The organism is Brevibacillus sp. Leaf182, assembly GCF_001423865.2.
In the GTDB taxonomy this organism is placed as follows: Bacteria; Bacillota; Bacilli; order Brevibacillales; family Brevibacillaceae; genus Brevibacillus; species Brevibacillus brevis_C.
This window is the reverse complement of record NZ_LMPN02000030.1, coordinates 56,085-112,535: the sequence shown is the minus strand read 5'-3', so window position 1 is coordinate 112,535 and position 56,451 is coordinate 56,085. Positions and strand designations below refer to the sequence as shown.

Here is a 56,451-nt window from a genome sequence, read left to right as displayed (position 1 = left end):
CCGGAGGGAAGAATTTATTTTGCGGGGGAGCACACCTCGAATGAACATCACGGCTGGATTCAAGGGGCGATTGAGTCTGCTTTGCGAGTGGCTGTAGAGGTGGGGAGAAAATGAGCGGGGGGTCTGTACGATGAAAGATTCCGTACAATCCCCCGTCTCTTATCGACTACGCTTCTTTTACGAGTTCAACTCATATTCTTTTCGAAGCAGTGCCAGCTTCACAAGATCAATGTACATCCCATTTTCAAATTCCGTTTCTCGATGGATTCCTTCCACTTGAAAGCCAAATTTTTGGAGCAAATGGATGGAGGCCGTATTTCGGGTATCTGCGTCTGCTTCTATTCTGTTTAGATGCATATGCGTAAAACCGTACGCGATAATGGGCCGCAATGCTTCCGACATGATCCCCTTATTCCACCACGAAAAATTCAGATCATATCCAATCTCCGCTTTGTTATGTACAGCATGATAATTTTTGTAGCCGCAGCTACCAAGAAATTTTCCAGTGGAACGATCCGTGACCGCCCACCTGAGTCCCTGTTTTTGTTCAAATAAGTCTCGATACCATCGAAGTTCATTTTCAGCATCTGCTATCGATTGAAACCTCGCTATCCCTACATATCTCGCCACATCTTCATGTGACAGCACTTCAAAAATATCTTCTATGTCTTGTTGATCAGGTTGTCGAAGAATCAATCTGTCTGTTTCGATGAGTGGGAACTGATTGAACATAGTCGGATTACTCACGATAAGAACCTCCTCGCAAACGTAGGATGGGAGATGTTTGGTGACTTGCTTGTGCGTTGCTCCTCCTCTTTCCGAGGACCAGAACGATCGCAGCAGTCTGTCTACAGTATCTTACGAAAGTGATTTTCCATCTCTCCAGCCAGGGCTGCCGGAGTATCACCTGTTTCGCGGAAATCATGAGTATAAATCGTTTCAAACGGCCCAAAATCCGCTTGCTTATAAAATTCAAAGCAAGGGAAGCCATCATGCGCTCCTTCGATCTGTACAAAACCATCCCTTTTCGCCGTTACCGATAATAAGTAATCAACCGGAGGCGCGTGCTCATTCAGGGGATTGCTCGCACTTGCGCTCATTTCAAAGCTCACTTCTTCATCCGATTTCCATACCATGTTCCTGCACAGAATGCTCTCAGTACTCGCTTTTCCTTTTCGGAAATGAATCGAGCCATCTGGATTCGTGATCTTCTCTGTTGTGATTCCCGTGTTCTGATAAGTAAACATTTCTTTTTTCATAAAGTCTACGACAACCTCTTGCTCGACTCTGGACCGCATGGTGTTAACAGCATACGGGGTAAATTCACGTGAATCGCCTTCGAATTGAATGATTTTTCCTGTTTGCGGATCCGTCCTCGGTTCCGTCCATGACAGGGGGATAAATACACTCGCTCTGATTTTGATCAGGTTCACCATACCTGGCACCTCCATGTGTGATTGTTCTTCTAAGACAAATATGTAGTGTTTTGGCGCGGAACGAACTCCATGCAGATAGCTTCAAATTCTTTGCAATCAGCCAAATTGGACAGATTCATGGGGGCTTGTATCCTTTCTACGCCCATCTTCGGATTCACCAATAAATAATACGCCATGAGTAACGCTTTTCTACAATGATCCTGATTTGGTTCACGCACGAGTAGCTCACAGATGATAGCTGTTCTCTTATCCTCGTCATATTGTAAGGCGAGATGGTAGTCCCAAAATGGTATGGAGCTTTTACTCCCAGCAGAACAAACAATAGGGAAACGCGCATGTACAAATTGATTGATGATCTCATTTACATCATCCGTGCTTACCTTCTTCATTTCGTTGTCAACGCAGCTTATTCCTTGATGAATGACCTGATGATATGACACATTCAATAGATGCTCCCGAAATTTCTCTATTAATTCCCCGCGCAAAAAAATAGGACCTATCATGATAAAGTATCCCCTCATTTTCTTAATCGCTTTACAATGACCGCCATGTTATGATTCTAAAATACGAGAATTATCCAAGGATTACCACAAAAGAATTCACATAAAATCGCATGAGTAAGGTGGGATGATGATGTTGCAAGAGAATGCCAATCTTTACACTCCAGACAGAAGTATTTTTCTCGTTACGGGGATTATGGCTTCTGGAAAATCAACAGTAGCCCAGTTACTTGCTGAAAAGCTGACTCGAGGCGTTCATCTGCGTGGTGATTCGTTCCGACGAATGATTGTAAATGGCAGAGAGGAATATATGCCTGAACCGTCAGAAGAAGCCATTCGTCAATTACGGTTGCGCTACAAAATAGCAGCCTCTACGGCAGACACTTTTTTTGAAGAAGGATTTAATGTCGTTGTACAAGATGTTGTGATCGGCCCCTTTTTGGGCGAATTTGTTGAAATGATTCGGAATCGTCCGCTGTATGTTGTCGTACTCACGCCAAATGAAAAAACGATTGAAGCGAGAGAAGCTTCCCGTTCCAAAACGGGGTATGGGGCTTGGACGATTCCACACCTCAATAAAATCTTGCAGACCGAAACGCCAAAACTTGGCATGTGGATCGATTCTTCCGAGCAGACGCCTCAGGAAACTGTCGAGGAAATCTTGCGGCTTGCTTATCGAAAGCCCCCTCATGTCACTCAGTTGCCTTGAAGTTGGTTGATCTTTCTCTCATCATAAAAAAACCTGAGTTCGGTGAAATCCCGAACTCAGGCAACCAGATCGTCTAACTTCTTACACTGCGTACATGGTTGGCCAGAAGTACTCTACGCCTTCCGTGTACAAGAACGCTTGGAACTTTTTCAGTTCATCAGGAGTATTTCGGACAGCGCGTGGAGTCAGGCCATGTTGCAAGCAATACGCTGTCAAATAACCAGCTACTTCACCGACGTTCCACTCTACTGGGTGGAGACGGAAGCATCCATTTGTAATATGCGTAACCCCAAGATTTTTGCCCGCTGGCAGCAGGTTATTTACACGCACAGGGATTAAGCTGCCCAACGGAATTTGGAACGGATAGGTAGACACATCGACGTAATTGCGGTTCGCTGTGCTCGGATGTAGATCGATTCGGTAGCTACCAACTCCAACAGAATCTTCGAAGGCTTCTGCTTTGCCTGTTTTGCGGACAAATGCACTCACATGCTGCTCCAATACGGTGAACTCCGCTTTGATCCGGCGGGATTCGCGAATATACGGATACATCGCCAGTCCATCCTCTGTTCCCACTACATCCTTGCGTAGGCGCAGTCCTGGATACCCTTGTCCACCATCTGGGCGAGGAGCCTCTGTTTGCATCCAATACAGAAGGGAGAGACTCAGTTGTTTACCACCGTAGAGGTGACGCTGACGCTCTTCCTCTGGCACATCAATGATCGAGCCCAGCCAGTAATCATTTTGCGGCCAGTTTACAAGCGATACGCCACTCTTGTACAAACCGGTTTGGAAGTTTTTCGGGTCAGCAACCTGACGATACGTGAAGAGCGGGAAATATTTAGTACCTGGGAATAGCTCATATCGTACTGATTCAGCAGTATTTCGCGGATTGGAGCCTGTCCAGCTGAGCAGCTTGTCCGGCCAGAAATCTGCTTTGTAGTTTCGCCAGAAGTCATACGTTTCCGGCTTGGCAATCGTATGATTTTCTCCCTCCAAATAGTCCATGGCAAAGACATACGTAAACGCCTGGATATCATTTGGCTGCGGCGGCCCGACAACAGCATTTGGCTCTCCTGTTTGATCGACTGATTCAGCGCCAAGTACGTATTCTACGCCGGCTTGCGGGAGTACATCTCCACATTCAGTCGCGTCCAAGAAATAAGGTGCTACCAGTTCATGAAAATCATGATGCTTCCGATCTTCTACTGTGATCGACAGCACGTTATCACCAGCCATGCGAACGGCATGCAGCTTGTGATTCGTCAGAATAGTAAGTCTACCGCTGTTAATGTAAGGAGCAAGCATCTGATAAAAAACAGCTAATGCAACTTTTGGTTCGTGGCATAGGCGACTTACCGAACCGTTACCAGGGTCAAGATTCGGGATGACGCGTGCCTCTGCCGTCATTGGATAATGATTACGGTAATAGTCACGAACGCTGTCACGGAATGTACGATAGCTGCGCGTGCAACCAAACTGTTCGATCCATGGATGCTCATCCGGCGGTACCGCTTGACTCGTGAATTGACCGCCAATCCAATCGGTCTCTTCCGTCATAATGACTGATTTTCCTGATTTCGCTGCTGCCAGTGCTGCTGCGCAGCCACCAGTACCTCCCCCAATGATTACCACATCAGCATGAAGTTCTCTCATTCTTCTTCCCTCCACATTTTCCGCTTTTTGTTTGTTTCTGCCAATTAATACGCAAGAAATGACAATACGTTACAATTTTCGCAAAAAAAACTAAATTTTTATCCATTAGCTTCTACTAGTGCAAACCTTGACTCTCTGCATCAGTGCCTCAAATTTGCTTAAGAGTTGCTGCCCCTTTTCATCCCCTTCCTGCTGTCTCTAGCCAAACCAGCATCCCACATCGCGCCCCTGAAATTTAAGTTTTTGGGTAAGATTATCTTTGCAAAGTTCTCCAAAAACAAGAACACATGTTCCTATTTAAATATATACGAACACAACGCGAACAGTCAAGAAATCATTTCCTTTTCTTTCTGTTATTTGTAAAATACTAAGCCGTAGAGAGCATGCAGAAGTGAATATAAACACAAAAAATCCCTCCAGCTCGACTTTCTCCAGCATGAAGGGATTTTTGAATCGTCTTTATTTAAACAAATTAATCGTGGTAATAATGATCGGCATTGCGAACACGTCAATCAGGAAGGCACCTACGATCGGAACGACCAGATATGCTTTTCTTGAAGGACCAAATCTTCCGGTTACTGCCGCCATATTCGCCATTGCGTTTGGTGTAGCGCCCAGACCATGTCCTGTAAAGCCTGCGACCATGACTGCGGCGTCGTAGTTTTTGCCAAGCAAACGGAACAGGACGAAAATCCCAAACAAAACGATGAATACTACTTGAACAAAGACAATCACGAGCATTGGAAGCGCAAGATCGGCAACTTCCCACAGCTTGATGCTCATCAGTGCCATGGACAGGAAAATTCCTAGCGTAACATCACTGATCAGGTTAATGCTCTTCATGTCGATTGCCTTTGGACTGAGCTTATCTACGATGTTACGGACAATCACCGCTACAAACATCGCTCCCACATAACCTGGCAAAACAAATCCGGTTGCAGTCGAGAACAATTCTCCCAAATACGTTCCCAATGCCATACAGAATGTAATCAGCAGGACTTGGATGAAGAAGGTATTCGAGTGAATCGGTTGTCCTTTTTCTTCTACTGTCTCTACTACTTCTTCGGTTTCCGTCGGCTTCAGATCGTATTTGGCAACTAAATATTTCACAGTCGGTCCGCCAACCAAGCCCCCTGCTACAAGGCCAAAAGTAGCTGCTGCGATCCCAATCGCCAACGCAGATTGAATGCCCATATCCTCAAGCGTTTGTCCAAAAGCGCCAGCAGCTCCATGTCCACCTTCCATGGAAACAGCCCCTGCCATCATCCCGATCAATGGATGAATGCCGAACACGGAAGCCAAAGACACACCAATTACGTTTTGTGCCAAAGCCAGAAATCCACAGGCGATCCAGTAAATAACGAGCAGCTTACCACCAAGCTTGATCAGCTTAAAGCTCGCTCCCAATCCAACGGTAGTAAAGAACGTGAGCATGAACAAGCTTTGCAAGGAAGTATCCAATGTAATTTGTAAAATTCCGGTCGCTTTCAAAGCCGTTGCAATGATAGCGAACAACAAGCCCCCAACTACTGGTGCCGGGATACAAAACTTTTGCAAGAAACTAGCCTTTTTTACGAGGAATGTACCTAATACGAGAAGTGCTACTGCGAGAAAAATCGTCGTTACTTGATTAAGCGCTAACGTCATAGTTGTCTCCCCTTAGTTGTTCTCTAGTAATCCCATGATGGCTTCATTCGTCAAGTAAGCACCTAACTTTACTGTTCTGCCGTTTTCATCTAAGATCGGGTTCACTTCACAAATATCAAAAGAAAGCGTTTTCTTATGAGCGGCAACGGTACGGATCAAAGTGCGGACAACCATTGGTGTTAAGCCAAAAGGAGATGGAGCACTTACTCCCGGTGCAAAAGCTGCGTTTAAAACGTCCGTACATAGCGTCAGCATGACATGATCGTGTTTTTCGATGAATTCGCTTACAGATAAAGTAATTTCATCCATTCGTGCGTCTGTCATCTCTTCTTCATACACATAACGGACACCGAGCTCATCTGCTTTATCAAATAGCTCCTGCGTATTTCCGAAACGCTGAATCCCTAACACAAAATAGCTACTATTTTTGTCATGTTCTAGTATTTGCCGAAACATCGTCCCCGATGAAGGCTGAACTTCATAGGAACGCAAATCGAAATGAGCGTCAATATTGATAATGCCCAGAGAAGCTTCTTTTCCAATATGCTTTCGGACACCTACGTAATGTCCATACAATGTCTCATGGCCTCCACCTAAAATAATGGGCGTCATGGCTTTGGAAAAGATGGCAGAGACGGCGTTCCCCAACTCTTCCTGGGCAGCTTCTAGCTCTTCGTTTGGACAAGAAACATTCCCCACATCAACAATCCGTTTTCCTTCCTTCACCTTCCAAGGAAGGCTTGCAAGCGCTTGCCGAATTGTGTTTGGAGCTTTGGCTGCACCTAATCGTCCTTGATTACGTCTCACTCCCTCTTCACATTCAAACCCAATGATAGCGACTGTGCGATCCTTGGCAGCTTGCAATGTATCCAAGTCCTTTATTTCTACAATCTGATGATAGCGAAAACTGCTTCGTCTCTCCGTATGGTCAGTCCGGCCGGTCCACAAATCTGCTGATACACTCTTTGGCAAGCTATTCATCCTTTCTGAACCTTTTGTTTATTGATTATATAATGACAAACTTATTATTTCTAATATATAATTTAAATAAATTGATAGCTTCAAGCTATAAATAGAGGCAGGCGATCCAGTTGGACATCAAACATTTGCACTATTTTGTGACAGTTTGCGATCAGTTGAGCTACTCCAAAGCCGCACAAAAACTGCATATTTCACAGCCTTCCTTAAGTAACGCGATCAAAAATCTGGAGCAAGAAGTCGGCTCTCCACTGCTCGAGAGAAACACAAGAAAAATGGAATTAACGGATGCTGGTAAAATTTTGTATCAGAAATCGCTGCTGCTTCTTTCCCAAATGAACATGTTGAAAAAAGAGATGGAAGAAGTAAAGCTGACTGGCAGCGGAGATCTCATCATCGGCATCATTGAGTCCGTGAAGCATTGGATTCCAAAAGTCATTCGCGGATATCAGGGGCGTTTTCCCTCTATTAACATCAAGCTAATCGAGGTGCTGAGCGGGAAAGCTGTCAAAGAATCACTGCGGAAGTATCATACGCATTTACTCATAACCAACCAATTTATCGATGAAGAAGATATCGAAACATTTCCCCTGTATGATGAGCGGTTAATGCTGGTGCTACACAAAGATCATCCATTGGCGGAAAAGGAATCGGTTCGGTTGAAAGATTTGACTAAGGAGCCATTCATCATTAGTACAGAGGGATTTCAGACGAGGGAGGATATTTTAACCGCCTTTTCGTTTGAACAAGTCCACCCACAAATCAAATTTGAGATTGAGCGATTTGAAACCGCGTTAACGCTAGTGAGGGAGAATCTGGGGGTAACGATTATTCCGGAGAACTATTTGTCTGGATCAACAGATGCTTCGCTTGTTCGGAAAACGATTGATTCGCCTGCGTTGGAGCGGACGGTTTATTTGGCGTATATGAAAAGTCGTTATTTGACCCCGGCAGTGCAGGCTTTTTTAGAGGAGGTTCGGGGGAAGTTTCCTTCCAAAACATAGCCAAAACCCTCTACATCACATAGAGGGTTTTGGGTTCCTACTTCTGAGGAATCGTCACCGCTAACTCTTCTTCCGTATTCTTCTGATAATCTTTCTTCTGGTATAGGAGTTCGGTTTCACTCTTCCATTCGAGTGGGAAGTGCCTCCAAGGATGGTAAGAAGTTGTTGAAACAATACATTCCAATTATACCAATTTTTACTGGCACAGAATAAATCCATTACACAATTCTCTCATCTTTATATATAATTGGGAAAGTCTTGAAAACATTCAAAAGCAGGTGATCCTTTGGTTCAAGTAGGCGATGCTCCCTCTACCTTTTTTGTGTTCCTCCCGCTCTTTCTCATCTTATTTTTAAACGTGATTAATATTGTCATCAGTATTTGGGCATACCGTGATGCGAGAAGACGTGGGAATAGCAAGGAGTTCTCCATCATTGTGCTTATTGCGTTATTGTTTTTTCCGATTATTGGGTTGATTGTTTATTTGGTGATTCGGAAAGATAAGTATTGAAAAGTAAGGAATTCTATTTTCCTTACTTCTTTATTTTCTAGGAAAACCAAACCTGTCGCAACAATAAGCCGCGCCTTTTTTCATCAGACTTCCGAACATATCCGTATCTTCTTGAACCTTGAGCATCAAAACCTGTGCTGGCGGACGAAAGCGCAATACATCCTCGATCGCTTGATCTACCAGTTCCGGCTTCTCTCTTCATTCACGATATACGCCTGGTCGATCCAGTAAAAAGCAGTAAAAAACCCTGAACAAGAGCGTACTTGTCGTTACATTTCCAGCGAGCAGCAAGCTAATGGCAAATAATCCGCCCCAAGCATGAAAGCAACTGTTCTTGCACCATTTTTTCTATCAGGTACTCAGGTGCGGGACTGAAAAAGACTTCCGCTTTCGCAGCCGCAAATTCCCCCAAACTGCTCCCCAGACAATCGTCGGGCTTATTCGCTTTCCATGAGAAAGGGAATGTACCTTTTCATCTAACCTAAGCGAAATAGCGGATTCTAATCAAAAAGGTCTTTCCCCATCTGATCGTACTGAGAACCCTGTCCAGAAAACAGAAACACAACAGGCTTTTCCACGTATGATGCACCCTTTGTATATATGAAAGGTTTATATAAAGAAAACTCCCCACAGCCTGGTCATTTGACCGCTTGTGGGGAATTCATAAGCGATTTGTCATGGATGGTTCTATCTCCTGAAGTTCATCCTTTACTACAGCAACATTCCACTCGGTCTTTTTCGGGTAGGTGATCGAACACACATAGTCGCCAAGGATAAAAGATGCAGTACGATATTGGGGAAAGTTTTCAAAAAGACTATAAACAACCCCATCCTTTTCCTCCACTTGGCTTATTTCAAAGATATGAAAAGAAGTTGTTAGGCCTGTCTTCAAAATTTTGGACAACGCTTCCTTGACTGTCCAGAAAAGAGTGAGAGTCGTTTCATAGGAATAAGGCAAGCATAAAAATAAATTGCCCTCTTTCACAGTCATTTGCGTCTCTAGAACTTTATTTCTATCAACGCTAATTCTCTCAACATCAATTCCCATCGGTAGCTCTTCCGAAAAAGCAATGGCTGCCGCAAGATCGTCACAGTGGGTGATACTCACTTGGACATTGGTTGTATTCGGTAGGTTCACGACAGGGTGATGAAAAATGCCCTGTTCAATACATATTCGCTCTAAGCTGTCTTCTCCGGTCAAAACCGAAACGGCTCTTTTGGCGACATATCTCCCTGTCAGGTAGCTTTTTACTCTCCGCTCAAACTCCAGATGAAAATAGTACTCGAATTCTTTTCGATGCAGGAATTTTACCATTTTAAAAAAATCAGCGGGAGCACAAAAGCAGCCCATACACAAACTTGCACGAAACTCTCTATCCGTGCCTTTTACAACGAATTCTTTCGTAGAGATCTGTGGAAATACATGCAATCCAATCTCCGCCTTCCGTCCTCCTACTATGCCAATGGGCAGAGCTTCCCCAGTTCGTGGGTAAATAACGTGCCGAAACATCGATTAAAATTCCCTAAGGGATTTTCCTTTCGATAAAAAGCTTATATAGCTAGCTCTTTAAATTTATGCCGAATGTTACGACTACTGCATTTATTGCATAACACAAAGAAATTGGATATATTTAGTATAATACCACATTTTTTGGAAATCATAAAGAACTCCAGATTTTCGAATCCACTTCATAATGAAAGGATTACTCACCTTGAAATGGTATGCCATCTTTGTAGATTCTGGTAAAGAAGAAGTCGTTCAGAAGTACCTCAAACTCCATTTTAATGAGCAGTCTTTAAAGTCTCTTGTGCCGAAGAGATTGGTTCCTGAGAAAAAATCAGGCATTGTGTATAATGTCCTGAAGAATATTTTTCCTGGATATGTACTTATTCAGACTGAAATGACTAACGATATGTTCCATAGAATCAAAAAAGCACTTAGAAGCTTTCGTTTGGTCAATAACCGTAGTTACTATTTGCAAGATGAGGGCGTTTATTATTCGAGCATTGACGAAAAAGAAATCATCCCGATACTCCAACTCATTGGAAACGGTGAGGTTGTCGATTATTCAAAAGTTTATCTGGAAAATTCAAAGGTGATCGTAGAATCTGGTCCCCTAAAAGGACTGGAAGGTATTATCAAAAAAGTGGACAAGCACAAAAAGAGGGCTAAAATATCTCTAACCTTCATGGGAGTAGAGAAAACAATTGATGTGGGAATTGAAATCCTCTCAAAACCTTTGTAAATGGGGAGCGTCGTGTACGCGCCCCCTTTTTATTTTCTTCATACAAGCACGCATTTCATCGTAAAAACATAGGCTCATGGTAAGTAACATTCGAATAGGAAAGGAATTTGTCTACATGGTTTTCTCGGACGAAGACAACATGTTTACTAGTCAGGCTGCCATTTTCCTTGCGGCCATGAGCTATCAGACTTATCTATTATTTTTTAATGGGGAGCTTATCTTACCCAAAGGCTTTCAACTCCGATACACGATTCGAGCTTCAGCTAACGTAGAGAATCCAACTGAACATATGTATGGTTTTGTGGCAGAATCAAAAGATGAAATCATCATTGCCTTCAGAGGGTACGCAGCCTATCCGGCAGACCTTTTGGCAGCCTATGACATCCTACAAATTCCCTATCCTTTTGTTACAGATGCAGGGAAAACCTCACGTGGATTTACATGCCTGTATCAGTCAACACGAGATCGATTACTGAGAAAAATAAATCAGTTTTCCGCATCAAAAAAGTTGATTATCACTGGACACAACTACGGTGGCGCTCTGGCTGTGCTGGCAGTTTTAGATATAGCGGTAAACACGCAATTTAGACACCCAATCGTTTATACCTATGGCAGTCCGCGTATTGGTGACCCCCACTTCGCTTCACGGTTCAATAAAGTCGTTCCAAACAGTTTGCGGATTGTCAATGTTCACGACCCTTTTCCTACCTTCCCCGACCAAAAATATCCACCTCCTTTTACCCAGGAAGGCATCTATTATCAACATGTAAAAAACAAGTTTCCGATCTCGTTTCAACTGAATAATACGCCTCGCAACGATAGTATCGCCTGCTATTTTCATAACCTCACTCAGCTTGACCCTGATTATGCCCAAACGCTCTGTGTGGAAAATCCGGGGTTTTGTCCCGATACCGATACGTGTATTCCGTTTCAAGGCAAATGCTAGCTTTTACAGCCTTGAAACCGAGAAAGGGAGACACATGAATGATCGATCGTATTTATAACAGTGAAGATGCGATTTTACTTGCGGCCATGGTCCATCAGGCCTATCAGCTTTTTGAAACAGATTCACTTGTCTTGCCACAAGGGTATCGTCAGCGCTCGACGATTCGAGCATTAGCTGGTGTTGAGACGCCGGAGCCCGAGGTATTTGGTTTTGTAGCCGAGTCACCCGACAGTATCGTTGTTGCTTTTCGGGGAACACGCACGTTTAACGACAATGAGTCTGATCAAGATTTGTATCAAGTCCCTTATCGATTTGTCAGAAAGGCAGGAAAAACCCACCGTGGGTTTACTTGCATTTACCAATCCGCGCGAGATGAATTGATTCGGGAGTTGAGCAACCTCCCTAGATCGAAAAGACTATTTGTTGCGGGGCACAGTTTAGGGGGAGGCTTGGCCGCACTTGCCGGCTTGGATATTGCCGTGAATACGAAGTTTACGCTACCTTTTGTGTATACGTATGGGAGCCCTCGTGTCGGAGATCCTGTCTTTGCTTCGCGGTTTAATGAGACTGTTAAGAACAGTGTTCGGATCGTGAATGTTCATGATATTATTCCGACTTTGCCTTCCAAGGTGTACCCTCCTCCGTTTACGAAAAAAGGGTTGTACTACCAGCATGTCGATCGGAAGCATTTGTTGGATTTTCAGTTGAATAGTTTAGCCGTAAGGAATCACGAAATTGTTTGTTATTTTAAGTTTCTTGCGCAGGAGGAGCCTGGGTTTACGAAGAGGTTGTGCGTGGAGAATGAGGGGTTTTGTCCGGATACAGGGATGTGTGTGCCGTTTTTAGGGGGATGTTGATTCCATTGAATCACTCTCTTTTTTTATGCCCTCTTTATCACGGCGTGAGAGGTAATCTACAAAAAAACTTATTGATAACAGTTATCAACAGGATTATAATGGTTGTAATTTCCAAATATTTACTTTTGATCAAGAATGACTAAAAAAGAAGGCATTACGATAATGAAAAAAGCCATTTTAGCAGCGACGTTAGGAATTGCACTACTTTCGGGTGCAAATGTTCCAGGATTGGAAGTCTCAAAAGCTAGCGCAGCAACTACAGCTTTAGACATGCAAGAGGTCACGAAATACTATTCTTTGAGTTCATACGAAGTGACGCAAAAAGAATCTTTTTCGCTTAAAAAGGGAGAAGAGCTTACGATATTTGTAAACAATTCAGGATTCCCGATTTCTTATACAGTCTTTGATGCAGATAATCAAGTGATTAGTACATACCAAGCTAATTCACCTTACGGACGCGTCTTTAAAGCAGATAAAGATGGCAATATTTCTGTACAATTTCAAGCTGGAGCGAATTCTTCCTATATGAAAAAAATGAATTTTACAGCTAAATTCGCTATTTCCAAGTTTTAATAAGCGTTAAGAGAAAGGGGCTGTTTCAAAAGTCGATTTTCCGACTAAACGACAGTCCCCTTTGATTCGTTAACGATTCAATAAACAGTGTTGTGGACGCCAATGAACCAGGCGCAATAAAAAAAGAAAGCCCCTTGTCTACCAAGGGGAATGAGGTTATTGGTAACGATCTGAAAGAAGCAGTCTATAAGTACAATACAATCATACGTGGATGTTCATAAAATTAAAATTTACAGAATCGCAATGGGGCAACCAGTTTTCCCCGTTCCTTACTCCTTATTTCTTTAATTCTTCTGGAATTTCAGGTTTCCCCACGAAACCAAAGGATGCGGTAGATACCGCCAGTACCGCAACAAATGAAGCAATTGCTGAAACATGCTTCGCTACGAACATCATCGCTTTATTTTTCATCTTTTCCACCTCCTTTCAGTGGAATGAGCGTCAGTGCTTGCACAAAAAAGGTCTTAACCAGTGTCTCGCTTTCTATGAAAAATAATAAACTGACGATGATAATGGAGATGATCTTGAGGAGCAAAGTCTGATTCTGTTTGAATAGTCGTGATTGCATTTCCATTTCTTGCGGTGCAAAAAGTGCTACTAGGACTAATGTGATGATAATAATCGGGGTGACAAAATCAGTAGGAAGGGGAATGAGAGGGATGAATACAGCTCCCGCTATACTTGTCATGGTGCAGTAGACAGACGATGAGTAGTGAAATCCTCCTGAAAATTGGCGTAGTACTAAAAATCCGGCCAATGTGAGTAATGTTCCTTGAAACGTCCCTATCATAAGTGAAATGGTAAGGCTAATTGTAATGATGAGCAGCATGTTGATGATAAGGATCAACCCAAACTTCATGGTAGGGACTGACTTGGTTTCATGTGGATTGATCGACTTTAGTTGTATGGCTATTCTTTCAGCAAGAGTTTCAATCATATTCCCCATCCCTTTTTATAGCCAGCCATGCTAGTATCGTGATTCCGATTGCCATCCCAAAGAAGATCCAGACTAAAGAAGCAATTCCATATGTGCTTGCTAATTTAAATAAGACCGTTATCAATACACCTGTTACGATGATCAGTGACAAAATCACCATGTTGATTCTATGATAAATAAAGAAAGGCGCTCCATCTCTGACAAACGTAAATTGCAGTCTACATTTCCGAAGTCCATAGCATAATGCAAAGGTGAGTACTGCGGAGATTGTCTGGAATATGAACCCTGTGTTGATGGTTCGATCCTCTAGCGATTCAATTGTCTCTAAGGTTCCTATGACGGTCAGAAAGAACACTTCCACCATTTGAATCCCCAAGTATATTCCTGATGTTATAATAGTCATTAAGGCAGCATGTCCCCAATTGACGTTCCATACCAGGACTAATGACCCAAAGATGATGACGACTTGAGCTATGGTTGCATAGTCTCCATATGGCGTAAATTGTCGCAGCCCAAACGAGAAAAGCATTAATACCAGACTCACAAAGAGAATCCGGTTGATATGCACTAAAAAACCAAACCTAAATAGCGTAGTCATAAGAGCAAATATTGCGAGGTATTCCAATGTTGAAAACAGGACGAACAGCATGTAACTTTTTCACCTCAATTACTTATTGAGGGTTATATTCTACTAGAAACGACAGATTCCTGCTTGAATTTACCAGATTTGACATTTTAGAGACCATAGCCGTTCCGAAGATATGTTTCCAAGAACTAAGACATTATTATGCTGCGCTTCTTTTTATTCAAGGTGTCAATCCTTAAGTGGTAAGTGTGAGATTAGGACATGCAAGCCTCCGATTGGCTCAATACTCTTACTCTTTCAAAATTCGTGTACCTAAAAGTTCACGTTTTGCCATTCGTTTCATCCTCCTTTGATTTTGAGCATGCAAAAAAAAGCTCATTCCTACTCATGGTTCAAGTTGAAAGGAGCTTTTGAAAGTTTATAGAATATTTGGATTGTTTTGTGTTTGGTTTGTAGTTGTATTGTACGATCTAGTTGTTGCGCTGTAAACTCGCAAGTTTTAACCTTTAACGCTCATCAAAATTATAACCGCCTTTTCTTGGAAGCAAGTCTTCAAAATCGCACGATGCTATTGCTTTAAAATCAGCATCCCATAACTTTGTCAGCAAATTAGATATTTCTAATACATAGTTACGGTAACCCACATCTTCAGTTGGTTCAATTTCAAGGTAGTACTTGTAATATAGAAAGCCATCATTCCCTTGATTTCTTTTGTCTTCATCGAAATCACCGTTATTAAAAATAAATATTTCTGCTTGCTTCGTCGATATGCTTGAACCGCTAATAGTACCCATAACAATGTTTGAGACTGTATTTAGTAGCATCTCTTTATCAACGTCGCCATCCACAAAAATTTTCGTAAATAAATCAAATTCTTCTTCCAATTAAATCACCTCAGATTATTTGAGTGGTGTAAATGGGGGGTTATCAAAAGGTCCACCTATTTTAATGATTGAAATATCGACATCCATACCTAGCTCTTGTTGAAGTTGTTCTCTGAACCTACTCAGTTTCGCTTCTCCTGATTGAATTTTCCCTGTTTCAATAGCATGAAGCATTGTTTTCTCCTTAGCAGACCCTGGATTAGGCGGCTTAACCTTACTAAAAGAGTTTTGTATTAGCTCATCAAATTTCTCCGCTGGAACCCTAATAGCTATATCAATATCAGAAGTTGGTTTGGCTGTTCCTTTTGCCCGGCTACCTTGAACAACTATATCGTCACTTATATGCCCTACATTTTCTCGTATCATTGATGATACTTTATCAAATTGTGCCTGTGTAAGTCCTTGTGGTACTTTAAGACCTTGTCCCGTCCCCTTCTTACCCTTCTTTAACGCATTCACTAAATCCTTAGCATTTTTACTTCTTCCCAATGTCAGTGCATGTACGGCAAGCCCACTGATTGCAAGTGCATCCTCAAGATCGATATCCTCATCCCGCAACGTATCCAAGTCTTCTTGCATTGGCTCGATATAGCCTTCCCTTACAAACACGCCAACACCCTTAGGCAAATCCTCTGCTGCCTTCTTTAAGCCTTTTGGCAAATCATTAGCAGCTTTCTCCAAAGCCCCTGGCAGCTCACTTGCCGCTTTTTGCATCGCAGCAGGAACGTCTCCCAGCATCGAGATTCCTTTGACGAAATTATCCCACATGCTTGGCTTTTCCTGTGGCTTCTCACAAGCTGGTCCTTGTCCAAAATCAGCAGCAGACGGCCCGCTATTTGGTGACGACTGATTTCCTAATGTCACACCACCCAAATCCTGCCCGTCATCTTCAATCTTGATCTGCCCACAATAGAAACACATATTCGTTGATTTATTTAGCAATGCCGGATGGCCGCCGACCATTTTGTCCGCTTTCCCATCTATCCATGGCATTGTTGTCAGAGGTATGCACGGCATTGGCGTAAGTACACCGTTGTTAGCTGCCGTGGCAGAAGCGACTGTGGGATTTTGTAAACTGTTGCACTTTCCGAATGGCATGATGTTAACATTGGGAACAAAATCCATGATGTTCATTTGCGGCTTTCCTTTTACAAAAACACCATGACTGAACGGCATTTTCAGCCGACTCTGTTTACTTCCGTTGCTGCATGATAAAATGGCTCCCACAACCACGTAGCTCTTGCGTTCAGCACTTGACTGCTGGATATTAATACCTTCAATATTGGGCACACAGTCTCCTCCTCTCTGTAAAGATTTCCATACAGATGGAAGATGCTCATGTTGATCGATACTCCCGATATCCAATCTATATATAAAAAGGAAATGATGCCCACTCTTTTGATGTATCGGATATAGAAAGGTCGAGCAATAGGTATAAAGTTACAAATACACCTCTGTGTTCGAAAAACAGCCTTATTCAGTGCGGGATCTGCCCTGCTCGACATACCTGCAACATGGATTACAATAAACGAATAATGCCATGCGAGGACAAAAATATAAAAAGAAGCTGCTGACAACTTCAAGAGAAAGATGAAACAAAGACGATCTGGATGCTTATTCTTCAATAGACTGGATTAAAGATGGTGAACTCTACCAACATCGGAATTATGATTGGGACGGAGAAGCTGAAATGGATATAGATTACACAAACCGTGGCAATCCTAAAACCCATCCAAATGTTCCACATAGACACGATTGGTTTTGGCCAACAGTTGGACTTCCATCTAGAGGAGATTGGTACTAATCCAAACTAGCAAGTAAACTCAAAAAGTCGATGGGGCATTATGAACGCCCATCGACTTTTTTTGAATAAGATATTAAACTAAGAAAAATCAAGCGGTGATTATAGGGGGAAGTATGGACTATACATATGAATCTTTACTGACCGATTTAAAATTTGGACGTGAAATAGAGTTTGAATATAAAGCATCAAGATACTCCATTACTCGAACGAATGGATATTGGAACTTCACCACATTCAATCAAGAAGATTATCTACAGATAAAGAACCTTAATGATATCGGTTTAGTAAAAGTTGAGGATTGTTTACTAAAAGATCTATTTGATTTAGGAAAATATCAAGACTTAACTATTTTTTAATGTAAATTATTGCATTTGTCTGCTCAACACCCGATTAATGGGTGTTTTTTTATTGAAGTTTATGCATATTCTTCTCATATCTAACAAGTAACCCAGTAGACACAGCTATGCATACACATAAAGAAGTCCGTCCTACGCTTATCACGACATGCTGCCAAAGGTTGAAGCCCAAATCAGCATGGCCGTCGAGGCAATTGTTACGACAATGCCTCTATGAGAAAACTTCTTTTCTTTTCTCATCTCAAGATAGAAGCCCTCTATACTTATGATATACGAACTATGAATGAGGTACAAAGACGAATCGAGGAATTCATCCATTTTTACAATAACAATCGACCACCAAGAAAATTAAACAAACTGACGCCGATTTAGTACCGACGCCAGTTTGCAGCCTAGGTGTTTTTTCATGATCTGCTAAATAGGGTCTAAACCAAATTGGGTGCTTTTTCTATTAATTAATTGTAAGTTTATACGGACTTGCTGTACCAAAATCAGATGGGCTATGTCCATAAACCTTGATATATACCTGATCACCAAGACCTAACTGGAGGCCAAGAACATCTGCACCACCTTGTCCAGAATCGGTTGGTGAATATGTATTTTTCACTCTTCCATTAGCAGAGATATAGATCACATCAAAATCATAGTTTTTATTCATTGGAGATTCTAATAGGATAGAGATACCCTCTCCAGTTCGATTATCATATTTGTACCAATCTACATCATTACTATCGGAAATTGTCTGGGAGGCGCTTCCGTATTTTTTGATAAGAACTGCCTCATTCTGGGTATCGCCATAACCATCACTAGCAAAGGCAGATTGAGCACTCATAGTCAACGCAACCAACACCATACTAGAAGACAATAGTTTTCTAAAAGTATTCTTCATTTTTTTCTCTCCTTTTTATCCAGTTGATTACAATTCTAGTATATTTTACATGCTATAAATTTTCAACATTATTACTCTTTTATTAATTGCAATTGAAAGCAAAAACTTTATCATGCCTCGCTTAATAGGTTATGAACTTTCGGAAGCTTTTCTACAGAATGATTTTCAGCGAATGTAAAAGCCACCCGATAATCCGGATGGCTCCCACTTTTCGCTGTTCATGTTTTTTGGGTTCCGCACCTCACGCTATTGCTTTACTTCACTTGCGACATAGCCTCTCTGAGCTGTTGTACCCCGCTCCTGGTTGTAAAGCTGCCCTTGGTACATATGTGTCAGATTTCAGCTTTGGATATCCTAGCTTAATGCAGAACTTTTTCAGCGCTATGTCTTTCACCTACCATTTCAACGAAAGAGCCGCCCGGTTATTTATCCGAGCGGCTTATTCATCGTACGTACACTTAGTATAGAGCGTAAATCGACTTACTTGCAAAAACCGTCAATAACGTCAGATGTGTCAGATATGTCAACCTATTAGTTAACCTCAACAAAACGCCTTGTACCCCTTTTCTACCTTTTGTAAAATTATTCTATAAGTTTGAAAGGTAGGGATTATATGAGCGACACAAAAGAAACCAAATCGGAACTTACGATGTTGGCAATAAGTTCTATAACCATGGCAGTAACAATCATCTATATTGTTTATGCTGTTACAAAAGCTTTAGCGGGTGATTCGGCTGAAGCAATTCTCACCTTTACCGCACTGGTCTTCTTTGTTATTTATTTCATACAACTGCTCGTAAAACACTCCATTAAAACGCCACTACTAAGACTTTCTAGGTTCTTATTGTTACTCATCTATCACTCCGGCTTTAGCTTGCTTTTGGGTTTGACACTTAGTGGCGCTGTATTTAATGCATTAAAAATAGTCTTAAATAGCGACATAGAGGAAGTTCTCGCTCTAATTGTGCTTATTGTAATTACTACTATTATCTATTCAGTTCCTGCGATAATAAAAAGGAAGAATCAACAATATCTAAAAGACACTAAAGCAGCTATTTTCATTGTTAATGCAATTATGCTAGCAATCTTCGAACTAGTAATAGTCTATCCTAATTGGTTTCCCATGGGAGATAAACTAATTCATCTGTATGCCATGCCGACATTCATTAGTGGGTTAATAGTAATGGCAGTACTCGAATATATGCTTATATCACCTAAAAGGATAAAATGGAACCATCGGAAAGAGAAGAGTATAACTAATGAACATCAATTATAGACAAACCTTGTCTAGCTCCTGATACTAGAAGCTAGACTATTATTATTTTTGATTAGATTTCTAAAACGGATCTTCAAGTTCATCCAGCCACGCATAATCATCAATTTGTTCATCTTTTGATGCAGCATCTTTATTATCAACATGTTCATGTGAGTACGTTTCCCTTTGTCGCTGATCTTCATTGCTCTGACTCTCTTCTCTTGAGGGTAAATAAAATACATCCCGTCACGTTGATTCCATTTGCCATCCTCAAAAGACTTATCACGCTCATACCAATATAATATTTTTTTATTTATCATTCTTTCGATAATCTCATACGCCGTTCTATTGTCACAGTCTAATAAACTCCCCCAACGTTTCTTATTGCGATAATATGGATAGCCAAGTTCACCAGACTTGTCCATTAAATTAAATCGTCTAACAGTAATTAGAACGTATAATTCATATGGATCATTTGTTGTTTCAATTATATCGCTACCTACTGCTTGATATACAGTCCTTATGTCATCTTTAACGTATTTTACTTCTTCAATTTGGACTGTGATTAATGAATGATTATCAGCTGGCTCAACATAGTCAATTGCACCTTTCACTTTAAGCGATTGCATGATTTCTTTAGCAACTTCGGCATTCTTGCTATGCTGCTTATAATTGAATGGCAGTACTTGTCCAAGATTGTGATGACTTGTATAAGTCACCTTCTTTAACATTGATAAATTATCACGTAAGAATATTAATGCTTGAAGTTCTTTAGGCGTGAGCTTTTGAGGATCGTTCTCTGTATAGTATTTATGGTAAAGAGGAATAAAACTTCCATCAAAATAATTATCGTTTCCAGTATTGTATATGGACTTATAGATATCACATCCTCATTTAGTAATGGATTATTGTAAAAGATAAAATAGAGAGTGATTCACGATCCGCAAGCAAATTTATTTGCGAGCATAAATTGATTGCTACGTATGAAATATTCCATTCCTTGATTGATGTATTATACGCTAGATCGTATGAAATCAATTATCTATTTATTATACAGGAGTGCAAATTATGAAAAGAGTAAAGTTTAGACTTAAGCTTGATGAAGTATTAAAAGAAAAAGGGATAACTCAAAGCAAGCTATCAAAAATGATTAGTATCAGGCAACCAACCATATCTGATATGTGCAGGAACAATAGAACCGAAATAAACATACCCATACTTGAAAAGATTGCTGATGCACTCCAAATTAAAGATGTATCAGAATTAATGGAGTTTGAAGAGGTAGATGAATAACAGTATTTTTCACAAAGCACAACTGCTAACATGTGCAAAACAAAGATAGGATACTCCCCTTAATAAAGGATCGTATCCTATCACTAATACCGCAACACTTAAGCTGCAAACTTATTAATAACTTCAATCAGCTTGTCCTTATGTTCACTGATATCCATTACACTTGCTATAGGGATCATGGTTTTCTGCTCGTCATTAAATTGAATGAACTTATTTGACCCGTTTAGATGTAATCTACATATCCATTTCCTTATGTTGTCGTCAAGCAATACATTAAAGTAACTCAGATTATCTCTGTAGTATACTCGACTAGAATCAACGGAATCTTTCAATAGGAATTTGACCGTAACATATCCTTCTATTTCTTCTTCGGTTGTAACCGGCTTCTGTTCCACTTTTTCTTCACTTGCCGCTGCTTCTTGCTGACCCTCAAAGATCGCTGGAGCCTTCGACTCATCTTCTTTAGTGTTTGCCAGTGCAGCCTTCAACTTATCATTGATTGCATCGTTTATAAATTGTTTCATTGATCTTTTTATTAAAGGGTTGAATTTATCAATGACTTGCTTCGTCTTTTTACTAGGGTAAATTTCAGAGAGGATCATTGAAATAAGCTCGTCAGACGGATTTTCCCACTGTGCCTGAAAAAATTGAACAATTTCCTTTGTGTACTTTAGCTCAGATGCAGCGTTAAGTATATTATCGATATCAAAGTTTTCTCTACGGAATTTCGACAGTTCCGATATTTGATGATCTTTGATTTCTAAGATGTTTAGCTCAAAAAATGGGACACTGTCCATTTTATTTTGCTCGTCTAAATCAGAGTAGAACCTGTAAGTAATTCCATTTGTTAAGATAGCAAACTTTGCTTTTGTCACACCGAAATATCGGAATAGTTGAGAATCATGCTTTTCTAATTTTTCGTTTACAGACTTGGCTTCAATAAGGATCACTGGCGCGCCATCTTTCATGATAGCATAATCTACTTTTTCACCTTTTTTGATGCCTACATCTGCTGTAAATTCAGGCACAAATTCTTCTGGATTGAAAATGTCATAACCTAGAGCTTGAATAAAGGGCATGATAATAGAGGTTTTAGTAGCCTCTTCTGTGGCGACATTATCTTTGACTTTTGAGATTCTAACCGACAGTGATTTGATCTTTTCGTCAAAATTATCCATAGATTCTACTCCCATCTTTAGGTCATATGACAAAATTCTTACATACTATAGACCTATTGTCAATTTATTCTAAACTATAGATATAATTACTTCTCAATAATCAATATAACTAGTAGCATAAAGCAAAAAGGATACGCCCCATTGTTTGCGGGTGTATCCTAAAATGCATATTCAAATAGATAAATGTCTCTTTTACTCTATTCTATTTATTAAAAGGGCAGCGTGTCGTCATCGAACTTGTCACTTAATTCCTCAGCCTTCTTTTTCTTTTTTAGTTTTTTAAGCTTAGATAGTTCGTATTGATTGTCTAAGTTGTTTAATATTTCTGCAATCATTATCGTTTTGTTGGCTTCATAATTCAATAGAGCAATGTTCCAACCCTTTTTATTTTTAACACTTTCGTACATGATTCCATTTACATTACACATAGTACAACACTGAGCTAAAAAATTCGGAAAGACATACTCTTTAGATATAGCTCTATTATTAAGAGTAGCTAGTGAGACTAGTGGCTTTAAATCAGTATCTCGAATATCCCAAACCTTAATTGGCTCCAATAAAATAAATGCTGGGACTTCGGCTACCTCTTGATCGCCAATGTTAATCTCTTTCAGGCATGTTTTAATTGAGTCTCCTAAGTAAAGTACTGGAACGCCGACTGGATTAAATCTACCGTGCCCAGACACTCCTACTGGGGACGCCCATAATTCCGATTCAACAAATGGAACATGTCTCGCAACCGTGTCTCTTTTCCTTCCTCTGAATAAAACCGTCCCCTGCTCTAGAGTGTTGAATCCCTTCATTTTCCCATTTCTAATATCATTATATATTTTTTTCCCAGTTCCATGCTCAAGACCAAGCATCGGATATCTCATTAGAAAAGCTATAAACTCATCTGCTTCTCTCTTGTCAATATCAAATGTTGCACAAATAAATAGGGACGTTGATTTAAAGTCTTCGTCTTCAAATCCGAACCAATTATCTACTTCCGATTTTGTAACATATGGATCGTCGTAATTTATCTGATTCCCACAACTACAGTGAATATTATCAGAAATGTCGTCCCACAGATCATCTGGTATATCAAAAATACCTTGCAATTGATATCCAAAGTTCAATGTAAATGGGTCTCCGTATTTTTGGACAGCAGCAATTTTAGCTGAATCGCAGTAAGTACATTCGTGTATATATTCCTTTAAAACTTCTGAAAGCTTAGATAGCATACTAATTCTGAACTTTTCTTCTTGAATTAAAAAATTGTTCAGGTTTAGTACAACTCTACAATTTGGACACTTTATTTTCCCACCAAACTTCTTCCATTCGGAATATGGGGTATCTGTCTCATATAGCAATTCCCACAATCTGGTCAGCCCATCTATGTCACCTTTAATTTCCCGCTCATAAAATCGAAACCATTCGGAATAACAATGGTCACAACCATTATACTCTTTGACATATTGTTTAACGCCCACTAATCCCATCCCCTATCAACTCAATTATGCATCAAAAAATCACTGGAGTGTAGTTTTCTAAAGTCACTGTGGCTTTAGTGCTGGACAAATGTTAATTAGCAATGAAAAGTTTGTAAGATTGAGCTGAATGCGAATATATTAACGCAACTTCCTGACTGGCTTTCGAATAAATACTTTATATGGAGATGTCTCTCGTTTTGCTCTGTCCCAATCATGTTTTGTAACTAATAGTGAATTTAGAACGACAAAACAAGAAAAACCCTTGATTCCTCAAGGGTTCGAGCGTTCATATTATGGTGATCCGGACTGGGTTCGAACCAGCGACCCCCACCCTGTCAAGATGGTGCTCTCCCAACTGAGCTACCGGATCATGGGATATGTGTGTGATCGTTTAATGGTGGGCCCTGTAGGACTCGAACCTACGACCAATCGGTTATGAGCCGACCGCTCTGACCAACTGAGCTAAGGGCCCGAATCGTATCGGACGTCGATCACATTTATTACTATACAGTATCGTAAAATGGATTTCAAGAGGAAATGAATAATTTCTTGTAAAAATTTTCACTCGTACCAAAAGAACACTAAGAAACCCAGTGAAATCAGGCTTGTTTTACCCTTGCAAAAAGCCATTCCCCACCGCTGCTGCCCACATCCCCCTACAAAACATAGGGATTACCTACATAATGGCATGGCATCACATCATGCATGACTGCATCAAGCATATGAGCAACACCGGCGAAGAATTGGCTCCCGCTAAGCTGAAGCGATCCAAAAAAGCTACAACAACAAACAAGATAATTAGGTAACGATCGAAACAAACTCCCTCATCCCAAACCTAATTACCCCGCCTGCTCCGTCCCTTTCCCTTTCTCCTCGACACGCAGCTCGGCATCCTGTAGCTTCAACGCCTCACTTCGTGCCAATTCTGCCTCCTGCTCATCTCTCATCCGATGGGCCATGCGGCTAGATGCATTGGCTGCCACACTCGCCACGAGGTCGTCCAAAAACGTGTGAACACGTCCCTCTGCCGACTTGGTATCCAGCCTTTTAATCACCCCGACCTTGTGCTTATCCAAATGCCCAAAGGTGGTCACCGCGATACTTCCATATCCAAATACGGAGCCTAGCGCCAATGTTTCGTCGCATCCGAAAAGTCCTTCATCTGACGCGATGATGGATTGGAGCGGCTCGGACAAGAGACCCTTCTCTGCTAACGTATCCAACTCAACGCCAACCAGGATGGCGTGCTGCATTTCCCTTTTTTCCAAGACTGCTTTCACGCTCTCGATGCACTGCGCCATTGTGAGATCTGGATGGTAGGGCGACTGCATGAGATAGACGATCTCTGCGATATCATCCACCGTCACTCCGCGTTCTGCCAAACGTGCGAGAGCAGCGTTTCTGACTTCGATGCTGTGTACTTGCTTCTTCATATAAGAGACAACCCCTTCCACAAATCGAGTGAAGTCGTTTCCTACCATAGTATCACACGCTGACCAAATTGCGACAATCTTTCGCCCACAGCCTGACCCTGCACCCAAACCTCTTGGGCATGCCCGCTCGCTCCTGTATAATAATGAACAGGAATATCCCAATAAGGAGGACACCGCAGTGGCCCTAGAGGAAATCATCTTGGAAAGCCGGCATTTGGGGACGCCGGAAAAGCTGATTGTCTACACACCCCAACGCTACTCGCCACTCTACTCGTATCCAGTCCTCTACGTACAAGATGGAGAAGATTACTTGGCAATGGGTAGAATGGCTTCTTTGCTGGATCAACTGAATGGGGACAAAGAATTGCCTGATATCATCGCTGTCTTTCTCCCAATCGAGAAAAGCAAACGGAACGAACGTTATCATCCGGATGGCAAGGAGCATATGGCCTACCGTCGCTTCCTCGCCGAAGAAGTCGTGAGCTATGTCGATACGCATTACTCCACTCATCCTTTGGGAAACGCTCGAACACTTCTTGGCGAATCTTTGGGCGGCGTTGTCTCTCTGTTCACTGCTCTTCACTATCCACATACGTTTGGACAAGTTGCCTGCCAGTCGATTGCCATGGACGCAAAGTTAAATCGTCTGGTTGCTGACACTGACTTTTCCGTACCGCAAACCATTTATTTGGAGATCGGGACGGAGGAAACGGCAGTAAGCACGGGCCGAGGCACATTGAATCTTCTAGCGGCAAACGAAGAACTGCGCGAAATTTTGGGCACGAAAAAAGCCACCCTCGTTTATGAAACGTTTGAGGGTGACCATACGTGGGGCCACTGGCAGCGTAATCTACCGCGTATGCTAAAGACGCTTTACGGGTAAACTTACCGTGGCTGTTCTTCTTGTGGACCTTCATCCTTGATAGTCGATACGAGTGCCTCTTCGAATTCTCCTTTTCGTATCGCAGTCAAGATCGTGAAGGTCAGCACAGACAGTAGAAGCAGGACGAGAAAAATGAATGTGATCATCATTGCCGTATGCATGCAGTGCGGCACCTCCTTGCACTACACAGTCTTTCCTTTCGCACAAGGAATATACGGACCCACGCTTAACATTACACAAATGAAGAATTTTCTGTTAAAATAATATCTTGTAGAGCATGATAGATAGTAAGGAGGAGTGGTTCTGATGATGTACAGTATCGTAATTTTCCCATCTAGCAAGGTGCAAGAAGTAGCCAACTCGTACCGGAAACGTTATGACCCGGGCTATGCTTTGGTTCCTCCGTATATCCGTTTGAAGGAAGCCTTTGAGCTGGACGAAGCCAAGCTGCCTGAGCTGGTGAGCCATCTGGAGCAGGTTGCCTCCTCTACCGACAGCTTTTCCGCTCATTTCCATCGGGTATCTTCTTTCCACCCTACCAACAACGTGATCTATTTGGCTGTGCAAAACAAAGAACCATTTAACGAGCTGCATCAAAAGATCGCCAATCAGTGTGTGAATGAAAAAGAAACCTACGCATACGTACCGCATCTGACCATCGGGCGCGACCTGTCCGACGATGAGCTGCGGGATGTAACCGGCCAACTGAGTATGGCAAAAATTGACCTAAACAGCGAGATTGATCGCTTCCACTTGATTTATCAACTCGAGGATGGCATCTGGAGCGTTTACCAGACTTTCCTTCTCAAAAAATAAACACCTTTTCCTCAATCACCAACCCTCCCTGCGTATCCATCGTAGGGAGGGATATTTTCTAACAAAGGACGAATAGCGATGAACCTGCAAACCTACCAGATCCAAAGAGCCACCACTGAACAAGAATTGGCAGATGCCCTGTCGGTACGCCGAGTCGTTTTCATCGAGGAACAGGAAGTACCGGAAGAGTTGGAAATCGATGAGCATGACACGCTGGATGGCGGGACGATTCATTTTGTGGCCTACCACGATGGAAAGCCAGTGGGCGCAAGCCGCATCCGTACGTACTCACCTGGAGTGGGAAAAATTGAGCGGGTGGCGGTTGCCAAAACAGAACGCGGTACTGGACTGGGCCGCCAAATCATGCTTGCGATGGAAGAGCTGGCCAAGCAGCACGGGTATGACAGCCTGAAGCTGAACGCACAGACGCAAGCCCAACGTTTTTATGAAAAGCTTGGCTATGAACCTTTTGGCGACTTATTCGACGATGCGGGTATCGAGCATATTGCCATGGTCAAATCCATTCGCGAATAACAGAAGCCGCGTGCAATTTCATTCCCTCAGTCGGAAAAACAACCTCGTTTTCGCGTTGATCATTATGCGAAGCGAGGTTGTTTTTCATTGGCACCAGAGAAAAGTATTATTTCACCAGCGGTTTCCGGATGGCCTCAATCACGCGATCCAAAGAGTCAGCACCGTAGCCCTCTGCTACTTTCTGTGTGGCCAATGCTAGCAATGGCGTCAACCAATCAACGGGGATTCCCTGTTCCTGGCTGGCATGGATGATGTGTTCAAGTCCGAGTTTGTTCGTATTCATGTTAGACACATCGGTTGTGAAGTTTCCTTCATCACGGGCACGTGCGGCAACCGGATCGGATAAGAGCGGGGCAATCACGTGATTTACCCAGTTGGTTGCGTATGGAAGAAACTCTGTTCCTGTTATGTTTGCCGTACTTAATAGGGCATGTGCATGCATGGAGCCATACCAAGCCCCATACATCATGGTGAGCAGCGACAAATCATAGATCAACGGAACACCATAGTCTTCACCGAGATAGGCAGCGTTCCCTCCCAACAGTTGTAATGTCGGTTCATAGGCTTCAAATAAAGCCTTCGACCCGCCGTAGAAAATGAGTGTTTCTGGCAGTCCAATCATTTGAGGGACAGCCATGATCGCTCCATCGAGATATTGCCCACCGCGCTCGCTTACCCATTTGGCTGTCTTGCGTGCATCCTCCGGGGTTCCGGTGGTCAGATTGACGATGACACGCCCTTTTAGTTCACTTTCCGAGGGCTCCAGTAGCTCTTGCATGACTTTGTAGGTCGATAAGCAAACAACGACCAAGCTGCTTGCCGCGATTGCCTCTGTTACACTGCCCGCCAGCACTGCCCCCTTCTCGACTAAACCTTTGGCTCTATCTGCTGAACGATTCCAGACAGTCGTTGGATGACCGCCTTTTAGAAAAGCATCCGCGAGTGCTACTCCCATATTGCCAAGGCCAATAACCGTTACAGACGCAAGAATTGTTGTTGATTTCATAGGTCGACACTCCATTCATTTTATTTTTGCAAGCGAGATGATCCGGCGCTACATGCAAGGTCAACCGCTCTTGATTGCGATTCTAAAGCTTTACACTAGTGTGAATGTCAATACAAAAATCAATGCTTCTTGACACTTCTCACCCGGTGGAATAACATGGAACCAGAAACATACGATACCGTATCTTTTGGGGTGAACCATGCAATACGTACGTGAAGATTGGATTCGGGCAGGGCTCGATATGTTGGCTGAAGCGGGCATTGACGCTGTCCGTGTGGAGCCTCTCGCCAGAAAACTGAAGATCAGCAAGGGAAGCTTTTATCATCACTTTCCAGATCGCCAAGCGCTACTGGACTCCATGATCGATTATTGGGAGGAGCATGCGACCGAGCGGATCATTCGAGCGCCACACTCGGACAACATGTCGTTGGAACAGTTGTTGTCGGGCGTTTTTAGCAGCGAGCGAAAAATCGAAGCCGCTATCTACAACTGGGCGAAACAGCATCCTCCCCTTTCCAAGCGTCTTGTGGAAATCGAGCAGCGCAGGATCGGCTTCGTTGCCTCTTTGTATGAGAAAAAAGGGCTGGCTCCCACTGATGCAAAGGCTCGGGCTCAGCTCGCATACCTCCTCTATATTGGTTGGCTCGTGCGAAGAGAGCTGGAAGCGCCTTTTGATATGTCCGCACCGTTGCATCATTTTATGACTTGGATTTGATTACCCTCTACCTGCCTGACAGATTGTCTTGCGCAGGAATTTTTCCACCCAAAACATACGGATGCGTATCTTCTACAAAAACCTTACGAATCAATAGGAGGCATTCTCATGATGCATGTTTTCCCCATCTCATCTGCTATCTTCTTAGTCATCGTGTCCTTGCTGCATTTTTATTGGGCCTTTGGAGGAAAATGGGGGACCGATTCTGTCATTCCCACAACCGCTGATCATTCACGTCGGACTTTTTCCCCTGGGATAGTCGGAACGATCATTGTTGCCTGCTTGCTGGCATGTGCCGCTTACATGTTGCTCGCCCAGAGCGGCTATCTCTCTCCCGTAATAGCCCCTGCTCTAATTCAATGGGGATGCATTGTCTGTGCCGCTGTATTTGTCCTGCGGGCTGTAGGAGATTTCAACTACATTGGCTTTTTTAAAAAAGTAAAAAATACGAAGTTTGCCCGTCAAGATACGGCATTGTATACCCCTCTATGCTTGTGGTTAGGGATATCCTTTCTACTTGCATTGTTTTAAGTTCACAAAAAACCCTCTTCCCATAAAAGAGAAGAGGGTCGTTTCCATTACACATGGATGAATTACGCCTTCCGCTTCGCCGCAATCGCACGTAGCTGTTCAACAGCATCCATCGCTGCGGTATGAGAGCCGAGCATCGCATGAAACGGCTCCTCTCCACGCCAGCCATGGAAATCAGAACCGCCCGTTACAACAAGTCCGTACTGTGCTGCCCACTTGGTGTAACGCATTTTTTGTACCTCATCGTTGTCCGGGTGATTGACTTCAATCCCGTCCAATCCGAATACAATTAACTCATGGACCAGCTCATCATCGTCATACAGACCCGGATGAGCCAGCACCGCCACTCCGCCAGCCTCTTTGATCAGCGTGATTGCTTCCTGCGGGGTAATGCGAGGAGGATTGACATAAGCTGCTCCTCCTTTGCCCAAGTACTTATCGAAGGCCTCTGCGATCGTTGAAACGACGCCCAGCTCTATCAGTTCTTCAGCAATATGCGGTCGCCCGATATTTTTGTCCGTACCCTGTTTGCGGCGGTATACCTTTTCCAATGAAATATCGATGCCGAGCTCCTGCAGCCGTGCTATCAGCAGTTGGTTACGCTCATGCCTTGTCTCTCGCAAACGGAAGAGACGCTCTTCAAAAGCTGGGTCTTCATACGGGACAAAATAGCCGAGAACGTGAATATCCTGCCCCTTCCCTACGGAGCTCACTTCGACTCCCGGAATGATTTCCACGTCGAGTGCACGGGCAGCCTCCATTGCTTCTGGAATCCCTGCTACCGTGTCGTGATCCGTGATCGCCAGTGCAGCAAGTCCCGCCTCCTTCGCCAAACGTACGTTTTCCGCCGGCTCGCAGGTACCGTCTGACGCTTTTGTATGTGTATGCAAATCTGCCATAAGTTGCATCCTCGTCCACTCCTTCTTTTCTTTTTCTACAAGTCTGAATTGGTATTGCCGTACATAGTATTGGAGTAAGCTTGATTTCTCAATGGTTGAACCGAGGAGGATGTCCATGCGGTTAAAAATCAAGACCCTTACCGGTGTCGTTCAGCCACTCTCTTATGTTGACAAAATGCTGCGACAACAAGGCTTTCATCGATCAGGCGGGGACAGTATGCCCACGTACGATGTCGTCATGTACGATTCCGCCAGCAGCAGCGCGTATTTTTTGCGCATCCCTACGAACTACACCAACACAACAACCGGAAAAGGGGAACTGAATGTCAAACTGGGTCATCCGTATTTGGAAGCAAAGTTCTATATGAACACCACGTCCGAAGAAGTTTTTTTCATTCCCAAGGCCGTCCGCGAAGCTGCAGAGCATAAGCTAGCAGAAATCGCCGATTACCTTTCTGTTCCCTCTGCTCCATCCTGAACGGTTCTCCACAACCACCGATTATGTTCAAACCGGTATGCCACCCTCTTTGTTTTCTGAAGCCCGACCAAGTACCCCATAAACGCCGTTCGAAACAGAACGTAGCTCGAAGCATTCTCTATGGAAATGTGTAAACGCTCACATAGGAGAGTGAACGCTTCTTCTGGTGTTCTCTCCTCTACCAAAATGTCACAGATCACCGAGAGAATCCGCTCATGCCAAGCAATATTTTTATTCACGGCATCATGAGAGGTGGTGGTATATGCGCCGTGCCCAGGCAAGTATCCCTTGAAGTTGGTTGCAAGCAGTTTATGTAGACTGAGTAGGGTCTCATGCGCATCCACAAGAAACGGCAGCTTATGCTTTTCCAAAACCTCTTCGCCTAAATAACTGTCGGCAGCGAAGCAAATCTCGTCACAGACGACGCCAACCTGTTGCCAGCTATGCCCCGGCAGAGAAAGGATAAAGAAAGGTACCCCAGCAATTTCGATCCCTTCATCCAGTGGAAGGAGGTGGTCCACCCGAGAAGGTTGCGCCAGCAAAAACTTGTTTTTGAGATCCTCAAGTGGTGCTGCACCCATATTCAAGTAAATGGGCTCAAGTATCGGATTCCGAATGATCGCCTCTTCCAGCGGTGGCGCATAGACCCTTGCTTCGGGCCAGCATCCGAGCAAGTAGGCGTTGCCACCGAAATGGTCGGCATGAGAGTGTGTTTGAATGATTGCACACAAGGGCTGGGCGATAGCGTCCAGTCCTTTTTTGATTTTTTTTGCGTTCTGGGTATCTAGACCAGCATCAATCAAGATCGCTCCATGCTCACCAATGACAAGTCCTATGTTAACATGACCAGGAAAATAGCCAACACGCTCCGTTATCATTTGAAATGCTTGTCCAGACAAAACAGTCCCTCATTTCATCCTTTTCCTATTTATTTTCTCCAAAATATCGCCTTCCCCTTCCCTATTCCTATATCTCGTGTTCGTAATTACATAGAGCCGGGACGGACGGCCATCCATTTGACGCGGAAATAGCGGGCCAATGATCGTATACGGTGGCAGAGGTTGTCCGAGTCCACTGAACATATGCGTAGTCGCCGCCACGGCAACGATTGTCAGCAAAGAGAAAATCATTCTCTCCATCCCGATCGTTTGAATCGAGGAGAGTACGATCAGCCCATCTATTAGAAAAATCAGCAAGGCAACACGTAGCTTGTATCGTCTGGCAAGAAATTGCGCGAGCAGGTCTGTCCCACCCGTATTCGTCTCGTAGGCAAGCATCAAGCCGATACCCATTCCGATTAATACGCCGCCAGTAACTGCGGAAAAGGATGTTGACCATAGGTTCCAACCACGCATATCCGAGAGAATGTCTATGAAGAAAGCAGAAATCAGCATGCCGTGAAAACTGTGAAAAAACAATCGGCGATCATAAAAAAAGACGATGACATACACAGGGATACTTACCAAGATCATCACGAGACCCGGCGGCATCTGCATGTAATACGTCGCCAACAAACCGATCCCGATCATGCCCCCGTCCATCAGGCGGTGCGGCACCAAAAAGAGATTGACTCCTATGCCCAGAAGCACGCTTCCCGTGAGAATCGCTACACCTTTTTGCAGCCAGTACACGTCGCTCCCCTCCTTGAACCGTGCTCGTTTAGTTTATGATCGGAAAGAAGCAGGTATGTCCAAGCATTGCCTAAGAATGCGCTCGTTCAAATCGGAACGTTTTGACTGTTCGGTTGACCTATTGGTATACTTACGAGTAACAAGAAAACCTGTAGCTTGGCTCATGAAAAGCATATCCATTGCAGGTTTTAGATCGAATATTTATCTATTTTTGGTCGTACATGTAAAATACCATTATCGTATCGGAGGTGAATTCTCCACCTTTCGCACTGCGGGAGGCGGAGGTGTGCTTGGAGAGTCCGATAGGGGAGATTACGCTGAATCTGCTGCTCGTGGTATTTTTGGTTCTTCTGAACGGCTTCTTCGTCGCAGCAGAATTCTCGTTGGTAAAAGTTCGCCAAACTCGTCTGACCCAGCTCGTCAGTGAAGGCAATAACAAAAGTGCCCGCTACGCGCAAAAAGTCACCCGAGAGCTCGACGCCTATCTGTCCGCCTGCCAGCTCGGAATAACGCTGGCTTCGCTGGGATTGGGCTGGGTCGGTAAACCCGCCGTCGCCCATTACGTCGCGCCCGTCATGGCATTTTTTCATTTCCCATCTTATTTGGTCGGTCCGACCTCACTTGCGATTGCCTTTGCTATCATCACATTTTTACATATCGTCTTCGGAGAGCTTGCGCCCAAGTCCTTGGCGATCCAAAAAGCGGAGGCCACTTCCCTATGGACTGCTGCACCGCTCATGTTTTTTTACAAGCTGAGCTATCCACTCATCTGGTTTTTAAACGGAGCAGCCAGTTTACTGATCAGACGTCTTGGAGTCGAGCCTGCCACCGAAAACGAATCTGCTCATACAGAAGAAGAAATCCGCCTTCTCATGAACCAGAGTCATAAAAGTGGTCATATTGACCAGACCGAGATGGCTCTCGTCGACAATGTCTTCGTGTTTTCCGAACGTCTTGCCCGGGAAATCATGATCCCACGGATTGAGATGATTTGCCTCTACGACGACAACACGTTTGACGAAAACCTCGAAATCATGAGAGAGTCTCGCCATTCACGCTTTCCTGTCGCCCATGAGGATAAGGACAGGCTGATTGGCTTTGTGCACACCTCAGATTTTTACCTCTCTGCGCTAACGACAGGGAAAGCAGAGTTAACTGATTTTCTCCGTCCATTATTGACGGTGCCGGAGTCCATGGAAATTAGCCACGTCTTGCGCTTAATGCAAAAGCGCCGTTCCCAGCTCGCCATCGTGATTGACGAATACGGAGGTACAGCCGGGTTGTTAACAATGGAGGACATTTTGGAGGAAATCGTCGGTGATATTCAGGATGAGTTCGATGAAAATGAGCGCCCTGAAATTGAAGAAAGCTCCAGCAATACACTCTCGGTTTCCGGCAAAACTCTCTTGACAGAACTGAATGATTACATATCGATTGAAGTCGTTTCCGACGAAGTCGACACCATTGCCGGATGGCTCTACAGCCAGTTAAATGAAGAGGTCGCGAAAGGCAAAACCGTCGCATTCCAAGGCTATCTTTTTGCGATCAGTGAACTGGAAAACCATCGCATTACACGGGTGAGCATCACGTATTTGGGAGCAGAAGATTCGTCTGCTCTTCCTGAGGACATCCTGTCGCTGCACTCCTAATCGAAAAGAACAACCATAATGGCAAGTGTCCCCTGCCGACAGGGGGCACTTCTTGTTTCCGAGGTGTCATGATGAACTACGCTTTACTAGACAACAAACCCATCCTGTTGCTACCTGAGAACTACAACCGCATACCGTTTTGGCGTATGGCTGCCCGGCAGGACAAGGTACGCTGTCCAGCCTGTGCATCGGCGCTTCGTCTTCATGCTGGCATTAGCTTTGAGCCGCATTTCTTCCACCCTGAAGGAGCAGAGTGCCCGCTTCTGACGGATAATGGTCCTGCTCCTCTCGATTCGCTGCAAGCAATCAATGAGACGGCTGCCACTGCCTTTCAGGCTGTCTTGGCTGCTACGGTCAAAAAGGATCACAGCGACGATAACACGAAAGAATCACTCGCTTTCTCAACCAAGGAGCACAACGAGGTATCCATAAGCGAAGAAAATCCAGCCACCATCGGCTCCTTTCGCCTTCCGAAAAAGAGAACGATTGGCACGAGCACGACGCCTCCCCCGCCAGCTCCGAAGCCACCGATTTTCCGCAAACGCTTGATGCCAAAGAAGACCATCTCTCACATGGCTGAGCAAATGCGTGATCAATCGATGCACCCGGGACAACAGCAAGCGGTGCACGCTACCGAGGGGCCTTTTTTGATCCTCGCGGGAGCCGGAAGTGGCAAGACGCGCGTCATGACTGCACGCACGACTCACTTGATCTCAGAGTTAGGCGTCAAGCCGAATCAAATCATGGTCGTGACCTTTACGACCAAAGCCGCCGATGAAATTCGTCAGCGCATTGCCCGGCAACTACCCGCTGGACAAGCACGTGAGCTGATCGCTGGTACGTTCCACAGTATCTTTTACCGAATGCTCCTGCATCACCAGCCAGAACGGTGGGATCAGCAGCGCCTCTTGAAAAAGGATTGGCAAAAATGGCGGTTGATGCGCGAGACTGGCGCACTCCTCGGTCATGATGATCTTGCCACGTTAAAAGAAACAGAGATCACCGAAGCACTCGGCATCGTCAGCCGTTGGAAAAACGAATACATCCTCCCCCACGAGGTCGCGTATCGGGAAGCGACGAGCGATGCAGAAAAACGGGCGATCCAGCTTTATCCTCTGTATGAGGCCACGAAGAAAAAGCATCAATGGTTTGACTTTGACGACATGCTCATTGGCTGCTACGAAATGCTGCGCGATGATCCAGGACTCCTGCGCCGTTATCAGGAACGCATCACCCATGTGATGGTCGATGAGTTTCAGGATATCAATCGCATTCAGTATGAGACGGTCAAGCTGCTCGCCGCTCCACAGAACAATTTGTGTGTTATCGGGGATGACGACCAGTCTATTTACGGCTTTCGCGGCAGTGATCCGCAGTACATCTTGGGCTTCACCAAAGACTTCCCACAGGCGTCGACATTTACACTCGAGGTCAACTACCGTTCCCATTCCTCGATTGTCAGTCTTGGCTACTCGCTGATCGGTCACAACCGGGAGCGTTGGGCAAAGGAATGTCAGTCCTTTCATCGCGAGGAAGGCGATACGTATTTATTCGAGCCGGAAGACGAAGAAGAACAAGCTTCCCGGATCGTCGATGAAATTATCCATCGTCGCGAGCAAGGAGCCCTATTGGGTGAATGCGCGATCTTGTACCGGACCAATGAATCTGCACGCCCCATATTGGAGCGCCTGAGCGAAGCAGGGATTCCTTTTCATTACACGCAAGAGGAGGATTCCTTTTACCAACGCCAGACGGTTCGCTGGACGCTGAATTATTTGCGGCTCGCGTTAAACCCGGATGACAGCGATGCGCTAAAAGAAATATTGTCGACCCTCTACATCTCAGCCGAAATGTGGAATGCCTTGCGCAGTCAAGCAATTATTGAGGACAAGCCGATTCTGCACGTTCTTCCGCATTTGACACAGCTCAAACCGTATCAACGTAAGCATATGCAGCAAATCAATGAGATTCTCACCGCGTGCAAGGATGTTCCACCTGCTCAAGCGTTGGAGCTCATCTATGAGGACGGCAAACTCCGCGACTATCTAAAAAAACGTGCGAAAGACCGGGAAGATGGCCGGGAACGTTGGAGCGATGAGCTTCAGCAAATACTGGCAGCTTCCAAGCGCCATGCGACAATTAGCGATTTTTTGGCTTATATCGATCAAATGGCGCGACAAGAAAAAGAGTGGCGCACGATGCGACCACTCCCGGACGAAGCTGTTCATGTTTTAAGCATCCATCGGGCAAAAGGTCTCGAATACGACCACGTCTTCTTGCCCGATCTGGTAGAAGGTGCGCTTCCTCATGAGTACACATTGGATGAGCTGCGAAAAGGCGGCTCCGGTGCGCTTGAAGAAGAACGCCGTCTCTTATACGTCGCGATTACCCGGGCCCGTCACAGCTTGTGTATCGGTATCCCCCGGGAGCGATTCGGACGAAAGACCCGCACCTCCCGCTTCATCGCCGAGATGGGCAGGTAAGTACTGAAAGCCGCCGCCCATATAAATCAAGAACTCTTCCATGTTCGTAATCAATGGAAACATGAAAAAACAGGTCCCCTTTCACGCATTTTGGGTATAGTATGCGAGAAAGCGGGGCCAGTTATTCTTTTTCGGGAAAATTACTTCTGGTTAGCCGCCCATAATGCTGTAGCCAGCATCGACGTGCAGAATTTCACCCGTGATTCCTCGGGAGAGATTGCTGAACAAGAAGAGAGCGGTGTCGCCTACTTCTGATTGGTCAATCGTGCGGCGCAATGGCGCTTTTTCCTCAATTTCCTTCAGTACGGTGTTGAAATTGCGGATTCCTTTTGCAGCAAGCGTACGGATTGGACCAGCGGAGATCGCATTGATACGAATGTTCTCTTTGCCCAGGTCGTTTGCCAAGTAACGAACAGATGCATCAAGCGCTGCTTTGGCTACACCCATTACGTTGTAGTTTTGAATCACGCGCTCACCGCCAAGGTAAGTCAAGGTCACGATGCTTCCGCCCTCGGTCATCAACGGACGAGCAGCACGAGCAACTGCTACCAGGGAGAATGCGCTAATGTCTTGTGCCAGCGCGTATCCTTCGCGGGATGTGTTGACATACTCGCCTTCGAGCTCTTCGGTTTTCGCAAACGCAATGCAATGCGCTAGGCCATGAATAACGCCCACTTTTTCTTTGATCACAGCAAAAGCCGCTTCGACGTCCTCATCCTTCGTGACATCGCAGTTTACCAACAGCGACTCTACTCCCAATTTTTCCGTGAGTGCCGCCACGTTTTCACGCAAACGCTCCCCTTGGTACGTAAAAATCAGATTCGCTCCAGCATTATGTAAGGATTGCGCAATTCCCCAGGCAATGCTGCGGTGGTTTGCTACGCCCATGATGACGATGTTCTTTCCTTGCAACAATGTATTCATTATGTATCTGCCCCTTCCCAACTTATTCCCCTGCATTATAACCGATCTTGTCCATGGATACGAGGGGATAAACGAGAGGGGCAGTACAAAAACATTTAATCGGTACTTCCGGCCTGATCGGTTAGCACAGGTAGAGCGTCAGAGGAAGCCCACGATTCCTGCAATGGATTCAACGATGTTCCCATGACCGGGAATTCAGTCAGTGACTGCAAGAGATCGTCTGTTTGCATTTGCTCCTGATGGTTCATACTGTCAGTCCACACCCCTTCCTCCAGACTAGACTGGCTAGGAATGAGACCTTTTATGCATGCAAGTGGTTCGCGTGCAAATAGGCAGACAAAATCAGATACACCGCCATGGCACCAACAAAATAAACGCCGTACTGTGCCTTTTTGGTTTGGCCGATATAAGGGACGAGATGGCTGGCCGATACATACAAGAATATACCGGTCGTCATGGCCAACATAATGCCAGACCAATTCGGTGGAAACATTTGCTCGGCAAAACCAAAGCTGAGAGCTCCTGCAATCGTCGCGATTCCAAGCGATGTCGCCCCCCAAAATGCCTTCTTTCTCGAATTGGTCGCTGCCAGTAAAAGAGAGGCAATGGTCACACCATCCGGAATTTTGTGCAGCAGCATCGCCACCAACACGGATACCCCTACTTCTGAATCCATCCGCAGGCTAGCGACTAATGAGACCCCTTCGACAAATGCATGCAATAAAAAGCCCGTCATGACCCCAATGATTCCCGTGGAGCCAAATTCTCCGCTCGATTTGCTGATTAGTTCTAGAGCAAAAAGCGTCACAAAGCCAACGAGCACAAATGGCATCAACCACAAGCTCTTGTCAGAAAAGACATGTGGCATCAAATCTAGCAGCGTAATCGCCAGCAGTAGCCCAGCCCCTGCACTGATCATCGCGAACAATGCCTCGGATGACCAGGCACGCAGACATAACAGCAGTCCCCCGATACTGCTCGCCAAGGCAGCAGTCAAAAGGACAATCCAGAAAACAGATTGCATCATCCGGTCCTCTCCTCACCCAACGAGCAAAAACATGCTTACTCCTTCCATTATTACGCGCCTGTCCCGGTCATTATGAGCAGACTACCAAATTTGACAAAATACGACGAGCTGTCCGAATCGGACGAAAGATCACTAGTTTTTAGAACCTTTGTCGATTCTCTCTTACCCGGAAAATTTTGGTGCTATAATGAGTCCACCGGGAATACCGAGAGGAAAAAAAGGAGTGATTCGGGATGGATGTACAAGTTTGGATGGCTTCAAAAGAGGTAGCTGATCGCCTTGATGTGCATGTTCGTACACTGCGTAACTGGCTGGACTTGTTCGTACCTGCTCAGGAACGTCTGAAAAATCCGCAGGGTCACTATTTGATCAGCGAAGCAGGCTTTGAACTGCTCAAGGAAGTAAAGGAAAGAAAAGACAACGGCAACAGCTCGTTAAAAGATATTCAGCGCCAACTGATAGAAGAAGGTCGCCTGTCCGAGGAAATGCTCCTGGAAGAAGAACTCACAGGCGCGGAAGAAACCGCCGTTACGATCAGCGCCACAAACAAGCTGGGAACGGGCATGCGAGAAGTAGAATTGACGGTCCACGAGACACTCGTCCAATTTCAGCAGGAGCTCACACAGCTCTCCTCTATGAATCATATGCAATCGACCATTCTGCAAAAGATTGCGGACATTGAAGAAATGCAAGAGTCCCTTCGCTTGGAAATGCGTCGCGTTACTTTTGAACTGGATCTCATGCAGCAGCGCTTGACTCGTCGCAAGGAGCGCTATGCCCGCTACGAGCCTCGCTGGTCACTCAACCCTTTCCGCTGGTTTACACGTTCAGATCGTGCAGCCGAGCAATAATCAGGATATTTCGATAAGGTAAAAAATGACAATTGAGAGAAGTACCTCAACAACGGTAGTCTCCCATGTTCTACTGTGATAAAATGGAACTACATAAACTGACTGAAAATCAGGACTATTTACATTCCACAAAAAAAGGACTGGGGCTTTCGTTGTGAGAAAATTGCATATTACTTCGGTAAAGCCGGGCGATGTTATCGCCAAGAGCGTGTTCCAAGAAAATGGGAATGTTCTATTGGGGATCGGGGTACAACTAACCTCCCGTTACATTGAACGGCTTGTTCAATTGGGAATTGATACCCTTTACATTCAAGACAAGCACACAGAAGATATCATGCCCGAAGATGTAATCCGCGATGAGACGCGTAAAGAAGCCGTGGATGCCGTGTACAAAACGATGACCACCCTCATGGATCAGCCGCAGATCAAGCGCCGGACGTCCGCACCTGATTTCGGGAGCAGTTTTCAAAAGGTGTTTCGGGAAATCTTTCAAGATTTGAGCAGTCGTAAAGATATCTTGGTCAACCTGTCCAGTCTTCACGTGTTGGATGGTTACCTTTTTCACCACGCTGTCAATGTCGCCGTTCTGTCTGGTGTGGTAGGGATGGCCAAAGGTTACAACCAGCAGCAGATGATGGAGTTGGGTATTGGTGCGCTTTTGTTCGACATCGGCATGACACAGGTTCCTAAGGAGCTCTGGACCATGCGTACCGAGTTAAGCGCAGAAGAACGACAACGTGTCCAATACCATACGGAAGAAGGCTTCCATATTTTGCGGAATCAACATAACATCTCGGTCGTCTCCGCACACTGTGCGCTTCAGCACCACGAGAGATACAACGGAACAGGGTATCCCCGTCAGCTCTGTGAGAAAAACATTCACGAGTATGCGCGCATCGTTGCCATTGCTGATGTTTACGATGCCTTAGTTTCCCCGCGTCCATTTCGGAACAGCTATTCACCGAGTGATGCTACCGAGTACTTGTTCGCTACTGGAAACACCTATTTCGACCTCGACCTGCTCAAGCTATTCCTGCAGCACGTCGCCATTTATCCAATTGCTTCCACTGTATTGCTAAGTACAGGGCATACAGGGGTCGTTTCCAAAGTGAATCCATTGGCAGTGAATCGACCGACGATCCGTATTCTTACCAATGAAGATGGCTCTGAAGTAGCGAGCACCTATGAAATCGATCTCTACGATAAAGAATGGATGAGCGTGACGATCGTCAAAACCTTATAGGCATAAGATCAAGCTGAGATTCATTATTCATCTCAGTTTTTTCATGCGTGGGTACGTGTTGTTTTCGTACGTTGCAAATATCCCGCAACTAACACGAGAGCGGCCAATCCAATTTTGATCGCATATTCGAGCCAGAGCCTCCCTGCGATCCACTCATGTACCGCATCTTCCATGAGAATCATATTCGCCGCTGTCACAGCCAGGACACCTGAACCAACATAAACAAGCCATACAAAGCGCTCCATCGCTTTTAGAATGAGCTGACTACCAAAAATCATGAGAGGCACACTGATTAAAAGGCCCAGCACGATGAGGACGATATCTCCTTTGGCTGCCCCTGCAATAGCGAGTACGTTATCCAGTCCCATCATCACATCTGCTACGACAATCGTCTTGACCGCTTGAACTAAGTCTTCACTCGAACTGATCGCTTCCTCCCGCTCGTCCTCGCGTAACAGGTTGTAGCTGATCCATAGCAGGATAACTCCGCCGATCATGTACAGATACGGGATTTTCAGCAAATAAACAGCAAGAATCGTAGCAATCACGCGTACGATGATAGCAAGAAACGTCCCCCACAATATGGCTCGTTTTCGTTGTTCGATAGGAAGCTTCCGACAAGCGATGGCAATGACCACAGCATTATCTCCACTTAATACGAGGTTGATGGTAATGATGAGTAGCAGTGACGAAAAAAAAGCAGATTCAAACAAAGGATGCACCCTCCCTGAACTTTTTGAGCCCTACTCGCCACCTTGTATGGTACCCCCGATTTTTTGTATGATGGTAACGAGGAGGGTTGTCGAAATGTCGAAACAATTCGTTATAGAAGCGATCATGTTGGCTATCTACGGGGAGTTGATGGTCCCATCGCAACCAGTAGAATATCTGATACCCGCGTCGACAATCTATGAATTGGACGAATTTATCCAGAGTCCTGAACCTATCATGCCCTACTCTGCTGATGATCAGTATGTCCGGCGGATTATGAAAGAAATGAGCCAATTTTTTGCCGATCCATTCAATCGCAAGCGAATGGAAAAAGGACTGATAGCCCCATGGTCCAAGGTTCCTTTTTCTTTTCCGAACGGTGTGACCCTGACAGTCGTAAAAGTGGAGGACAACGCCATGTGGGGGGAGATATTTGATCCCGTAGAGACACAGCTATTGTTGACGGCCATGAAATTTGAGGCCCCACTTCTCACAGACCAGCCTGATTATCAGGATCGGATATTGGAATATATCGTGCCTGTTCAATTTTACGATGTGGATGATTTTGATTTCGCTCTCGAGCAAGGAATCTCATTGAACGACCTACGTGAACCATAATCAAGAAAACAGACCGACGAGCCTGACGCTTGTCGGTCTGTTCTTTTTCGTCCAACATCAAGTGCTGGTGTCTTTGCCTGTCACAAAAAAACGTCCTGAGTAGGTTTGTCCATGGTACAATATGGGTAAAGACATGGAAAGCGGTTCGGGGAGGAATTGTGCACATGGAAATGACGAAAAGAAGCAACGGTTCGGATTGGGAGGCAGAAGGAGCTGTTGACCAACAGATTTTGTTTAAAATGGGGAATGAATATTACGGACTGTCGATTTCACTCGTGCGTGAAATCATCAAGCCGCTGCCCATTACACGTTTTCCAAAATCTCCACCTTATGTCGAAGGAGTTATTGATCTGCGTGGACGGATCTTACCGATAATCAACTTGCGGAAAATGTTTGATTTGGAACCTTTGGAAGAAACGGATGATACTCGCTTTGTTGATTTGCAGATGGATGGGTTGAACATCGGGATTATCGTGGATGCGGTCTCTGAGGTCATGAATATTCCGCAGAACTTGATCGAGCCTGCCCCACCCATTATCGCTGGTGTAGAGGGCAAGTATTTGCAAGGCATTGCCCGTTTGAACGACAAGCTGATCATGCTGCTCGATGTGGATGAAATTTTTGGACAGTGGAAAAAGAAGTAAGTGACAGTGTAAAGCCCAGTGCGATGATGCACTGGGCTACTCTCTTCCTCCGCTTGCTAAATACGCATAGTTCACCCATACCATCTCTTCGATTCCTAAAATTTCTTTGAACAGGTCAACCGAGTCGTACAACAATGAAGCTCCTGTGTCGTCATCGACGTTCGTCAACAACTGCAAATCAAAAAGGGAACGCAACTGCTGAATCTGCTTCGGACCAACGATCCGACTAAATGACTGCGGCTTGATACGTGTGATCCCTTTACCTACCTCGCGCCGATACAACTCCGAACGCACTACCCTCTCCAGTATGTCTTCATACTTTTGCCGAACGTCCTCGCTGTCTACGATTCCTTCCTGCAGGTCAATCTCTGGATAAAGCCTACCAAACTCGGCTTCCGCCATTTCTACATCGAGCGAGTAGCTGATAGTCGCTGACGCAACCTCGAAGCCTGCATCGAACAAGCGAAAGCCCCAGCCGTTGTCCTCAGCGTCATGAAACCAGAGGAGAGGTACGAATTGCTTGGACAGTCTCAGCAAAAAATCAAGCGTCGTACAGGTTTCCAGCCACTCATCCTGCAGGAAAAATGCATTCCAGTCGCTGTTGACGTTTCTGTGGAAGTGTGGCTGCTCTGTCTTGGATAAGGCAATCAGTACTTTCGGTTCGTATTTGCGTGGATAAAGAATGCCGGTCGTGAACTCACCCATCCGTTTTCCACCGCTTTCTGGAAGGCTTCCCTGATCCTTTCTTCTTAGTCTATTCAGGCAACGCTTGTTTTTTGCTGTGATCTTTATCAAACGTGCTCGTGTGGATCATCGTATGTACCGCTCCCTCGGGTAACAGCTCGGAACGATACAAATGGAAATGCCGTGCCTTCCATTGTGGCGGCTCCTGCGCTAAATAACGTTCATTCCAATCCAGGAGGGCCAACTCATCTCCGTTGTGATGCGGACCGCGCGCCAGCGTAATATGCGGCCGATACCGTTTCCGATCGTAGGACAAGCCTTCGTGCAATTCGAACCGTCTGCCCAACAATAAATGGAGCTGGTTGAGAGGAGAAAGTTGGCCACGCAACCCCAGCCAGAGCACACGTGGATGCAGGGCATTCGGAAAAACCCCGAAGTTGCCAACACGCAGGGTAAAAGGCTGGATGATCGCGCCGACGATATCCATATCCTCACAGATAGCGGGTACGAGTGAGTCATCCACCTCTCCAAGAAAATGCAGAGTCAAATGCAAATTAGCGAGAGACTGCCACCTGTCCGCCTTCACATCTTGCTTCAACCGTTTTTGAACATCGGCAATATAAGTGGCAGCCTCAACTGGAATATCCAATGCTATGAATAAGCGCATTTCTGTCCTCCTTCGAAAAAAATAGCCCTCCTGTGACGGAGAGCCATTTATCTTGCATGCCGCGTTAGGCAGCCATCATCTTTCCGGTTACGATTCCCAAAACACTCCTGACGTATTCCGCAAGACGGTTCGATCCAGGCTGGTAGGTAAAGCGCAAGGTCAGCTCGCTATGACCGACATGACCAGCGGGAGGGATATTCCAGAAGTACTCTGCTTCCCCGTATAAATACTCTTCAATGCGCTGCTTCTTTCCTTCGATATCGATACTCGGATCATGCGTCAAGGAAAACTTCATCATGACTGAAAACGAATCTGTCCAAACGTGATCGCGCTTATGTAATTTCCCATGGATTACTACTAAACCGGCGTCCCCCCACAGATTGTACTCGAGCAAAGCCTGAAACTGAGGATGTACCTGCAGCTCCAGGGCCGGAAGCCCTCCTTCGATCGTAAGTGCGTGACGTTGTGCCAGTTGCTCAATCTCCCCTTGAAAACGGTGGGCGCATTCAGAAACAGCTTGAAACAAATTGGGTTCAACAGCGTACATCGTCGTCACCTCTCCCCAATGGATTGTCTGTCTTACCTAATTCGAATTCCCTCTTGTCATATCCTTTGTTGAAAAATGACTTATTTACCCATATTTCATCGAAGACCAAAAAATTCCCGGGAGAATCTTTTTTCACAATCTCTCAACAATTACAGGTAAGGGACAGACATTCCTGGAAACGCTTTCGCAAACACCTGCGCTAGATGCTTCTGTACATCTTCATCCAGCTCTAAATGATAGAGGCGACCGCTCTCATAGCGCAATAGTGGATAGGCCCCTACCTGCAAAGGTGATGCGTCCTGCGTCTGCACATACTCCGGCAAGGTCATCAAAAAACGCGAGAAAGGATTCGCTTCATCCTCTGACATATGAACAACCTCGAACAAATGCGAGAGACTTGGCGTCAACACGATCATCGCGTAATCGCCCGCTTCCGCAGCCCATACGGTAAAGGACGTATCCCGGACCTCGCTGCGGGCGTGCCTGCGCATGACCCATACTGCTTGCTGCACAGTACTCATCAATAAGTGCTGCGCTCCTTCTTCACCATGGACATCTCTCATCTGCTTGTAACGCAACACGAAGGCCATCCCCGATTCTGTAAAAACAGATGCAGGCAAGCTCATCGCTGGGATGCTTTCGGTCTCTTCCTCACGCACCTGCACCTCTTCAGGAAGTGTATCGGGTGTTCCCTCATATAGCGCTTGAATCATCTCACGTGTACGAGCCACTTCCCCTGGGGAAAAAGAAATCGACTCGGAATAGATATGGGTAAGCTCGCGATCCGTATAAGCCAAGTAGTGCAAAGAAGTATAAGGCTGCTCAATCAATCTCAAGGCCATGCTTCGCTCTTCAGCACGCGCTATGTCGAACGTCAAGGGAAAACCAAGTGGATTCAGCGGGTCCGACAGTGTCCAAATGACAGCGAGCAGCTTATTTTGATACGTCTTGAACTCGAGCGAAACGGCATCTCTCGTCTGCTCGCTGAAAGCATCCACCGATTCGAATACCAAGTACAGCTCCACCTCACCTGTGCCGCTAAGACGGACAAAGTAAGGAAGCCCCTCTTCTTCTGCCAGCTTGTACAAATCGTGATAAACTACGGGATCGAGTACTTCTCCCTGCGTTAAATCGTCAGGAGAACACAGGGTGTCATCAGGAGTTAGCGGAGGAAAAAAGTCGTCGTTCATCCGTTATTCCTCCTGTTTTCCCCAAGCTTTTAGCAATGCCCAATTGTCCATTTGTTTTAAGAGAGTTCGATCTGTCGCGTCAATGTGGACAGGGGTAATCGCAATATAGCCATGCTTGAGCAAATCATAGTCCAGCGGCTCCGCTAGTGGCATGACTTGAGGATACTCACGTGCCAAATAATAGCCCTCTGCTTCTTCGCTATATTTGTCTTCATAGTGGTTCATGGACAAGGTAGCCGGAACCATTCCTTTCACCTCAGCCAGCGGTACATGCGGGATATTAATATTCCAGAATACCTCTGACGCCAGTTCTCCTTTGACCGCACGATCGCTGAATTCTTTTACGATCGGACGAATCATCTCCACAACATCGCCGTAGTTGTCTTGATCGAACCAGTTATCATAGGAAAGGGCAACTCCAGGAACACCCAAAATTACCGCCTCCCTGGCACCGCTGCACGTACCGGAGTAATAAATATCACGTCCGAGATTCGTCCCGACGTTAATCCCCGAGAATACGATATCCGGCTTTTTCCCATGTTCAAACAGGAGATGGTAAGCAGCTTTTACACAGTCTGCAGGGTTGCCATTGACCGCCCACGCTTTCACAGGCATTCCGTAAAAATCACGCTGTTCAGGCGCGAGTGCACTGCGATAAGTGATTCCGTGCCCGACCCCGCTTTTCTCTTCAACCGGCGCCACTATATAGACTTCCGCTCCCTCCAAAGTGAGCAAAGCTTCTACCAATCGCTTGATACCAAGAGCATCGATCCCATCATCATTCGTAACCAAAATCCGCAAAATAGGGTCTCCTCCTTCATCCATAGCGTTGCCACTCGCTGAGACGTTATTTTTCTTATTGTACTGTAGAAAACGAGGCTGCGCCACGCTTCCACCTAAAACAAAAGGACCCCAATCATATTGGGGCCCCGGCTATTCGCCTACAATATCTTTCCAGCGTTCGCGCCAGACAATCCCTTCGCGAATCCACTCTTCTACTTGACGCTGCTTTTCCTCCGAGATTCCGATCAGGCATGCGATACGGGCAATCTCTTTTGTCTCCGACGGTGATAGCTTCCGATCGATCAATGCCATGTGGTAGAGCTTGCGCATCATAACGAGCTTTTCAGCCTGCGTCATAGCTACCAGGTCTTCTACGATGACCTCCGGACGCTTCGGATAGTCCATATCATCCATTAAAATTTGTCGTTCTTTCAATGTAAAATGCTCGGAATTCACGATTTCATGAATACGATCCATTTCTTTATTTCCTATATAACCGTCGGCGTGTCCGACGCAGATCATCAAGCGAATGGACGCAAACAAAATGTGTTTGTCCTTTTCGATTTTGGTATACACCGGCATGGTTCCTCCTCAAAAAACTTTATGAGCATAATATAACTACATATGATAATACGATGAAAAACGAAAGCGGTTTCACATAATTATGTGACAAATTTATGCTATTCCCTCACAAAAATGCGTCTGAAATCAATCCAGCCATAGGCATCCAGACTTACACCAGATAAACGCGGATGTGCAAGCATTTCTACCCGATTCGAATACAGCGGGACAAACGTACTGCAAGCCGCGAGAGTTTGCATGATGCTGTCCACGCAAGCTTGTCGGTCTTGTGCCGTTTGGACGCACGACATGCGGTTCATCCAATGCGCGATCTCTTTCTTTCCATGCGGATCTAAATGATGAGAAATACTCAACGCACCCGCGTATAGAAATTCTCGTAAAGACAGCTCTGCCCTTTCATCTACATTCGCACTATCCACAACCAAATCCGCCTCTCGTAATAACGAAGGCAAGGCAAGCTCCTCCGGGGATGCGTACCTGATCTCTATGGCAATTCCGTATTCCTTGCACGTTTTCTGAATCCACTGGGCATCTTCTATATGATCGGAATCTGGATACGTATAGAGCGAAAGAGCCTCTCCCAGATACCCGCTCTCTTTGAATATACGAACCAGCTCCTGTGTATCCGGCACCTCTCTTTTTCCTTGGAACGAATCCGTATTACCCCAGATGACTGCATGCTCCCTCGTTCCCTGTAGCTCTTGTCTCAAGGCTTGTCCACAAAGGATAGCAACCAGGAGACTTCGAAACTCGCTATGTGACAGCGGGCCATTTTTTGCTCCATTCAAACTGACGTATTGAAAACATTCTTCTAATCTGCCAACGTCACTCCATGCCAGAAAGCTCGTATCACGATGATCATCCAACGCCGTTACGGATAAAAAGCCCTCATCTGCCTGTGCTTCTGCTGCCATTCCAGGAACGCACCAGATTTCGATTCGGTCCAAGAATGGCCTTCCACCAAAATAAGGCGTGAACGCTTCTAGCACGATCATGGAATCGTCGTTGCGGACTACTCGAAACGGCCCCGTTCCTACTGGCATTTTTGCAAATTGCTCCCCCATCTCCAGAACGTAATCGCAGGGGACAATTGACATATATTCCTTGCTCAGTGCCTGTAAAAACAATTCATCCGGCCTATGCAAAGAGATCGTCAATACGTAGTCATCTTTTACGGTAATCGATTCAATCGAAGCAGCTAGCCAGCGATGTTTATAGGAATGCTCCATCAAACGAAGCAAGGAAAAGCGCACATCATCTGCAACAAGTGGACGTCCATGATGGAATAAAACACCTTTCCGCAAGTAAAAAGTCCACTGCTTTCCTTCTTCACTCGCCTCCCAATAAAAAGCGATAGCGGGTTCAATCCGTCTCATGACCGGATCAAACCGGACCAGAGAATCAAATAGCTGCTTGACCATATGTGACTCGGAGCGCAGGAGAATATGAATCGGATCAAGCCCTGCAAATGGTCGACTGTAAAACAAACGCAAGGTATCGACTCTGCCCTTACTTCCCTTTTCCCGCTTCACACGATGTCCAAACTGACTATTCATCCATCGTGAAAATTTTTCACCCAAAACAGGCAAATTTCTCCCATATTCCTCGATCATATCTCGTGCAGCACGAATCTCCCCTTTTTGCACGAGTTCCTTGGCTACGCTCATAATCAGGTCCTCGGGCACAAGCAAGCACGTCAATACAGATCGATTACCTCGCCCTCTCCCCGGCTGCCAGACTATCCATCCCTGGCTTTGCATTTTTTTCAAGGTCAAGGTCGCATTCCGCAATGTACAAAACAAAAGGGAAGCAACTTCAGCTAACGATATGTCAAGCGGATGCCCTATCGCTTCAGTAGGTCGACCCGCACATAAGCGCATGTATTGTTCAACCAGTTGCATCTTGCCACCACCAATTTCCTCATAAAACATGAAAAAGCTATACGCCTAATCGTACGCTTTTTCTCCGGTCTTTGCCACCTTACAATTCTAAAAACACCAACTAACCGGAAAAGCCGGAGAAAGGACTTTTTTATGTCACACTTTCCTCAAGCACTCCGTCGAGTCTTTGCTGCGTATCCGACACTCCTCTGGGTCCGTTTGTTCGGCGAAACGCTTACCTCTTTATCCAGCGCCATGATCGCCCCGTTTCTCGTCTTGTACTTGAGCGAGAACATCGGCGGCTCTGTCACTATGACCATGCTCGTCATTGGTTTGCAGCCCTTCTCCGAGATTTTGCTGACGCTATTTGCTGGTGGCATCACGGACCGTTATCGCCGTAAAACGATCATGCTACTCGCCTTGTTTCTGCAAGGCTTCGCCATGCTGGGAATGGCTTGGGCAGACTCTATACTGGGCTTTGCCATCCTGTATATCATCAACGGTGCTGGTCGCTCCTTGTTTATCCCTGTCAGCCGTGCACATCTCGCTGATACGATTTCCTCCACACAAATGGCTGGTGCTTTTGCCCTTCTCAATACTTCCAGCAGTATCGGGGCCGCATTGGGACCTTTAGTCGGTGTCATCATTTATAAGTACGATCCTGCTATGGCATTTTTATTTACTGCGATCTCGCTATTGATCTATGCTTTTGCCGTCTGGTGGAAAATACCGCAAACACCACTGCCAGAAGCTCCCGTCGAAGAAGCAGCAGACGTACGTTCACGCGGCTCCTGGCATGTTTATCGACCAGCCCTTGCCATTATGATGCTGTCTTTGCCGATCAGTCTGTTTTACGCGCAAACCGAAACGAATCTCCAGCTTCATCTGAAATACACGCTGCCAGACTATTTGCAAACACTCGCCTTGCTCATTGCGGTAAAAGGGGTCATGTTGCTTCTGTTCGAGTATTTGCTCGTCAAATGGACCCAGCACCTGTCAGCCCGCCTGTTGATTAGCGGCTCGTACATTTGTTTTCTCATCGTATCCTTGGGCTACGCCTTTATTGACAATGTACCTGTCCTTCTCGCTTTGCAAGTGTTACTCGTCATCGGAGAGAGTATTGGTCTGACGCAATTGATGGCCTTCGTCACACGGATATCACCTGTCACAATGCGCGGGCGGTACTTCGCGATCACAGGAACACACTGGGATATTTCCCGCATGTGCGGACCGTACTTGGGCAGCCTTGTCTTGCTGCACTATGGCGGCACGCTGCTTTTCACCATTGTCGCAGGCATTCTCTTAATCGGTGCCGGATTCATATACGTGTATCTTTCCAACAACGAAAAAGCCTCCCCGCTTGAACAGGAAGGCTGATTCGACCCAATTAGGTTAACAAGAAGCGATCTTCACTGAAGCTTTCTCCACCGCGGGCTGTTTCGAATGCTCGAAGCAGATCCTGCGGTTTCATCGTCCGTTTTTTCTCATCCGGAATGTCGAGGATGATTCCCCCATCGTGTAGCATCAACAGACGATTCCCCATATTCAACGCTTGTTCCATATTATGCGTGACCATGATCGTTGTCAGTTTATAGCGCTCCACGATTTTTTCCGTTAAATCTACAATCAACTGCGCCCGTTTCGGGTCAAGCGCTGCTGTGTGCTCATCGAGGAGCAAAATCTTCGGCTCTGTGAAGGTAGCCATCAACAGACTTAGCGCTTGCCGCTGACCTCCTGAGAGAAAACCAACTTTGGTCTTCAAACGGTTCTCCAGCCCTTGATCCAACTGCTTGAGCTGCTCGCGAAACAACTCTCTCTTCTGGTTATTCACCCCAAATCCAAGTGTACGGCGTTTCCCCCGCCCCAAAGCGATTGCCAGATTTTCCTCAATCGTCATGTTCGGCGCTGTACCTGCCATGGGGTCCTGAAACACACGGCCGATCAGACCTGCGCGTTGGTGCTCCGCCAAGCGCGTGACATCTTTGCCGTCAATTGTAATGCTACCGTTATCTGGCGTCAGTCCACCGGAGATCATGTTCATCATCGTCGATTTACCCGCACCATTACTACCGATAACGGTGATGAACTCTCCTTTCTTTACGTGCAGATTGACGTTTCGAAGCGCGATCTTTTCATTCACAGTTCCTGCGTTGAATACTTTGTTGACGTTTGTAATTTTAAGCATCGCTGCTTCCTCCCCTTGCCGTGCGTCCCGCTTGCTTTTTCCAAATGCCTTTTGCCACAGTTGGAACAGTCAGGGCAAAGATAACAATCAGGGCAGTAATCAGCTTCATGTCAGAAGGATTGAGTCCTGCATCCAGCGCCAGTGCAATGACCAAGCGGTACACAATCGAGCCGAGAATGACAGCAAGCGTCACTCGGAAAATCGAAGAGCTGCCAAACAAAACTTCCCCGACAATAACGGAAGCGAGACCGATGACGATCATCCCGATCCCCATTCCTACATCCGCAAAGCCTTGGTATTGGGCTACCCACGCACCAGCTAACGCTACCAAGCCATTGGAGAGAGCCAAACCGATGATCGTAGTCGAATCTGTGTTTACCCCAAAGCTGCGGATCATCTTCGAATTGTCACCTGTCGCACGCAAATCCAGACCCATATCCGTATGAAGGAACCAGTCAATGATGAGCTTCAACACCAGAACACCTACGATAAAGACGATTGCTACACCTGTCAGCAAGGTAACTCCACCTACGGTCAGGTTCGGAATGCCCATATCCTTCACATAAGTGAACAAGGTATCCTCCCGCAAAAGAGGCAAATTCGCTTTTCCCATGACACGCAAATTGATCGAGTACAAGGCGATCATCGTCAAGATCCCCGCCAAAAGTGCGTTAATCTTTCCTTTGGTATGCAAGACGCCCGTAAAAGCTCCTGCCAAACCACCTACGATGAAAGCTAACAGGGTAGCCAAAAACGGATTGGTGCCATCGATAATGAACTTGGCTGCGATTGCGCCTCCCAAGGCAAAACTACCATCTACGGTCAAGTCAGGAACGTTCAGGACTCGGAAGGTCAGATATACACCGAGAGCCAAGATACCAAATAGTAAACCTTGCTCAATGGCTCCCATTACTGCCAGTTGATTCATAGAAGAAATCCTCCAATTACTGCATTTATTACTCGATCACTTGTCCAGCACGGTCGAGCATGGCTTGCGGAATCGTCACACCCATTTTTTCCGCTGCTTTCTTATTCAATACGAGCTTCATGTCTGCTTGCACTTCTACAGCCATATCAGCTGGCTTCGCTTCACCCTTCAGGATTTTTGCTGCCATATCGGCAGTTTGCTCGCCCAGCTTCGTGTAGTCGATCCCGTAAGTGGCAATCGCTCCGCTCTTCACAGAGTTTTCTTCCCCTGCGATGACCGGAATTTTTTGTGCTTCCGCTACACCGATAACAGCTGCAATCGAAGATACAACCATGTTGTCAGTTGGTACGTAGAAAGCATCTACTTTGCCCACCATGGACTCAGCGGCTTGCTTCACTTCTGTCGCGCTCGTAATTGCCGCTTCTTTGATTTCTAAACCAAGCTTGCCAGCTACAGCTTTTGCCGCATCTACCTGTACTTTGGAGTTGACTTCACCAGAACTATAAATAATTCCAACAGATTTCGCATCAGCTTTCATTTCTTTAATCAGCTTCAATTGCTCTTCGACAGGGTTCATATCCGATGTGCCTGTTACGTTCGCTCCCGGCTTGTCCATCGCAGCTACGAGACCAGCTTCTACCGGGTCTGTTACCGCAGTAAACAGGATCGGAATCTCTTTACTGGTTTGTGCAGCAGCCTGTGCCGTTGGAGTCGCAATGGCCAACACCAAATCTACTTTGTCAGCCTCGAATTTTTGGGCAATCTGAATGGCTGTATCCATGCTCGCTTGAGCGGATTGCACATCGATTTTTACTTGCTTGTCTTTTTCGTAGCCGTTTTTAGCCAGTTGGCTGATAAAGCCCTCTCTTGCTGCATCTAAAGCAGGGTGTTCAACGAATTGGGCAATGCCAATTGTCAGTTGCTTGGTTTCAGTAGACGGAGCAGGTGCCGTCGTGGTTGCAGGAGCTGGTGTAGAATTGTTTGCAGGGGTAGTACTTTGCTGTCCACAAGCGGTAACAGACAAAAGCAATAAAGGAAATAAAAAACTCTGAAAAATTTTAATACTCTTCTTTTGTTTGAACATTTAGTGAATTCCCCCTCGTGAATTTTTTCTACAATTTTAACATGGATAAAACGGTTTTAAAAGAATAAAAAGAGAGCATGACGCTCTCTTTTTACTTGATGATTTCTTTCGCCTGTTGTTTGAGTGCCTCAGAAATAGTGAGCCCAAACTTTGCAGCAGCTGTTTCATTAATATACAAATCAGCTTGTTTCGAAATCTCTACAGGAGTATCAGCAACGGTTTGCCCTTTTAAGATACGGGCAGCCATATCGCCTGTTTGTTTACCGATTTGGTAGTAATCAATCCCATAAGTAGCAACCGCTCCACGTTTCACTGTATCGGTATCAGAAGCAAATACAGGAATTTTGTTTTCCTCTGCTGCACCCAGTACCGCTTCAAAGGAAGATACGACGGTGTTGTCAATTGGGATAATAATGGCATCTGCTTTACTAGCAAGACTTTGAGCTGCAAGCTGCACTTCGGATAACTGCGAAATGCCTGCCTTGATGATTTCTACGCCTTCTTTTTGCGCTGCGTCTTCCAATTCTTTGACCTGTACCTCTGAGTTAATTTCGGAGGTCGTATAGATCACGCCCAGCTTTTTCAGCTCGGGTAGGAATGTTTTCACCAGCTTTAATTGTTGTTCCATCGATACTTTATCGGACGTCCCGGTGACATTTTTGTCTGGCTTCTCCAGACTGCCAACCAGTTGAGCCGAGATCGGGTCTGTTACGGAACTGAAAACAACAGGTTTGTCAGCAATCGCCTTGGCTGCAGCCTGAGCGGATGGCGTCGCAATCGCTACGACAATATCCTTTTTATCTCCGGCATACTTCTGTGCGATCGAGACGGTATTGTTCATGTCACCATGGGCGTTCTGGGAGTCTACCTCCAAGTTCTTGCCCTCTTCGTAGCCAGCATCCTTCAGACCATCCAAAATTCCTTTATGAATAGCATCCAGCGCAGGGTGCTCCACGAATTGTGTCAGCCCCAGCTTCACTGTTTGCTCTTGGCCTGTCGTTGCTGCTGTCTCTGTTTTCCCACCTGTTTCGTTGCCACATGCTGCCAAAGAAAACGCCAGCAATGCGGTCAGTACCATACTGACTGCTCGTCTCATCTGTACTTCCTCCTCTAGTCTCTACTCTCAGCTGCTCTAATCACCCTAAGCAATTAGGCTCATTGCCATCTATGCAACTTGTGTCCCATTATAGCAATTATATGACGCATTGAGAAGCCCCCCTTTCCTCACTTACGGGGAACTGATTTCTTCCTCTGCTTTGCCGATTTTCTTTGCATATACCCTGGTGATTCTGTAATGGTCGACTTCTCCCACGACAAATTCGTACATCCCCTCTTTTACTCGATCCCCCACGCGCGGCGGATGATCGATTTGCATGTAAATCCAGCCTGCTAGCGTATCGACATCGCTCGACTCCAATTCAATGTCCAGATAATCGCCCACTTCTTCCAGTAGCATACGCCCGTCCAGTGACAGCATCCCGTCACTGCGCTCCACCTCTGGGCGTTCATCGTCAAACTCGTCCTGAATGTCACCAACAATTTCTTCCATTATATCTTCCAGGGTCACCAGTCCGGCAGTGCCCCCATACTCGTCAATGATAATCGCCATTTGACCTCGTTGTTTTTGCAGCATGGTCAACAACCGGCTAATCGAGATTGTCTCCGGTACAGTCAAAATAGAACGCATGAAGGTCTGAAGGTCATGGCTCTCTCCTTCCAGAAGCCCTGTCAGCATATCCTTAATGTGCAAACTCCCCACAACATGATCCTTGTCACCATCCACGACTGGATAACGGGTAAACCGTCCGTTTTGGACATGCTTCACGTTCTCGTCAAAAGGATCGCGCAGGTTCAGGACAACCATATCCGTACGCGGAACCATGATTTCTCTTGCCATCGTCTCCGAGAAGTCAAAAATATTGTCAACCAGCATCAGCTCGGTTTGATCAATCAAGCCGCTTTTATGGCTTTCATTGACAAGAATGCGAATCTCTTCTTCTGTATGTGCTTCCTGATGCGGCTCCAAGGATATATGAAAAAGCGCAAGAAAACGGCTCGCGGACCAGTTCAGCATCTGAATAAAGGGATACATGATTTTGTAAAAGAGCTGGATTGGCTTGGCTACCGCAAGTACCACCTTTTCAGAGTATTGAATAGCCAGTGTCTTGGGAGCCAGCTCCCCCAGCACGATATGCAAAAACGTAATCACCGAAAAAGCGATAATAAAGGAAATACTGGTAACAACCGTTTCATTTAAATGGAAATAACGAAAAACTGGATGCAGAAGATGCGCGATGGCAGGCTCTCCCAGCCAACCGAGCCCTAATGAAGCGAGCGTAATCCCGAGTTGGCACGCGGAGAGATAGGCATCCAAATTGTGCAGAACCCTCTCGACGTCAACAGCGCGCTTGTTTCCTTCCGCTGCAAGCTGGGCAATGCGCGATTCCCTTACTTTTACGATCGCGAATTCAGTCGCAACAAAGAACCCATTCAGGAGTACGAGGATCATGACCAAGATCAAATTAAACAAGCTTCCCCAAATTGCCATGCTCCTCGCCGTCCTTTCCGTCCATGCTTTGGGATATTGTTTCCCATCCTCGCCAAAATGTTACCTGTTCGTTTTTCTTTCTTTTTGAGATTGTGATACCATAGTGCTGATTCCTATGCCTTTTGTAATGAGGTGAGTCTATTGTCGTACCGTCCAGACCTGCCCTTGATCGTTCAAAGCGATCGGACGATATTGTTGGAAACACAGCATCCTTTATTTCCCGAGGCCAGACAAGCTATCAGCGGTTTTACCGAGCTAATCAAGAACCCAGAATACATCCATACCTATCGAATCACTCCTTTATCGCTTTGGAATGCGGCTGCATCTGGTCTTACATCCCAAGAGGTTACAGATGTGCTTGGCAATTACAGCAAGTACGGTGTCCCACCTACCATCGTCAAAGAAATCGAAGATACGATGCGAAAATACGGCTTGTTTCGTTTGGAACGTATTGGTGATCAACTCGTATTAATGAGTGATGACCCACTTCTTTTAACAGAGGTGACCAGCTATAAATCAATCGCTGCTCTTTTTGAGAATGAATTCGTCATCAAAAGCTATGCGCGTGGTCTGATCAAAC

Annotated in this window: 64 protein-coding genes, 2 tRNA genes and 1 pseudogene (2 of these 67 running past the window's edge); 26 read left to right on the top strand and 41 right to left on the bottom strand. The window is 45.3% G+C overall.

The window, feature by feature from the left end; genetic code table 11:
- A protein-coding gene (locus ASG16_RS21215) for a flavin monoamine oxidase family protein (protein WP_056485771.1) crosses the window boundary here: on the top strand, positions 1-114 show its 3' portion. The gene continues 1,347 nt to the left of window position 1, outside the view; the window shows 114 of its 1,461 coding nt (coding positions 1,348-1,461); its start codon lies off the left edge, out of view; its stop codon occupies positions 112-114.
- 63 nt (positions 115-177) lie between these two features.
- On the opposite strand, the gene ASG16_RS21210 is transcribed toward ASG16_RS21215, so the two are convergent.
- From ASG16_RS21210 to ASG16_RS21200, 3 genes are all read right to left on the bottom strand, one after another.
- Positions 178-747 carry a GNAT family N-acetyltransferase gene (locus ASG16_RS21210; protein ID WP_056485768.1) on the bottom strand — a complete coding sequence of 190 codons (570 nt, stop codon included), beginning with the start codon at positions 745-747 and terminating at the stop codon, positions 178-180.
- 101 nt (positions 748-848) lie between these two features.
- Complete coding sequence (locus tag ASG16_RS21205; RefSeq protein WP_056485765.1) at positions 849-1,436, bottom strand: DUF3238 domain-containing protein; 588 nt, start codon at positions 1,434-1,436, stop codon at positions 849-851.
- 29 nt (positions 1,437-1,465) lie between these two features.
- A complete protein-coding gene (locus ASG16_RS21200; RefSeq protein WP_056485762.1) occupies positions 1,466-1,939 on the bottom strand; it encodes a hypothetical protein in 474 nt (157 codons plus the stop codon).
- A gap of 124 nt (positions 1,940-2,063) precedes the next feature.
- Here ASG16_RS21200 and ASG16_RS21195 point away from each other — a divergent pair, with 124 nt between their 5' ends.
- Positions 2,064-2,645, top strand: coding sequence for an AAA family ATPase (locus tag ASG16_RS21195; RefSeq protein ID WP_370444411.1), 582 nt, complete (start codon positions 2,064-2,066; stop codon positions 2,643-2,645).
- 81 nt (positions 2,646-2,726) lie between these two features.
- On the opposite strand, the gene ASG16_RS21190 is transcribed toward ASG16_RS21195, so the two are convergent.
- The 3 genes from ASG16_RS21190 to hutG form a co-directional block, all read right to left on the bottom strand.
- Positions 2,727-4,301, bottom strand: coding sequence for an FAD-dependent oxidoreductase (locus ASG16_RS21190; RefSeq protein WP_056485756.1), 1,575 nt, complete (start codon positions 4,299-4,301; stop codon positions 2,727-2,729).
- Positions 4,302-4,760: 459 nt separating this feature from the next.
- On the bottom strand, positions 4,761-5,948 hold the full coding sequence (gene gltS / locus ASG16_RS21185; RefSeq protein ID WP_048033862.1) for a sodium/glutamate symporter: 1,188 nt from the start codon (positions 5,946-5,948) through the stop codon (positions 4,761-4,763).
- A gap of 12 nt (positions 5,949-5,960) precedes the next feature.
- Positions 5,961-6,929 (bottom strand): formimidoylglutamase, encoded by a 969-nt coding sequence (gene hutG / locus ASG16_RS21180; RefSeq protein ID WP_056485753.1) that lies wholly within the window; start codon positions 6,927-6,929, stop codon positions 5,961-5,963.
- Positions 6,930-7,039: 110 nt separating this feature from the next.
- On the opposite strand from hutG, the gene ASG16_RS21175 reads away from it, so the two are divergent.
- Entirely contained in the window at positions 7,040-7,930 is an 891-nt protein-coding gene (locus tag ASG16_RS21175) for a LysR family transcriptional regulator (protein ID WP_056485750.1), read from the top strand.
- A gap of 286 nt (positions 7,931-8,216) precedes the next feature.
- Positions 8,217-8,441, top strand: a complete 225-nt coding sequence (locus ASG16_RS21170) for a PLDc N-terminal domain-containing protein (RefSeq protein WP_056485747.1) — start codon at positions 8,217-8,219, stop codon at positions 8,439-8,441.
- 661 nt (positions 8,442-9,102) lie between these two features.
- Here the strand turns inward: ASG16_RS21170 and ASG16_RS31350 are convergent.
- On the bottom strand, positions 9,103-9,642 hold the full coding sequence (locus ASG16_RS31350; protein ID WP_241970806.1) for a 4'-phosphopantetheinyl transferase superfamily protein: 540 nt from the start codon (positions 9,640-9,642) through the stop codon (positions 9,103-9,105).
- Between the two features lie 511 nt (positions 9,643-10,153).
- Between ASG16_RS31350 and loaP the strand changes: the two genes are divergently transcribed.
- The 4 genes from loaP to ASG16_RS21140 all read left to right on the top strand — a co-directional run bounded on the left by loaP (position 10,154) and on the right by ASG16_RS21140 (position 13,063).
- A complete protein-coding gene (loaP, locus tag ASG16_RS21155; RefSeq protein ID WP_056485741.1) occupies positions 10,154-10,687 on the top strand; it encodes an antiterminator LoaP in 534 nt (177 codons plus the stop codon).
- A gap of 115 nt (positions 10,688-10,802) precedes the next feature.
- Positions 10,803-11,633 carry a lipase family protein gene (locus ASG16_RS21150; RefSeq protein WP_056485738.1) on the top strand — a complete coding sequence of 277 codons (831 nt, stop codon included), beginning with the start codon at positions 10,803-10,805 and terminating at the stop codon, positions 11,631-11,633.
- A gap of 38 nt (positions 11,634-11,671) precedes the next feature.
- Positions 11,672-12,490: a lipase family protein gene (locus ASG16_RS21145; RefSeq protein ID WP_056485735.1), complete on the top strand. Its 819-nt coding sequence runs from the start codon at positions 11,672-11,674 to the stop codon at positions 12,488-12,490.
- A 162-nt stretch (positions 12,491-12,652) separates the two neighbouring features.
- Complete coding sequence (locus tag ASG16_RS21140) at positions 12,653-13,063, top strand: hypothetical protein (protein WP_056485732.1); 411 nt, start codon at positions 12,653-12,655, stop codon at positions 13,061-13,063.
- Between the two features lie 276 nt (positions 13,064-13,339).
- Here the strand turns inward: ASG16_RS21140 and ASG16_RS21135 are convergent, their stop codons facing one another.
- From ASG16_RS21135 to ASG16_RS31340, 6 genes and pseudogenes are all read right to left on the bottom strand, one after another.
- Positions 13,340-13,474, bottom strand: a complete 135-nt coding sequence (locus ASG16_RS21135; protein ID WP_015892250.1) for a cyclic lactone autoinducer peptide — start codon at positions 13,472-13,474, stop codon at positions 13,340-13,342.
- The gene (locus ASG16_RS21130; protein ID WP_056485729.1) at positions 13,464-14,000 is read right to left on the bottom strand and encodes an accessory gene regulator ArgB-like protein; all 537 of its coding nucleotides are present in this window, start codon (positions 13,998-14,000) and stop codon (positions 13,464-13,466) included. Before ASG16_RS21130 ends, ASG16_RS21135 begins: the two co-directional genes overlap by 11 nt.
- Entirely contained in the window at positions 13,993-14,649 is a 657-nt protein-coding gene (locus ASG16_RS21125) for a hypothetical protein (protein WP_056485726.1), read from the bottom strand. The genes ASG16_RS21130 and ASG16_RS21125 overlap by 8 nt, the downstream gene beginning before the upstream one ends.
- A 443-nt stretch (positions 14,650-15,092) precedes the next feature.
- Positions 15,093-15,470 (bottom strand): hypothetical protein, encoded by a 378-nt coding sequence (locus ASG16_RS21120; protein WP_056485723.1) that lies wholly within the window; start codon positions 15,468-15,470, stop codon positions 15,093-15,095.
- Between the two features lie 15 nt (positions 15,471-15,485).
- Positions 15,486-15,836 (bottom strand): nucleotidyltransferase domain-containing protein, encoded by a 351-nt coding sequence (locus ASG16_RS31345; protein WP_241970809.1) that lies wholly within the window; start codon positions 15,834-15,836, stop codon positions 15,486-15,488.
- Positions 15,837-16,343: 507 nt separating this feature from the next.
- Positions 16,344-16,760 (bottom strand): annotated as a pseudogene (locus ASG16_RS31340) (DUF4280 domain-containing protein); the annotation flags it as partial.
- A gap of 627 nt (positions 16,761-17,387) precedes the next feature.
- On the opposite strand from ASG16_RS31340, the gene ASG16_RS21110 reads away from it, so the two are divergent.
- Both ASG16_RS21110 and ASG16_RS31665 read left to right on the top strand, forming a co-directional pair.
- Complete coding sequence (locus ASG16_RS21110; RefSeq protein WP_056485720.1) at positions 17,388-17,630, top strand: hypothetical protein; 243 nt, start codon at positions 17,388-17,390, stop codon at positions 17,628-17,630.
- 213 nt (positions 17,631-17,843) lie between these two features.
- Positions 17,844-18,002 (top strand): IS3 family transposase, encoded by a 159-nt coding sequence (locus ASG16_RS31665; RefSeq protein WP_111914491.1) that lies wholly within the window; start codon positions 17,844-17,846, stop codon positions 18,000-18,002.
- Between the two features lie 79 nt (positions 18,003-18,081).
- Here the strand turns inward: ASG16_RS31665 and ASG16_RS21100 are convergent, their stop codons facing one another.
- Entirely contained in the window at positions 18,082-18,519 is a 438-nt protein-coding gene (locus ASG16_RS21100; protein ID WP_056485717.1) for a hypothetical protein, read from the bottom strand.
- Between the two features lie 613 nt (positions 18,520-19,132).
- On the opposite strand from ASG16_RS21100, the gene ASG16_RS21095 reads away from it, so the two are divergent.
- Positions 19,133-19,795 carry a hypothetical protein gene (locus ASG16_RS21095; RefSeq protein WP_056485714.1) on the top strand — a complete coding sequence of 221 codons (663 nt, stop codon included), beginning with the start codon at positions 19,133-19,135 and terminating at the stop codon, positions 19,793-19,795.
- Between the two features lie 11 nt (positions 19,796-19,806).
- On the opposite strand, the gene ASG16_RS21090 is transcribed toward ASG16_RS21095, so the two are convergent.
- Positions 19,807-20,505 (bottom strand): hypothetical protein, encoded by a 699-nt coding sequence (locus ASG16_RS21090; protein WP_056485711.1) that lies wholly within the window; start codon positions 20,503-20,505, stop codon positions 19,807-19,809.
- Positions 20,506-20,842: 337 nt separating this feature from the next.
- Here ASG16_RS21090 and ASG16_RS21085 point away from each other — a divergent pair, with 337 nt between their 5' ends.
- Complete coding sequence (locus ASG16_RS21085) at positions 20,843-21,067, top strand: helix-turn-helix domain-containing protein (protein WP_056485708.1); 225 nt, start codon at positions 20,843-20,845, stop codon at positions 21,065-21,067.
- Between the two features lie 98 nt (positions 21,068-21,165).
- Here the strand turns inward: ASG16_RS21085 and ASG16_RS21080 are convergent, their stop codons facing one another.
- The 5 genes from ASG16_RS21080 to ASG16_RS21060 all read right to left on the bottom strand — a co-directional run bounded on the left by ASG16_RS21080 (position 21,166) and on the right by ASG16_RS21060 (position 25,150).
- On the bottom strand, positions 21,166-22,245 hold the full coding sequence (locus tag ASG16_RS21080) for a type I restriction endonuclease (protein ID WP_056485705.1): 1,080 nt from the start codon (positions 22,243-22,245) through the stop codon (positions 21,166-21,168).
- A gap of 209 nt (positions 22,246-22,454) precedes the next feature.
- On the bottom strand, positions 22,455-23,717 hold the full coding sequence (locus tag ASG16_RS21075) for an RES family NAD+ phosphorylase (RefSeq protein ID WP_056485702.1): 1,263 nt from the start codon (positions 23,715-23,717) through the stop codon (positions 22,455-22,457).
- 294 nt (positions 23,718-24,011) lie between these two features.
- A tRNA-Val gene (locus tag ASG16_RS21070) sits at positions 24,012-24,087 on the bottom strand.
- Between the two features lie 25 nt (positions 24,088-24,112).
- Positions 24,113-24,189 (bottom strand) — tRNA-Ile (locus ASG16_RS21065).
- Between the two features lie 367 nt (positions 24,190-24,556).
- Complete coding sequence (locus ASG16_RS21060; protein ID WP_056485699.1) at positions 24,557-25,150, bottom strand: phosphatidylglycerophosphatase A family protein; 594 nt, start codon at positions 25,148-25,150, stop codon at positions 24,557-24,559.
- 178 nt (positions 25,151-25,328) lie between these two features.
- Between ASG16_RS21060 and ASG16_RS21055 the strand changes: the two genes are divergently transcribed.
- Complete coding sequence (locus ASG16_RS21055; RefSeq protein ID WP_056485696.1) at positions 25,329-26,033, top strand: alpha/beta hydrolase; 705 nt, start codon at positions 25,329-25,331, stop codon at positions 26,031-26,033.
- Positions 26,034-26,035: 2 nt separating this feature from the next.
- Here the strand turns inward: ASG16_RS21055 and ASG16_RS30985 are convergent, their stop codons facing one another.
- Complete coding sequence (locus ASG16_RS30985; protein WP_015892263.1) at positions 26,036-26,194, bottom strand: hypothetical protein; 159 nt, start codon at positions 26,192-26,194, stop codon at positions 26,036-26,038.
- 145 nt (positions 26,195-26,339) lie between these two features.
- Here ASG16_RS30985 and ASG16_RS21050 point away from each other — a divergent pair, with 145 nt between their 5' ends.
- Complete coding sequence (locus ASG16_RS21050) at positions 26,340-26,849, top strand: YjcG family protein (protein ID WP_048033880.1); 510 nt, start codon at positions 26,340-26,342, stop codon at positions 26,847-26,849.
- 78 nt (positions 26,850-26,927) lie between these two features.
- Positions 26,928-27,383, top strand: a complete 456-nt coding sequence (locus tag ASG16_RS21045) for a GNAT family N-acetyltransferase (RefSeq protein WP_056485693.1) — start codon at positions 26,928-26,930, stop codon at positions 27,381-27,383.
- 106 nt (positions 27,384-27,489) lie between these two features.
- On the opposite strand, the gene ASG16_RS21040 is transcribed toward ASG16_RS21045, so the two are convergent.
- Positions 27,490-28,389, bottom strand: a complete 900-nt coding sequence (locus ASG16_RS21040) for an NAD(P)-dependent oxidoreductase (RefSeq protein WP_056485690.1) — start codon at positions 28,387-28,389, stop codon at positions 27,490-27,492.
- A gap of 199 nt (positions 28,390-28,588) precedes the next feature.
- Between ASG16_RS21040 and ASG16_RS21035 the strand changes: the two genes are divergently transcribed.
- The gene (locus ASG16_RS21035) at positions 28,589-29,104 is read left to right on the top strand and encodes a TetR/AcrR family transcriptional regulator (protein WP_056485687.1); all 516 of its coding nucleotides are present in this window, start codon (positions 28,589-28,591) and stop codon (positions 29,102-29,104) included.
- Between the two features lie 108 nt (positions 29,105-29,212).
- Positions 29,213-29,635 carry a DUF3995 domain-containing protein gene (locus ASG16_RS21030; protein WP_056485683.1) on the top strand — a complete coding sequence of 141 codons (423 nt, stop codon included), beginning with the start codon at positions 29,213-29,215 and terminating at the stop codon, positions 29,633-29,635.
- Positions 29,636-29,697: 62 nt separating this feature from the next.
- Here the strand turns inward: ASG16_RS21030 and ASG16_RS21025 are convergent, their stop codons facing one another.
- Positions 29,698-30,543 (bottom strand): PHP domain-containing protein, encoded by an 846-nt coding sequence (locus ASG16_RS21025; protein ID WP_056485680.1) that lies wholly within the window; start codon positions 30,541-30,543, stop codon positions 29,698-29,700.
- 106 nt (positions 30,544-30,649) lie between these two features.
- On the opposite strand from ASG16_RS21025, the gene ASG16_RS21020 reads away from it, so the two are divergent.
- Positions 30,650-31,012: a hypothetical protein gene (locus ASG16_RS21020; protein WP_056485677.1), complete on the top strand. Its 363-nt coding sequence runs from the start codon at positions 30,650-30,652 to the stop codon at positions 31,010-31,012.
- On the opposite strand, the gene ASG16_RS21015 is transcribed toward ASG16_RS21020, so the two are convergent.
- Positions 30,982-31,911, bottom strand: a complete 930-nt coding sequence (locus ASG16_RS21015) for an MBL fold metallo-hydrolase (RefSeq protein WP_056485675.1) — start codon at positions 31,909-31,911, stop codon at positions 30,982-30,984. The genes ASG16_RS21020 and ASG16_RS21015 overlap by 31 nt on opposite strands.
- A 9-nt stretch (positions 31,912-31,920) precedes the next feature.
- Entirely contained in the window at positions 31,921-32,643 is a 723-nt protein-coding gene (locus ASG16_RS21010; protein WP_056485672.1) for a YitT family protein, read from the bottom strand.
- Positions 32,644-32,927: 284 nt separating this feature from the next.
- On the opposite strand from ASG16_RS21010, the gene ASG16_RS21005 reads away from it, so the two are divergent.
- Both ASG16_RS21005 and ASG16_RS21000 read left to right on the top strand, forming a co-directional pair.
- Positions 32,928-34,292, top strand: a complete 1,365-nt coding sequence (locus tag ASG16_RS21005) for a hemolysin family protein (protein WP_056485669.1) — start codon at positions 32,928-32,930, stop codon at positions 34,290-34,292.
- Positions 34,293-34,363: 71 nt separating this feature from the next.
- Entirely contained in the window at positions 34,364-36,775 is a 2,412-nt protein-coding gene (locus ASG16_RS21000) for a UvrD-helicase domain-containing protein (RefSeq protein ID WP_056486657.1), read from the top strand.
- A 150-nt stretch (positions 36,776-36,925) separates the two neighbouring features.
- Here ASG16_RS21000 and fabI read toward each other — a convergent pair whose 3' ends face one another.
- From fabI to ASG16_RS20990, 3 genes are all read right to left on the bottom strand, one after another.
- Complete coding sequence (gene fabI, locus ASG16_RS20995) at positions 36,926-37,699, bottom strand: enoyl-ACP reductase FabI (protein WP_056485666.1); 774 nt, start codon at positions 37,697-37,699, stop codon at positions 36,926-36,928.
- 95 nt (positions 37,700-37,794) lie between these two features.
- Positions 37,795-37,962 (bottom strand): hypothetical protein, encoded by a 168-nt coding sequence (locus tag ASG16_RS30715; protein ID WP_157966779.1) that lies wholly within the window; start codon positions 37,960-37,962, stop codon positions 37,795-37,797.
- A gap of 38 nt (positions 37,963-38,000) precedes the next feature.
- On the bottom strand, positions 38,001-38,726 hold the full coding sequence (locus ASG16_RS20990) for a ZIP family metal transporter (protein WP_056485663.1): 726 nt from the start codon (positions 38,724-38,726) through the stop codon (positions 38,001-38,003).
- A 233-nt stretch (positions 38,727-38,959) separates the two neighbouring features.
- Here ASG16_RS20990 and ASG16_RS20985 point away from each other — a divergent pair, with 233 nt between their 5' ends.
- Complete coding sequence (locus tag ASG16_RS20985; protein ID WP_056485660.1) at positions 38,960-39,577, top strand: MerR family transcriptional regulator; 618 nt, start codon at positions 38,960-38,962, stop codon at positions 39,575-39,577.
- Between the two features lie 154 nt (positions 39,578-39,731).
- The gene (locus ASG16_RS20980) at positions 39,732-40,820 is read left to right on the top strand and encodes an HD-GYP domain-containing protein (protein WP_056485658.1); all 1,089 of its coding nucleotides are present in this window, start codon (positions 39,732-39,734) and stop codon (positions 40,818-40,820) included.
- A 41-nt stretch (positions 40,821-40,861) separates the two neighbouring features.
- On the opposite strand, the gene ASG16_RS20975 is transcribed toward ASG16_RS20980, so the two are convergent.
- Complete coding sequence (locus ASG16_RS20975) at positions 40,862-41,542, bottom strand: TerC family protein (protein WP_056485655.1); 681 nt, start codon at positions 41,540-41,542, stop codon at positions 40,862-40,864.
- An 85-nt stretch (positions 41,543-41,627) separates the two neighbouring features.
- Here ASG16_RS20975 and ASG16_RS20970 point away from each other — a divergent pair, with 85 nt between their 5' ends.
- Positions 41,628-42,149 (top strand): hypothetical protein, encoded by a 522-nt coding sequence (locus ASG16_RS20970; protein ID WP_015892281.1) that lies wholly within the window; start codon positions 41,628-41,630, stop codon positions 42,147-42,149.
- A gap of 164 nt (positions 42,150-42,313) precedes the next feature.
- Positions 42,314-42,793: a chemotaxis protein CheW gene (locus ASG16_RS20965; protein ID WP_056485653.1), complete on the top strand. Its 480-nt coding sequence runs from the start codon at positions 42,314-42,316 to the stop codon at positions 42,791-42,793.
- A 36-nt stretch (positions 42,794-42,829) separates the two neighbouring features.
- Here the strand turns inward: ASG16_RS20965 and ASG16_RS20960 are convergent, their stop codons facing one another.
- The 7 genes from ASG16_RS20960 to ASG16_RS20930 all read right to left on the bottom strand — a co-directional run bounded on the left by ASG16_RS20960 (position 42,830) and on the right by ASG16_RS20930 (position 49,147).
- On the bottom strand, positions 42,830-43,498 hold the full coding sequence (locus ASG16_RS20960) for a hypothetical protein (RefSeq protein WP_056485650.1): 669 nt from the start codon (positions 43,496-43,498) through the stop codon (positions 42,830-42,832).
- A 49-nt stretch (positions 43,499-43,547) separates the two neighbouring features.
- Positions 43,548-44,144 carry an RNA 2',3'-cyclic phosphodiesterase gene (gene thpR / locus ASG16_RS20955; protein ID WP_056485647.1) on the bottom strand — a complete coding sequence of 199 codons (597 nt, stop codon included), beginning with the start codon at positions 44,142-44,144 and terminating at the stop codon, positions 43,548-43,550.
- 64 nt (positions 44,145-44,208) lie between these two features.
- Positions 44,209-44,691: a hypothetical protein gene (locus ASG16_RS20950; protein ID WP_056485644.1), complete on the bottom strand. Its 483-nt coding sequence runs from the start codon at positions 44,689-44,691 to the stop codon at positions 44,209-44,211.
- A gap of 149 nt (positions 44,692-44,840) precedes the next feature.
- Entirely contained in the window at positions 44,841-45,881 is a 1,041-nt protein-coding gene (locus tag ASG16_RS20945; RefSeq protein WP_056485641.1) for a hypothetical protein, read from the bottom strand.
- A 3-nt stretch (positions 45,882-45,884) separates the two neighbouring features.
- Positions 45,885-46,706: a 5'/3'-nucleotidase SurE gene (gene surE / locus ASG16_RS20940; RefSeq protein WP_198674252.1), complete on the bottom strand. Its 822-nt coding sequence runs from the start codon at positions 46,704-46,706 to the stop codon at positions 45,885-45,887.
- Positions 46,707-46,814: 108 nt separating this feature from the next.
- Entirely contained in the window at positions 46,815-47,246 is a 432-nt protein-coding gene (locus ASG16_RS20935) for a tellurite resistance TerB family protein (protein ID WP_048033900.1), read from the bottom strand.
- A gap of 98 nt (positions 47,247-47,344) precedes the next feature.
- Positions 47,345-49,147, bottom strand: coding sequence for an SgrR family transcriptional regulator (locus tag ASG16_RS20930; RefSeq protein WP_056486652.1), 1,803 nt, complete (start codon positions 49,145-49,147; stop codon positions 47,345-47,347).
- Between the two features lie 132 nt (positions 49,148-49,279).
- Here ASG16_RS20930 and ASG16_RS20925 point away from each other — a divergent pair, with 132 nt between their 5' ends.
- Positions 49,280-50,503 (top strand): MDR family MFS transporter, encoded by a 1,224-nt coding sequence (locus ASG16_RS20925; protein ID WP_056485638.1) that lies wholly within the window; start codon positions 49,280-49,282, stop codon positions 50,501-50,503.
- A gap of 10 nt (positions 50,504-50,513) precedes the next feature.
- Here ASG16_RS20925 and ASG16_RS20920 read toward each other — a convergent pair whose 3' ends face one another.
- The 5 genes from ASG16_RS20920 to ASG16_RS20900 all read right to left on the bottom strand — a co-directional run bounded on the left by ASG16_RS20920 (position 50,514) and on the right by ASG16_RS20900 (position 55,871).
- Entirely contained in the window at positions 50,514-51,311 is a 798-nt protein-coding gene (locus tag ASG16_RS20920; protein WP_056485636.1) for an ABC transporter ATP-binding protein, read from the bottom strand.
- Entirely contained in the window at positions 51,304-52,239 is a 936-nt protein-coding gene (locus ASG16_RS20915; protein ID WP_056485633.1) for an ABC transporter permease, read from the bottom strand. The genes ASG16_RS20920 and ASG16_RS20915 overlap by 8 nt, the downstream gene beginning before the upstream one ends.
- A gap of 28 nt (positions 52,240-52,267) precedes the next feature.
- Entirely contained in the window at positions 52,268-53,323 is a 1,056-nt protein-coding gene (locus ASG16_RS20910) for an ABC transporter substrate-binding protein (protein WP_056485630.1), read from the bottom strand.
- A 91-nt stretch (positions 53,324-53,414) separates the two neighbouring features.
- Entirely contained in the window at positions 53,415-54,419 is a 1,005-nt protein-coding gene (locus ASG16_RS20905; RefSeq protein WP_056485627.1) for an ABC transporter substrate-binding protein, read from the bottom strand.
- Between the two features lie 132 nt (positions 54,420-54,551).
- Positions 54,552-55,871, bottom strand: coding sequence for a hemolysin family protein (locus tag ASG16_RS20900; RefSeq protein ID WP_056485625.1), 1,320 nt, complete (start codon positions 55,869-55,871; stop codon positions 54,552-54,554).
- A 141-nt stretch (positions 55,872-56,012) separates the two neighbouring features.
- Here ASG16_RS20900 and ASG16_RS20895 point away from each other — a divergent pair, with 141 nt between their 5' ends.
- Positions 56,013-56,451, top strand: the start of a protein-coding gene (locus tag ASG16_RS20895) for a DNA repair helicase XPB (protein ID WP_056485622.1). 1,226 nt of this gene lie beyond the right edge of the window; 439 of the gene's 1,665 nt are visible here — the first part of the coding sequence; its start codon is at positions 56,013-56,015; its stop codon lies beyond the right edge, outside the window.

Coding starts and splice junctions, on each gene's coding strand:
- ASG16_RS20985 (WP_056485660.1), top strand. CDS start 38,960: ATGGATGTACAAGTTTGGATGGCTTCAAAAGAGGTAGCTGATCGCCTT.
- ASG16_RS20905 (WP_056485627.1), bottom strand. CDS start 54,419: ATGAGACGAGCAGTCAGTATGGTACTGACCGCATTGCTGGCGTTTTCT.
- ASG16_RS21200 (WP_056485762.1), bottom strand. CDS start 1,939: ATGATAGGTCCTATTTTTTTGCGCGGGGAATTAATAGAGAAATTTCGG.
- ASG16_RS21150 (WP_056485738.1), top strand. CDS start 10,803: ATGGTTTTCTCGGACGAAGACAACATGTTTACTAGTCAGGCTGCCATT.
- ASG16_RS21195 (WP_370444411.1), top strand. CDS start 2,064: ATGATGATGTTGCAAGAGAATGCCAATCTTTACACTCCAGACAGAAGT.
- ASG16_RS21025 (WP_056485680.1), bottom strand. CDS start 30,543: ATGCAACTTATGGCAGATTTGCATACACATACAAAAGCGTCAGACGGT.
- ASG16_RS20935 (WP_048033900.1), bottom strand. CDS start 47,246: ATGCCGGTGTATACCAAAATCGAAAAGGACAAACACATTTTGTTTGCG.
- ASG16_RS20950 (WP_056485644.1), bottom strand. CDS start 44,691: ATGTACGCTGTTGAACCCAATTTGTTTCAAGCTGTTTCTGAATGCGCC.
- fabI (WP_056485666.1), bottom strand. CDS start 37,699: ATGAATACATTGTTGCAAGGAAAGAACATCGTCATCATGGGCGTAGCA.
- ASG16_RS21085 (WP_056485708.1), top strand. CDS start 20,843: ATGAAAAGAGTAAAGTTTAGACTTAAGCTTGATGAAGTATTAAAAGAA.
- ASG16_RS21135 (WP_015892250.1), bottom strand. CDS start 13,474: ATGAAAAATAAAGCGATGATGTTCGTAGCGAAGCATGTTTCAGCAATT.
- ASG16_RS21095 (WP_056485714.1), top strand. CDS start 19,133: ATGAGCGACACAAAAGAAACCAAATCGGAACTTACGATGTTGGCAATA.
- ASG16_RS20930 (WP_056486652.1), bottom strand. CDS start 49,147: ATGCAACTGGTTGAACAATACATGCGCTTATGTGCGGGTCGACCTACT.
- ASG16_RS20925 (WP_056485638.1), top strand. CDS start 49,280: ATGTCACACTTTCCTCAAGCACTCCGTCGAGTCTTTGCTGCGTATCCG.
- ASG16_RS21205 (WP_056485765.1), bottom strand. CDS start 1,436: ATGGTGAACCTGATCAAAATCAGAGCGAGTGTATTTATCCCCCTGTCA.
- ASG16_RS21080 (WP_056485705.1), bottom strand. CDS start 22,245: ATGGATAATTTTGACGAAAAGATCAAATCACTGTCGGTTAGAATCTCA.
- ASG16_RS21130 (WP_056485729.1), bottom strand. CDS start 14,000: ATGATTGAAACTCTTGCTGAAAGAATAGCCATACAACTAAAGTCGATC.
- ASG16_RS21040 (WP_056485690.1), bottom strand. CDS start 28,389: ATGAAATCAACAACAATTCTTGCGTCTGTAACGGTTATTGGCCTTGGC.
- ASG16_RS21050 (WP_048033880.1), top strand. CDS start 26,340: ATGATGTACAGTATCGTAATTTTCCCATCTAGCAAGGTGCAAGAAGTA.
- thpR (WP_056485647.1), bottom strand. CDS start 44,144: ATGCGCTTATTCATAGCATTGGATATTCCAGTTGAGGCTGCCACTTAT.
- gltS (WP_048033862.1), bottom strand. CDS start 5,948: ATGACGTTAGCGCTTAATCAAGTAACGACGATTTTTCTCGCAGTAGCA.
- ASG16_RS21125 (WP_056485726.1), bottom strand. CDS start 14,649: ATGCTGTTCGTCCTGTTTTCAACATTGGAATACCTCGCAATATTTGCT.
- ASG16_RS21090 (WP_056485711.1), bottom strand. CDS start 20,505: ATGTTAAAGAAGGTGACTTATACAAGTCATCACAATCTTGGACAAGTA.
- ASG16_RS20910 (WP_056485630.1), bottom strand. CDS start 53,323: ATGTTCAAACAAAAGAAGAGTATTAAAATTTTTCAGAGTTTTTTATTT.
- surE (WP_198674252.1), bottom strand. CDS start 46,706: ATGGATGAAGGAGGAGACCCTATTTTGCGGATTTTGGTTACGAATGAT.
- ASG16_RS21000 (WP_056486657.1), top strand. CDS start 34,364: ATGAACTACGCTTTACTAGACAACAAACCCATCCTGTTGCTACCTGAG.
- ASG16_RS21140 (WP_056485732.1), top strand. CDS start 12,653: ATGAAAAAAGCCATTTTAGCAGCGACGTTAGGAATTGCACTACTTTCG.
- ASG16_RS21190 (WP_056485756.1), bottom strand. CDS start 4,301: ATGAGAGAACTTCATGCTGATGTGGTAATCATTGGGGGAGGTACTGGT.
- ASG16_RS20945 (WP_056485641.1), bottom strand. CDS start 45,881: ATGAACGACGACTTTTTTCCTCCGCTAACTCCTGATGACACCCTGTGT.
- ASG16_RS20915 (WP_056485633.1), bottom strand. CDS start 52,239: ATGAATCAACTGGCAGTAATGGGAGCCATTGAGCAAGGTTTACTATTT.
- ASG16_RS30985 (WP_015892263.1), bottom strand. CDS start 26,194: ATGCATACGGCAATGATGATCACATTCATTTTTCTCGTCCTGCTTCTA.
- ASG16_RS20900 (WP_056485625.1), bottom strand. CDS start 55,871: ATGGCAATTTGGGGAAGCTTGTTTAATTTGATCTTGGTCATGATCCTC.
- ASG16_RS20970 (WP_015892281.1), top strand. CDS start 41,628: ATGTCGAAACAATTCGTTATAGAAGCGATCATGTTGGCTATCTACGGG.
- ASG16_RS21100 (WP_056485717.1), bottom strand. CDS start 18,519: ATGAAGAATACTTTTAGAAAACTATTGTCTTCTAGTATGGTGTTGGTT.
- ASG16_RS20990 (WP_056485663.1), bottom strand. CDS start 38,726: ATGATGCAATCTGTTTTCTGGATTGTCCTTTTGACTGCTGCCTTGGCG.
- ASG16_RS20920 (WP_056485636.1), bottom strand. CDS start 51,311: ATGCTTAAAATTACAAACGTCAACAAAGTATTCAACGCAGGAACTGTG.
- ASG16_RS31345 (WP_241970809.1), bottom strand. CDS start 15,836: ATGATACGAGAAAATGTAGGGCATATAAGTGACGATATAGTTGTTCAA.
- ASG16_RS20965 (WP_056485653.1), top strand. CDS start 42,314: ATGGAAATGACGAAAAGAAGCAACGGTTCGGATTGGGAGGCAGAAGGA.
- ASG16_RS21145 (WP_056485735.1), top strand. CDS start 11,672: ATGATCGATCGTATTTATAACAGTGAAGATGCGATTTTACTTGCGGCC.
- ASG16_RS21035 (WP_056485687.1), top strand. CDS start 28,589: ATGCAATACGTACGTGAAGATTGGATTCGGGCAGGGCTCGATATGTTG.
- ASG16_RS21110 (WP_056485720.1), top strand. CDS start 17,388: ATGGACTATACATATGAATCTTTACTGACCGATTTAAAATTTGGACGT.
- ASG16_RS21020 (WP_056485677.1), top strand. CDS start 30,650: ATGCGGTTAAAAATCAAGACCCTTACCGGTGTCGTTCAGCCACTCTCT.
- ASG16_RS20960 (WP_056485650.1), bottom strand. CDS start 43,498: ATGGGTGAGTTCACGACCGGCATTCTTTATCCACGCAAATACGAACCG.
- hutG (WP_056485753.1), bottom strand. CDS start 6,929: ATGAATAGCTTGCCAAAGAGTGTATCAGCAGATTTGTGGACCGGCCGG.
- ASG16_RS21060 (WP_056485699.1), bottom strand. CDS start 25,150: ATGAAGAAGCAAGTACACAGCATCGAAGTCAGAAACGCTGCTCTCGCA.
- ASG16_RS21045 (WP_056485693.1), top strand. CDS start 26,928: ATGAACCTGCAAACCTACCAGATCCAAAGAGCCACCACTGAACAAGAA.
- ASG16_RS21030 (WP_056485683.1), top strand. CDS start 29,213: ATGATGCATGTTTTCCCCATCTCATCTGCTATCTTCTTAGTCATCGTG.
- ASG16_RS31665 (WP_111914491.1), top strand. CDS start 17,844: ATGAGAAAACTTCTTTTCTTTTCTCATCTCAAGATAGAAGCCCTCTAT.